Origin of the sequence: Ochrobactrum sp. SFR4 (assembly GCF_019730395.1) — a bacterium.
Classification (GTDB): domain Bacteria; phylum Pseudomonadota; class Alphaproteobacteria; order Rhizobiales; family Rhizobiaceae; genus Pseudochrobactrum.
Window position 1 is genome coordinate 113,919 of the sequence record NZ_JAAPBB010000005.1, and the last position, 57,671, is coordinate 171,589.

Consider the following 57,671-nt stretch of genomic DNA (forward strand, 5'->3'; position numbering starts at 1 on the left):
GGCTTCATCGTCTGCATCACCGAAGGTATTCCGGTTATGGATATGGTTCGTGTGAAAGAACGTCTGGAACGTTCAAAATCACGCCTCCTCGGCCCTAACTGCCCAGGCATCCTGACCCCTGAAGAATGCAAAATCGGCATTATGCCAGGCAACATCTTCAAAAAAGGTTCGGTCGGCGTTGTTTCCCGCTCCGGTACACTGACCTATGAAGCTGTGTTCCAGACCTCCAATGAAGGTCTCGGCCAGACAACCGCTGTTGGTATCGGCGGCGATCCGGTTAAAGGCACAGAATTTATCGACGTGCTGGAAATGTTCCTCGCAGACGACAACACCAAATCGATCGTTATGATCGGTGAAATCGGTGGCTCGGCTGAAGAAGAAGCAGCTCAGTTCCTCAAAGACGAAGCCAAGCGCGGCCGTTCAAAGCCAATGGTTGGCTTTATCGCCGGTCGTACCGCTCCGGAAGGCCGCACGATGGGTCACGCCGGTGCTGTTATCTCCGGCGGCAAGGGCGGCGCTGAAGACAAGATTGCAGCTATGGAAGAAGCCGGTATCCGCGTTTCCCCGTCGCCTGCACAGCTCGGCAAAACACTTGTTGAAGTTCTCAAAGGCTAATTGCCTTTGGGTTGAAGTTCTCAAGGGCTAATGCCCTTAGGCTGAGGTTCTCAGGGGTTAATCCCTTTGAACTAAAAGAATATTGGCAGTCGCATTGCGTGACTGCCTCTAAAAAGCCCGGTTCGTGGCCCATGGCACGCCTGAACCCCGAACCGGGTTCGCTAGACTAAAACTTATGCCCGTTTCTGTTGGAAATCAGTACAAACGCACTATTTCTCAGAACAGAGACAACAGACCAGCAACTTAAAACGGGACCGGAAGATTTTCCGGTATGGCCGGTATAAGGAGACGGAGTGGATACTCCGGCAAGGACAATGGCACGGCAAGAAGAAGCCAATGACGTTTTCGCCCTGACCTCGTTTCTCTATGGCGGCAATGCCGACTATATTGAGGAGCTCTATGCTGCATATGAAACCGATCCGAATTCGGTCAATGCAGAATGGCGCGATTTTTTCGCAAATCTCGGTGACAATCCGAAAGATGTGATTGAAAATGCCCGCGGTGCATCCTGGGAAAAAAGCAGCTGGCCTGTGACGCCGAAAGATGAGCTGACCAATGCTCTCGACGGCAACTGGGCAGATGTTGAAAAACATATGACAGACAAGCTGAAAGGCAAAGGCGGCAAAGCTGCAGCTGCTGCACCGGCTCTGTCTGAAGCAGAAATTACACAGGCAGCACGCGACAGTGTTCGCGCGATCATGATGATCCGCGCTTACCGTATGCGCGGCCACCTGCATGCCAATCTTGATCCGCTCGGTCTTTCCGAAAAGCCGGATGATCATAATGAACTGGCTCCGGAAAATTACGGTTTCACACCGGCTGATTTTGACCGCAAAATCTTCATCGACAACGTGCTCGGTCTCGAATATGCGACCGTTCGCGAAATGCTCGATATTCTGAAGCGCACTTATTGCTCGACAATCGGCTTTGAATTCATGCACATTTCTGATCCGGCTGAAAAAGCCTGGCTTCAGGAGCGCATCGAAGGCGCCAATAAGAGCATTGCTTTCACACCGGAAGGTAAGAAAGCCATCATGTCCAAACTGATCGAAGCTGAAGGCTTTGAACAGTTCATCGACGTGAAATACAAAGGCACCAAGCGCTTTGGTCTTGATGGCGGTGAATCCCTGATCCCTGCCCTTGAACAGATCGTCAAGCGCGGCGGCTCCATGGGCGTGAAAGAGATCATTTTCGGTATGGCTCACCGCGGCCGTCTGAACGTGCTTTCGCAGGTGATGGGCAAACCGCACCGCGCTATTTTCCACGAATTCAAAGGCGGCTCCTATGCGCCGGATGATGTGGAAGGTTCAGGCGACGTTAAATACCATCTGGGTGCGTCTTCCGACCGCGAATTTGACGGCAACTCCGTTCACCTGTCGCTGACAGCCAACCCTTCGCATCTGGAAATCGTTAATCCGGTTGTTATGGGTAAAGCCCGCGCCAAGCAGGATCTGCTGGCCGGCCGCACCCGTGATGAAGTTGTACCTTTGGCAGAACGCGCTAAAGTCATGCCGCTGCTGCTGCATGGTGATGCGGCATTTGCCGGTCAGGGCGTTGTTGCAGAATGCCTTGGTCTGTCGGGCCTGCGCGGCCACCGCGTTGCCGGTACAGTTCACTTCATCATCAATAACCAGATCGGTTTCACCACCAATCCGGCCTTCTCCCGTTCTTCGCCATATCCTTCCGATGTAGCGAAAATGATTGAAGCACCGATTTTCCATGTGAATGGTGATGATCCGGAAGCTGTTGTATTCGCTGCAAAAGTTGCAACCGAATTCCGCCAGACTTTCCATAAGCCGGTTGTTGTGGACATGTTCTGCTACCGCCGCTTCGGTCACAACGAAGGCGATGAGCCTGCGTTCACACAGCCTTTGATGTACAAAGAAATTCGCAAGCACAAAACCACTGTACAGCTCTACAGTGAAAAGCTGATCGGCGAAGGTCTTTTGACTCAGGCTGACATCGACCAGATGAAAGCTGACTGGCGCGACAAGCTGGAAACAGAATTCGAAGCCGGCCAGAACTACAAGCCGAATAAAGCCGACTGGCTCGACGGTGCGTGGGCGGGCCTGCGTACAGCTGACAATGCTGATGAACAGCGTCGCGGCAAAACCGGCGTACCAGCGAAAACCCTCAAGGAAATCGGTAAGAAACTTTCCGAAACCCCTGAAGGCTTCAACGTACACCGCACCATTCAGCGCTTCCTCGACAATCGCTCGAAGATGATCGACAGTGGTGAAGGTATTGATTGGGCAACAGCTGAATCGCTGGCATTCGGTTCGCTGTCTCTCGAAGGCCACCCGATCCGTTTCTCCGGTCAGGACGTGGAACGCGGTACATTCTCGCAGCGTCACACTGTTCTTTACGATCAGGAAAATCAGAGCCGCTATATTCCTCTGAATAATCTTCAGAAGGGTCAGGCGATTTACGAAGCCATCAACTCGATGCTTTCGGAAGAAGCCGTGCTCGGTTACGAATATGGTTACTCGCTGACAGATCCGCGCGCACTGGTACTGTGGGAAGCCCAGTTCGGTGACTTCGCAAACGGTGCCCAGGTTGTATTCGACCAGTTCATCTCTTCAGGTGAGCGCAAGTGGCTGCGTATGTCCGGTCTCGTCTGCCTTCTGCCACACGGCTATGAAGGTCAGGGTCCTGAACATTCATCAGCACGTCTGGAACGTTATCTGCAGCTTTGCGCTGAAGATAATATGCAGGTTGCCAATGTTACGACACCGGCAAACTACTTCCACATTCTGCGTCGTCAGATGAAACGCGACTTCCGTAAGCCGCTGATCATGATGACACCGAAGTCCTTGCTGCGTCACAAGCGTGCAATTTCTTCCTTGAGCGAACTATCCGGAGACAGCACGTTCCACCGTCTGCTGTGGGATGATGCACAATATCTCAAGGATCAGCCGATCAAGCTGCAGAAAGATGCCAAGATTCGTCGTGTCGTTCTCTGCTCCGGTAAAGTCTATTACGACCTTTACGAAGAGCGTGAAAAACGCGGTATCGACGATATCTACCTGCTGCGCGTTGAACAGCTTTATCCGTTCCCGGCAAAAGCTCTCATCAACGAACTGTCCCGCTTCCGCGGTGCAGAAATCGTCTGGTGTCAGGAAGAGCCGAAGAATATGGGCGCATGGTCGTTCATTGAACCTTATCTGGAATGGGTTCTGGCGCATATTGATGCGAAATATCCGCGTGCCCGCTATGCAGGCCGTCCGGCTTCCGCATCGCCTGCAACAGGTCTGATGTCCAAGCATCTTGAACAGCTCGCAGCCTTCCTTGAAGATGCGCTCGGTTCTTAAAATTTAAATTTCTGACCCGCTGATTTATTCTCAGCGGGTCGCCTATCATTCAGATTAAAGATCCAGGGAAGATAAAACCATGGCAACCGAAATCCGCGTTCCCACCCTCGGGGAATCCGTCACAGAGGCAACCATCGGCAAATGGCTCAAAAAAGTCGGCGACGCTATTGTTGCTGATGAACCATTGGTTGAACTGGAAACCGATAAGGTTTCTATTGAAGTTCCTGCGCCTGTTTCCGGCGTTCTGACAGAAATCACCGCTCAGGAAGGTGACAATGTTGGTCTCGATGCCCTGCTCGGCCAGATTGATGCATCGGGTGCCGCTGCTGCTCCTGCCGCAAAACCTGCTGCTGCGCCAGCCGCTGCACCTGTAGCCGCTGCTGCACCTGCCGCAACTGCTTCTTCCATGCCAGCCGCTCCTGCTGCTGCCAAGCTGATGGCTGAAGCCGGCCTGAACAATGATCAGGTTGACGGTTCCGGCAAACGTGGTCAGGTTCTCAAAGGCGATGTTCTTGCCGCTCTGGCAAAAGGCACTGCACCTGCAGCCGCCGCCACTCCAGTTGCTGCACGTCCTGCGTCCCCTGCCGGTGATGCACCACGCGAAGAACGCGTGAAAATGACCCGTCTGCGTCAAACCATTGCACGTCGTCTGAAAGATGCTCAGAACACCGCAGCCATGCTCACCACTTATAACGAAGTGGATATGAGCGCGGTTATGGATCTGCGTTCACGCTACAAAGATATCTTCGAGAAGAAGCACGGCGTTAAGCTCGGCTTCATGGGTTTCTTCACCAAAGCTGTAACTCACGCTTTGAAAGAAATTCCTGCTGTTAATGCCGAAATCGACGGTACAGACATCATCTACAAGAACTTTGCTCACGTCGGCGTTGCAGTCGGTACTGACAAGGGTCTCGTGGTTCCTGTTGTTCGCGATGCCGACCAGATGTCGATTGCTGAAATCGAAAAAGAAATCGGTCGTCTCGGCCGTGCAGCCCGTGACGGTCAGCTTTCCATGGCTGATATGCAGGGCGGCACCTTCACCATCTCCAATGGTGGTGTATACGGCTCCCTGATGTCTTCCCCGATCCTGAACGCACCGCAGTCCGGTATTCTCGGTATGCACAAGATTCAGGAACGTCCGGTTGTTGTCGGCGGTCAGATCGTTATCCGTCCGATGATGTATCTGGCTCTGTCCTACGATCACCGTATCGTAGACGGCAAAGAAGCTGTGACCTTCCTCGTTCGCGTTAAGGACAGCCTGGAAGATCCGGAACGTCTGGTTCTCGACCTGTAATAAAATGACTAAGAGCGCTGTCTCCCGACAGCGCTCTTTTCAACTGCATCTTTTATAAGCCGCTATGGCTATTATATTTTAATATCACGGAGCCTCTCATGCAGTATGTGATCGAATTCACCGGTCTGATGGCGGTATTCGTGATCCTGCTCGTTGCACCCGGTGCGGATTTCGCGCTGATTGTGCGCCAAAGCATTGTGCATGGCCGCCGTGCAGCCTTCATCACCAGTCTTGGCATCGGCGCATCGCTGATGTTCCACATTTCCTATACGATCCTCGGTATCGGCCTGATCGTATCCCAGTCTCTGTTTTTGTTTTCGCTGATTAAATGGGCGGGTGCTGCCTATTTGTTTTATCTCGGCATCAAGGCGCTGCGGGAAAAACCGCTCAATGCAGCCGATGCAGATAAAATTCTTCAGACAGACGGCGAAGCTGCTCAACCACAACAAAAGGCAATTTCGGCCAAACGCTGCTTTACTATGGGTTTCATCACCAATGCGCTGAACCCGAAAGCCGTGTTGTTTTTCCTCTCCCTGTTCTCATCCCTTGTCAGCCATGAAACACCGGCTGCAATTCAGGGTATTTACGGAATTCTGATCGCAATCGTCGTCATCGGCTGGTTTGCAATTGTGACTTTGTTCTTTACGCTGGAACCCGTGCGTAAACGCTTTTTCGCTCTGGGTGCATGGTTTAATCGCGTGACCGGTATGGTATTTATCGGATTAGGAATTAAGCTGGCCAGTCAGCAAGCCCATTAGAAAGAAGTACGCATCGTATTTCAGGCCAATGGTGTAAATCAGACTTTTAAAGCCCGGTGAGGGAACAATGCCTATCAAATCAGCCATTTTCAAAAAGACTATTACCTGTCTCGCAAGCTGTACGATTCTGCTGACCGCCACAGCCGTTGCCTCAGCCGCCTGTATGCAGAACCGCGCCGCCTATTCTGACAAAGACCAGAATTACACACTGACTTTCAGCCCTGTCCAAAAAGACGATGAGCAGTCAGGAAACAGTTTCACCATCATTGCCAATGAAAAACCTGAATTCAAATTACAGGGCACTGTGCAATGGACAGACGGTGCAGCCCGCCCGACAGCCATGATCACCTATAATTGTGCGGGTGATGAGACTGCTGAAGATGAAATTGATGACTGCACAATCTGGCAGGGCGTAGTATATGCGCTTAAAGATGGTGCAGATGCAGAGTTTCTGCCCCGCAATGATGAACCGGCTGCCGCAGCGATCCTCCTGCCGGATTTCGTCAGTATGCTGGACAGTTATGATTTTGGAACGGCCAAACCGGCCGAACCGCTGAACTGGGAAGTGTTTCGCTTTAAAGCCTGCACACCCGAAGAGTAAAAGATCGACCCTTGTCTTCATGCAGAAATCCCCTGCCTGAGCGGACTTAAAAAGAGTTAAAAGGATTAAGCAATGTCTTATGATGTCGTTGTTATCGGTACCGGCCCTGGCGGTTATGTTGCAGCTATCAAAGCTGCCCAGCTCGGCCTGAAAGTTGCCGTTGTTGAAAAACGCAGCACTTTCGGCGGCACCTGCCTCAATGTCGGCTGTATCCCTTCAAAGGCATTGCTGCACGCTTCTGAAGTTTTTGCGGAAGCCGGTCATTCTTTTGACGCGCTCGGCGTTGAAGTCAGTGCACCAAAGCTGAACCTCGGAAAAATGCTGGCGCACAAAGTAACAACTGTTAAAGCCAACACCACCGGCGTTGAATTCCTGTTCAAGAAAAACAAGATCGAAGCTTTCACCGGTTTTGGTAAAGTTGTTGCTGCAGGCAAAGTTTCTGTCACTGCTGAAGACGGTTCTGTCAAAGAACTCGAAACCAAAAACATCATCATCGCCACCGGTTCCGATGTTGCCGGTATTCCGGGCGTTAATGTTGATATTGACGAAAAAGTCATTGTTTCTTCAACCGGCGCGCTGGAATTCACTAAAGTGCCTGAAACTCTGGTTGTTGTCGGCGGCGGCGTGATCGGTCTGGAACTCGGCTCCGTATGGTCGCGTCTCGGTGCTAAAGTGACTGTTGTCGAGTATCTCGACAAGATCCTCGGCGGCATGGATGGTGAAGTTTCCAAGCAGTTCCAGCGTATGCTGGCTAAACAGGGCATTGATTTCAAACTCAGCGCCAAAGTGACAGCTGTTGAAAAATCCGGCAATGGCGCCAAGGTTACTTTCGAACCTGTTAAAGGCGGCGATGCTGTTACCCTTGAAGCCGAAGCCGTTCTGATTTCGACCGGCCGTCGTCCTTACACTGATGGTCTGGGTCTGGCTGAAGCCGGTGTTGCTCTTGATGAACGCGGCCGCGTTGCGATCAATGATCATTGGCAGACCAATGTAGCCGGCATTTATGCGATCGGCGACGTGGTTAAAGGCCCGATGCTGGCGCACAAAGCCGAAGATGAAGGCGTTGCAGTTGCAGAAATCATCGCCGGTCAGAAAGGCCACGTCAATTTTGATGTGATCCCGAGCGTTGTTTACACCCAGCCGGAAGTTGCTTCTGTCGGTAAAACCGAAGAAGAGCTGAAAGCTGCCGGTATTGAATATAAAGTCGGCAAATTCCCGTTCACAGCCAATGGCCGTGCACGTGCAATGCAGCACACAGACGGTTTTGTGAAAATTCTGGCTGATAAAGCAACTGACAAAGTTCTCGGCGCTCATATCCTCGGCTACAATGCCGGTGAAATGATCCACGAACTGACCGTTTTGATGGAGTTTGGCGGCTCTTCCGAAGATCTGGCTCGTACCTGCCATGCACATCCGACCATGTCGGAAGCTGTTCGTGAATCAGCAATGGCAACTTACGACAAACCAATTCATATGTAATTGGTTCTACGTAATCTGCGGATTACATAAAATACGAGGCCCGGTTTTTACCGGGCCTTTTCTTTTTCAGATCGAATTTGGTTAGGCTTTATTGAGATTATCAGGGCACAATAGCACCAAATATCTCTGTCACTGTGAAAGCACTATTACCTTTATGCCAACCCTCACCCGCCTGATTATCATTCTGGCTCTGATTTCTGCCTGTATTTACGGGCTGATGCTGGTGCTTGTGAAAACTGTCAGTCCGGTGACGTCAGAGATTGTTGTTCGCGTACCGGCACATAAAATGGTGCAGCAACCGCGCGATACTGCACCCGTCAGCCCGGCCCCTGTGCCATCGCCCTATACAGAGGGTGAACCGGAGGCTGAAGATGCAGAATAATCTCTCAACAGATGCTGCAATCGACTCGTTTCTGGAAATGATGAGTGCTGAACGGGGGGCTGCAGACAATACGCTGGAATCCTATCGCCGCGATCTGGAAACCGCTGCGGAATTTATGGCAGGTCGCAAAACCGGACTGGTTTCAGCCAATTCCGTCGATATTAAAGCCTGCCTTGATGAGATGAATATTCAGGGCTTCGCTTCCACTTCACAGGCACGCCGCCTCTCCTCTTTGCGGCAATTCTTCCGCTTTCTCTATACTGAAGGCATGCGCAGCGACGATCCGACCGGTATCATCGATGCGCCGAAGAAAAATCAGGCACTGCCTAAAATCATGAGCGAAGACACAGTTTCAAAGCTGCTTGCACAGGCTGAGGCGGAAGCAGATCTTAAAGTATGGGCACAAGAAGATATGAGCGGCTACTTCAACGCCGTGCGTTTGCATGCGCTTCTGGAACTGCTCTATGCCACCGGTATGCGTGTCAGCGAGCTTGTCAGCCTGCCGGAGAAAACTATCCGCAGCAATCAGCGCTTTCTGCTGGTGCGCGGCAAAGGTGCCAAAGAACGCATGGTGCCGTTATCTGTAAAAGCACAAAATGTCTTGCAGGTTTACGTCAATTTACGCGACAGGGTGCCCGAATGGCAGAATAGTCCCTGGCTGTTTCCTGCCCGCTCGGACAACGGGTTTCTGGCACGACAGGTCTTTGCCCGCGATTTGAAGTCCCTTGCCGCCCGCGCCGGAATTTCGGCCGCTGCCGTTTCTCCCCATGTGCTGCGTCACGCCTTTGCCAGTCATCTTTTGCAAAATGGTGCGGATTTACGTGCAGTACAGCAATTATTAGGCCATTCGGACATTTCTACGACACAAATTTATACCCATGTGCTGGAAGAAAGACTGCATCAGCTCGTTGCAACGCATCATCCGCTTGCCGATTGACGTTATGAAGTTTAAGAGAAACATATTCGGCAGATAGATTTTTCTGTCAGACAATCTATATAGGACAGATGAAACCCTCTCTCAGACCTTAATGTCTGATGGTTTTAATCTCCGGAGCGTAATAGTCAGGTCATATGTATAATTACCTTGATTTCGAAAAACCCGTCGCAGATCTCGATGGTCAGATCCTCGAACTGAAAAAACTGGCGCAGGAAAGCGGCAGTGTCGAGATGAGTGATGAGATACGGCGCCTTGAAAAGCGCTCTAGCGACGCGCTGAAAGATATTTACCGCAAACTCACCCCTTGGCAGAAAGTGCAGATTGCCCGTCATCCGGATCGTCCGCATTGTCTGGATTATGTGGACCGCCTGTTTACAGAATTCACACCGCTGGCCGGTGACCGTAACTTTGCCGAAGATCAGGCCATTCAGGCCGGTTTTGCGCGCTTTAACGGTCAGGCTGTTGCTGTGCTCGGACAGGAAAAAGGCAACGACACTAAAACCCGTCTGAAACATAATTTCGGCTCCCCGCGTCCGGAAGGCTATCGTAAAGCCATCCGTATCATGGAACTGGCTGACCGTTTCAAACTGCCGGTTATCACATTCATCGATACTGCCGGTGCCTATCCTGGTGTCAGCGCTGAAGAGCGCGGTCAGGCGGAAGCTATTGCCCGCTCGCTGGAAATGAGCCTGAAACTGCGCGTACCTGTTATCACGGTTGTGATCGGTGAAGGCGGTTCCGGTGGTGCGATTGCTATCGCTGTCGCCAACCGCGTTTACATGCTTGAACATGCAATCTACTCGGTGATTTCACCGGAAGGTGCTGCTTCAATTCTGTGGCGTGATTCGACCCGCGCCAAAGATGCAGCCACCAATATGCGCATCACTGCACAGGATCTGCTTGAGCTGAAAATCATTGATAATATTATTCCTGAGCCTCTCGGTGGCGCACATCGCGGTAAAAATGCGATTATCGATGCTGCAGGCGAAGTGATTGCAACAGCCCTGAAATCTCTTGAAGGCGTGGACGGCGAAACACTGAAACAGGAACGCCGCCAGAAATATCTGGCCATGGGTCGTAATCTCTGACGGAGATTTCAACCGCGTATTCCAAATTCAGGCCGCGCAACCAGCGCGGCCTTTATGTTTTAAAAGCATTTCCGGCAAAAGTGCGAAGCGCTCTCGCGGGAAAATCAGTTCGCCGGACTGATTTCTTTTCCCGCTACGATGCGTTGGGCAAAAAGATACAGCGGCTCCGGCAATTCAGTCGTCACAGGAACTGCTCTAGGGCATATAGTCAAGACGGCTCATTTGCTGTAAATATTGCCCGATGCTAACTTAATAACACTTTATCAATCATACTAACCGATACTGCGGGACAAACTGATTGCTGCTGAAAATTTGCCTTTTTGCTGTTTCAGGATATTTTGTTCCAACTCTTGCCTAATTTGACCGGTGACTCTCATGAAATTCAGAACTGCAATTTTTGCTTCACTGATCGCAACCGTAGCACTTGCCGGTTGTCAGGGTTCAGTTTTTGATGGTGTCGGCGCAAAAGCAGAGCGTGAGCTGCCTTCCAAAGTTCTGGCTAAAATCAAAGCCAAGGGCATGAACAAGACATCGCCGGTTATGGCGCGTATCTTCAAGGAAGAAGGCGTTCTGGAGGTCTGGAAACAGAAAACCAATGGCCGCTATGACATGGTTGCGTCCTATGAAATCTGCAAATGGTCAGGCAAGCTCGGCCCTAAATATGTAGAAGGTGACCGTCAGGCACCGGAAGGTTTCTATTCGGTCTCTGCTGCGCAGATGAACCCGAACTCCCAATATTATCTGTCATTCAATCTCGGCTTCCCGAATGCTTATGATCGCGCCAATGGCCGTACCGGTCAGCATTTGATGGTGCATGGTGCCTGTTCTTCTGCCGGTTGCTATTCCATGACTGACGAAAGCATGTCCGAAATTTATGCTTTCGGACGCGATGCCTTTAAGGGAGGTCAGCGCGATTTTCAGGTTCAGGCCTATCCGTTCCGTATGACAGCCGCCAATATGGCACGTTATAAGAGTGATCCGAATTATCAATTCTGGACCATGCTTAAAGAAGGCTATGACCAGTTCGAAATTACAAAAGTACCGCCTAAAGTCGATGTCTGCGGCAAGCGTTACGTCTTTAATCAGAATTTCCCGGGTCAGCAGGGTGTTTCCGCTTCTGCCGCCTGCCCGCCGATGTCACAGCCGGATTCTATCCAGTCTGCTTATTCCAGCTATCAGAAAACCTATGATGCAGCTTTTTCGAGCGCGTTGAATAAATCATCGAAAAAACAGCCTGCGCCATCAATCATGGGTGTTCAGGAAGCGAAACTGGTATCTGACTGGAGTGCACGCCGCGCACGTGGTGAGAAAGTATCCCGCACGCCGCCATCTTTAAGCCCTGCCTCTTCCGAGACACCGGGCGCACCGGATACTACAGCACCGACAGCAGTGGCTCAGACACCTGTAACGGCACCCGCAACCACCTCGGTTGCAACCAATATACCGGCAGCAGCCCAGCCTGTACTGGATCAGAATGCAACAGCTTCTGTTCCGGTGCCGAACAATAATCCGGCAGCGGCAGCAGTTGCTGTACCTCAGGTAACACCGGATATGCCTGCGGCAAGTGCTGAGAAGAAATCTCTCTGGAACCGGCTGACCGGCCAATAAAATGACCACTGAAGCTGAAATTTTTTATGATTTTAAGGGGCTGCAATGCCCCTTACCTGTTTTGAAAACCCGTAAAAAATTACAAGATCTGTCTGCCGGTGACCGCGTCAGGATTGAAACCACGGATCCGCTTTCCCCGCTTGATATTGCCCATTTCTGCCAGTCAGAAGGGCATATTCTGCTGGAACAGCAGAATGAGGGTCGGGTTTTTCATTTTCTGATAGAAAAAGGCTAGAGCATTTCACAGTCAAGTTGGATCAACTTGACGCCCGTGATAATGCGACCAAATAAAGAATCTAGAGCGAGCACTATGATCCAATCTGGACGTAAACCGCTCTAAGATTTTTAGCCTTTCATGGAAAAACCCGGGATAGCCAGCGGATTGTCGGTTAGCGCCTGTGCATCAGCTTTATCAATACGCGGCTTACCTAAAAACGCATCAAACAAATCACGCACGTAAGATTCATCCAGATCTTTGGTAATCAGAACCAGACGTGTCTGGTATTTGCTATCCTGTAATTCCTGCGGCCAGCTTTTCAGACGCACAGGCGGATGTAAAATCTGCTGCACACCATGAATAACCATCGGTCGTTCAGCATCTTCAGCAACAGCGATAATCCCTTTCATGCGCAGTAATTTGTCGCCGTGGGTAGAGCGCAGCAAATCCAGAAACATTTCAATGGCTGCAAAAGGTACCGGCGCATCATGCTTCAGCGAGAATGAACGGATTGTCTCATCGTGGTGGTGGTGTCCATGCTCACCGTGATGATGACCGGAACAGCCTGCGCCATGTATCTCACAAACATGATCGTGATGGTCATGATGATCGTCGTAACTGTCTGCTTTCAGCCAGTTCTGCACATCCGGTGTCTTGCCTGCCGGATTGTACAAGCCGCAATCAAACAAAGCTGCATAACCGATATCATCAGCAACATTGTCATAGATTTCGGCTGCCGGATTAAGATTTCTGATCCGCGTCCTTAAAGCTGCTAGCTGTGTTGCATCAGCAAGATCAGATTTGGTCAGAACAATCCGGTCGGCAACAGCAACCTGTTTCACCGCCTCGATATGGGCATCCAATGTCGCCATACCATTCACAGCATCAACTGCGGTAATCACACCATCCAGCTTCAGAACCTGCATCAAAACCGGATGCCCCATCAGCGCCTGCAATACCGGCACGGGGTCAGCCAGACCGGTTGTCTCGATGACAATGCGCTGTAAAGCATTGATCTTGCCCATCTGCACACGTTCAATCAGATCCGCCAGCGTATCCACCAGCTCACCGCGAACAGTGCAGCACAGGCAACCATCGGCAAGCTGAATAACCCCGTCAGCCGTCTGCTCAACAAGCAAATGATCTATACTGACATCACCAAATTCATTGATGATAACTGCCGTATCCTGCAGAGCAGGATCTTTCAGCAGCCGGTTAAGCAATGTGGTTTTTCCTGCTCCCAAAAAACCCGTGAGAACAGAAACACTGATCGGTTTGAAGGACATGTTCTAATTCACTGCAGTTGTCATATTTCCACGCATTGGTCGCTGCAATGGGATCGGCACTTGCGAAATATGCAACACACCGCCTGCCTTCACATCCGGTGCCTTGGCAATCAGGCCAACCGGAACAGCCACCGGCTCACGGGTCATTGCTGTGATGTAAGGCGAATTAATTTTCAAACGACCTTCAACATCACGGCCATCCCAGCGGTCGGACATCGCTTCCTGACTGCAAATCTGCGCACGCAAATCTGTGGCCTGATTATTATTGTTCCCATAAGGCACAAGGCTTGCCAGTGTGGCACCGCCGCCACCACGGGTTGAGAAACCGTTTTGCAGTAATTCTGCAGCCTGTACGGTACGGTCTTCCTGTCTGGATGCGCCCAGCACAATAGCAACAATAGTACGGCCATTACGTGTTGCTGAACCAGCCAGATTAAAGCCGGAGGCACAGATAAAGCCGGTTTTCATACCATCAGCGCCATTAAAGCGGCCAAGCAGAATATTGTAATTCGCCTGAACTTTTTTGCCCTCCCCCGGATCAATTGCTTCCGTATTGAAGTAATGGGCATATTCAGGAAACTCACGACGCAACTGTGCAGCCAGCAGAGCCATATCACGGGCGGTCGAGTAGTTATTCGGATCCGGCAGACCATGCGGATTAACAAAATTAGAACCGAACATACCGATGCGTTTGGCCTCTGCATTCATCATTTTTGCAAATCCGGCCTTGCTGCCGCCAACGGATTCAGCCACCGCAACAGATACGTCATTGGCAGACTTCACCATCATGATTTTCAGAGCGCTATCAAGCGTCATTACCGAACCGGCTTTATAGCCCATTTTGCTCGGCGGCTCTTTCGTAGCAGCAACAGACATACGCACCGGCGATTCCAGTGTTTTCTGACCGGAGCGCAAAGCGCGGAAAACCACATAGGCTGACATCATTTTAGTAAGCGATGCCGGATACCAGCGCTTAAAAGCTTCATTATGCGCCAGCACCTGGCCTGTTGCCACATCGACAGACATATAAGGATTGGCTTCGGCCGCTGACATGCTTTGAGAAACAGCAAGACATGACACAGTCATGACCAGAACAGATTGTTTTAAAATACGCGGGATCATGGGATGACCACCTTTCAAGGCGAAATATTCAATAGACAGATATCCGGATTTCTTGCGCTCTATCCGCAGATCGATAACTGCCTTCAATTCAACAGATCTTCAATCGGGATAAAAAGGCAAAAATCCGGTCGTCAGAAAAAATGCCTGCACATTTTTACTCGGTTGTACTTTTCTACTCCAGACCGGGCATAAAAGGCAAAGACCGATTGGCGAAATTTTGTAAAACACACTATGTTATCTGAGAGCGTTGTGTTTTACCCACACTGCCTCAGACAGAATTTTGTCTTTCTTGCATCATCCCGTAGCGGAACATTGCTCGGGGTTACGTTATCCACACACCGCCTCGGAGGAGAGGCACACAGGTTCGGAGAACAGAAATGCCGCTTTTAGATCGCGCCGCACAATTAAAACAGGAAGTCAGCCTGTGGCGCAGACATTTACACAGCAAACCGGAATTACTCTATGACGTGCATGAAACTGCGGCATTTGTAGAACAAAAATTGCGTGAATTCGGCTGTGATGAAGTTGTGACCGGTATCGGACGCACCGGTGTTGTCGGCGTCATTAAGGGCAAAAAAGGTGCGGGGCAGGCAATAGGTCTGCGTGCAGATATGGATGCATTACCGCTGACAGAAACCGGCACACCGGAATGGGTTTCGCAAAATCCGGGTAAAGCACATTCCTGCGGTCATGATGGTCACACATCCATGCTGCTCGGTGCCGCAAAAATTCTCTGTGAAACCCGTGATTTCTACGGTGAAGTTATCGTCATTTTCCAGCCTGCCGAAGAAGGCGGCGCCGGTGGTTTGGCCATGGTCAAAGACGGTATGATGGAGCGCTTCAATATTGTTGAAGTTTACGGCATGCATAATATGCCGGGCATCACAGTCGGTGAACTGGCGGTTTGCAAAGGCCCGATCATGGCCGCGACCGATGAGTTCACAATCACCATCAATGGTAAAGGCGGCCATGCTGCCCAGCCGCATCGCAATATTGATCCGATTGTTATCGGTTCGCAGCTGGTTACTGCTTTGCAGAGCATTGTTTCACGTGGATCAAACCCGCTGGATTCACTGGTCGTTTCAGTGACCAAGTTCAATGCCGGTGAAGCTTACAATATCATTCCGGAAAAAGCGGTTCTCGCAGGTACAGTACGCAGTCTCACAAAACACAGCCGTGCTTTTGCCGAGCAGCGTATGCGTGCCCATTGTGAAGCCTTCGGTCTGCTCAATAATATCAAGATCGATCTTGATTTTAAAAACAACTATCCGGTGACATTCAACCATTCCGGTCAGACAGATATCGCAGCCGATGTTGCCGATAAAGTCAGCATCAATGGTCCGATCACCCGTGAAGTTGAACCGATGATGGGCGGTGAGGATTTCTCCTATATGCTCGAAGCCCGTCCGGGTTGCTATATTTTCCTCGGTAATGGCGAGAGCGCCAACCTGCATCATCCGGCCTATGATTTCAACGATGATGCCCTGCCCTATGGCATGAGCTACTGGGTTGAGCTGGCACAATATCGTCTTAAGGATGCACAGCTTTCACCAGCTGAAAAAATCGCAGCCTGATCTCAGGCTACAAATTAAACAGGTTACTGTTCAGCGAAGAGGCATAATCCCCTCTTCGCTTTTTTAATTCACTAGAGCATTTCACAGTCAAGTTGGATCAACTTGGACAGTCCGGGATAATGCGACAAACTAGAGAATCTAGAGTGAGCACTGCGATCCAACATGAACGCAAACCACTCTAGCAACTATTCCGGCATTTTCTGCCCTGCCTGCCCTTGGCTTACAGTCAAAAAATCAGTATGTGTGCAATAAGCTATCTGGTCCCGTAGCTCAGTAGGATAGAGCGCAAGATTCCTAATCTTGAGGCCACTGGTTCGAATCCAGTCGGGATCACCACCTCTCCCTTCACTGCCTCAGGCAACTTGTATGTGCTGCGCGAAAACCTAAGTAAGAATGAGACATTCTTATTTCAGGTTCATTACAGGCGAATTGCAGTCATGGCAGATCATTCAGAAGCGGCATCCCCATCCAGCAATCTGCACATGGCCTATAAAACCGATATTGTCATTATCGGCACAGGACAGGCTGGTTTATCTTCCGCTTATCACCTGCAAAAATCCGGTCTGAACGCAGGCAGTAATTTTCTCCTTCTGGATAAGTCACCCAATGCCGGTGGTGCATGGCAATATCGCTGGCCTTCCCTCACCCTCAGTACTGTAAACCGGATTCATGACCTTCCGGGCATGTCTTTCTCTGATGTACTGGAGCCGGAAGTATCCGAGGTCAAAGCGTCTGTAGCTGTACCGCAATATTACGCAGCCTATGAAAAGAAGTTTCATTTGCCGGTTTACAGACCTGTAACTGTCAGTGTTGTTTGTGAACGTAATGATCGCTTTCGTATAGAAACCGACCGCGAGACTTTTACGGCACGCGGCATCATCAATGCCACCGGCACCTGGGAGACACCGGTCATCCCTCATTATACCGGTGCTGAACTTTTTAAAGGACAGCAACTTCACACGCGTGACTACAAAACTGCAGAAGCATTCGCCGGCAAACATGTTGTTGTTGTCGGCGGTGGCATTTCAGCTTTGCAACTGCTTGATGAAATTTCGCAGATCACCACAACGACATGGGTAACCCGCAGTGAACCGCAATTTCGTGAAACACCTTTTACTGAAGAAGACGGCCGTGCTGCTGTTGCCATTGTCGAAGATCGTGTCCGTCGTGGCCTGATCCCCGGTTCTGTGGTTTCCGTAACCGGTATTCCCCTTACCCCTGCTTTGCGAGCAGCCCGTGAACGCGGCGCATTAAACCGCCTGCCAATGTTCAGTGAGATAACAGAAACAGGTATCCGCTGGGTTGACGGCACTGAACAAAGAGCCGATGTGATTTTATGGTGTACCGGCTTTCGGAGTTCTCTTGACCATCTGGCGCCATTACAAATCCGCGAAGCCAATGGCGGTATTGTTATGGGCGGCAGACTGGCAACACAGGTCATAAAAGACCCGCGGATTCATCTCGTCGGCTATGGACCTTCAGCATCAACCATCGGTGCCAATCGCGCCGGTGCTGCTGCAGCAAAAGAACTGAATACATATCTCAAACTCAGCTAGGTGCACACCCATGTCCAGGTTTGCGATAAAAGCTTTAATGGTAGATGTTGATGGTGTTCTGATTAATGGGCACCCTCGGGACGGAAAGCACTGGTCGACAGATTTAGAAGCAGATCTCGGCCTGTCACCCTGCCTGTTACAAGATAGATTTTTCACACCTTATTGGAATGAAATAGTCACTGGAAAACTGGATATTCTTTCAGCACTCAAACCGGTGCTTGCAGAGTTAGCACCCCATCTCAGCTCAGATGATTTCATTACCTACTGGTTTAAAATGATGCCCGCCTGAATGCGAAGCTGATACAGTCTCTGAAATTTTATCGCACTGCTGGTGTGCAAGTTTATCTTGCAACCAATCAGGAACATTTGCGTGCGGAATATATTGCTCAAACCCTGAAACTAAATGAGCTTACAGATACGATTTATTATTCTGCCGCACTCGGCGTTAAAAAACCGGATCATTCATTTTTCAAAAAAGGCCACCAAACTTTCAAAGCTACGACCAGAAGAGATCGTTCTGATTGATGACACGCTTGCCAATATCATTGCTGCCAAAGAGTGCGGTTGGCATGCAATTCACTGGAAAAATGAGAGCTGTCTTGCAACTGAATTGGCACAGCTCTGATTTCTAAAATTTCCAAATTTCTTAAACTGTACATTAAGATTTTGCTAACCACGATGATTCACGTGAAACAACTATGCTTTTACCGCCACGCCTGCCGGTAAGAATAGCACTAAAATGTCTGCCTCTTCACTATCCCATATGATGCGCGTTGACCTCTCTTAGAGAACTGATTATTCGTTTTGATCGGGACGCGGAACAGAGGGAGATTTTCATGCGTACACTTATTATGGCTTTGCTCTCAACAGCAGCTATGGCCACCACTATGATTGCTGGTCCGGCAAATGCAAAAGATGTCAGCGTTGCGGTAACAGCAATTGTTGAACATCCTGCTCTTGATGCCGCCCGTGACGGTGTAAAAGATGCACTGGCCGCTGCTGGTTATAAAGAAGGTGAAAATCTGAAATTCACCTATCAGTCAGCTCAGGGTAACCCTGCAACTGCCGCACAGATCGCACGCCAGTTCATCGGTGAAGCACCGGATGTAATTGTTCCGATCTCCACACCTTCAGCTCAGGCTGTTGTTTCCGGTACCCGCGATATTCCGGTTGTCTTCACTGCAGTATCTGATCCGGTTGGCGCACAGCTGGTTAAAAGCATGGAAAAGCCAGGCGGCAATGTCACCGGCCTGTCCGATCTTTCGCCGGTTGCTGATCACGTCAAGCTGATCAAAGAAGTTGCACCGAATGTAAAGACCATCGGGTTCCTTTATAATTCCGGTGAAGCCAATTCGATCTCCCTTCTTGAAGGCCTGAAAGCTGCTGCCAAAGAAGGTGGTCTGGAAGTGGTTGAATCTGCTGCGACCAAATCCGCTGAAGTTCAGGGGGCCGCTCGCGCGCTGATCGGCAAAGCAGACCTGATTTATATTCCGACCGACAACACCATTATTTCTGCGCTTGAAGGTGCAGTCAGCGTTGCAGAAGAAGCCAAAATTCCTCTGATGACTGCCGACACAGATTCCGTCAGCCGCGGTGCCTTCATTGCTCTCGGTTTCAACTATTACGATGTCGGCAAACAGACCGGTGAAGTCGTTGTCCGTATTCTGAAGGGCGAAAAGCCTGGTGACATTCCGGTGAATGTTGCTGCCGGTACCGATCTGGTCGTCAATCTGGTTGCAGCTAAGAAAATGGGGATTGAAATCCCTCAGGCTGTTGTCGATCGCGCCAGCAAAGTCATCAAAGAATAATCTGTATTTAAACCGGTAAAGCTGCTTTACCGGTTTTTCATCATCCGGATATTCAGCGGAAATTAAAAACTGAATATCCGGACACTTTCCTTTGTGTCTTTCACATACTGCACTGAAGCCGTGAAACGATACTCAGATATCAACAAGCAGGCTGCCCCGTAATTTTAAATCATCGAAACAGAAACCCTGTGAATGATGTGTTTGAAAGTGCCGGCCGTCTGCACAAGCCGAAGGAACATTATTTTGAGTCTGATCGCTTTTTGGGGCGCGGTCGAATTAGGTCTGGTCTTTTCATTTGTAGCTCTCGGCGTTTATCTGTCATTCCGTGTGCTGGATTTTCCTGACCTGACTGTAGATGGTTCCTTTCCGCTCGGCGCAGCTGTTACCGCAGTTCTTATTCTTGCCGGTGTTAACCCTTGGCTCGCTGCACTGATTGCCATGATGGCCGGTGCTGTTGCCGGACTGGTCACCGCAACTTTGAATCTACGTTTTGGCATTCTTAATCTGCTGGCTTCCATTCTCACAATGACTGCACTTTTCTCAGTCAATCTGCGTGTGATGGGCAAGCCGAATGTCGCTCTGATTAATCAGGATACAATGATCTCACCTTTTTACGGGCTGGGTGTTCCTGAATATTATGTGCGTCCGCTTTTTGTTGGCGTGCTTGTTATTATCGCCGCCCTGCTCGTCTGGCGCTTTCTGGAAAGCAATATCGGTCTTGCCATGCGTGCAACCGGTACCAATGCGCGTATGGCACGTGCGCAGGGTGTGAAGACCAATCGCCAGATTTATCTGGGCATGGCTATGTCTAATGCTCTGGTTGCTCTGGGCGGCGCATTATTTGCACAGACAAACGGCTTTGCCGATGTCACCTCCGGTGTCGGTACAATTGTTGTTGGTCTTGCCGCTGTGATTATTGGTGAAACACTGTTCCGCACCCGCTTCCTGCTCTGGGCACTGGCTGGCTGTATCATCGGTTCCATTCTTTATCGTATTGCCATTCAGCTGGCTCTGGGCAGTGATTTTATCGGTCTGAAAGCTTCCGACCTAAATCTGGCAACAGCTGTACTGGTCACACTGGCACTGGTTCTGCCACGCCTGCGTCGCGGAGGTGCATCCAAATGATTGAAGTTTCAAATCTTGGTGTTGTCTTCGGTCGCGGAACACCACTGCAAAAACAAGCACTGTCCGGCATCAATCTGAAAATTGAAGAAGGCACCTTTGTTACGGTGATCGGCTCCAATGGTGCAGGCAAGTCCACCCTGCTTGGAGCGCTGGCCGGTGACGTTCAGGCGTCTGAAGGCAAAATCCTCATCGGTAATAAAGATGTCACCAAACAGTCCACTGCTGACCGTGCATCCATGGTTGCCCGTGTATTTCAGGATCCGCTGACAGGCAGCTGTGGTGCATTGTCAATTGAAGAAAACCTTGCCCTCGCTGCCCTGCGCGGACAAAAACGCGGCCTCGCCCATGCGCTCAATCATAAGCGCCGCGAGCTGTTCCGTGAGCGTATTGCAGGTCTCAATCTTGGTCTGGAAAACCGTGTGCAGGATCGCATGGATCTGCTTTCCGGCGGCCAGCGTCAGGCACTGTCTCTGATCATGGCAACTCTGACAGATTCAGAAGTACTCCTGCTCGATGAACATACCGCCGCGCTTGATCCGGGCATGGCAGATTTCATTATGAAGCTCACAGCCAAACTGGTCAGCGAAAACAAGCTGACGACAATGATGGTTACCCACTCCATGCAGCAGGCGCTTGATTACGGCACACGTACAATCATGCTGCACGGCGGCAATATCATTCTCGATGTTTCCGGCGATGAGCGTAAGAACCTCACCGTCAAAGACCTGATTGATATGTTCAAAAAAGTACGTGGCGAAACATTGGATGACGATGCTCTGCTGATCCAATAAATAGTTCTGTTATATGAAACTTAAAATGCCGCGCTCATTCCGCGGCATTTTTATTTGAAAACACAAACACTGATTTCCCTTTTCATACCTTTGTTGTAAGCAGACTTATGGCACAGAAAAAAGCACATGAAGTTGACGGGTTTCTCGCGCGTCCGGCACAAACCGGAACAGTCATACTGATCTATGGACCGGATAAAGGTCTGGTCAGTGAGCGCGGTGCTAAATATGCAAAGCTCACCGGTCTGCCTTTAGATGATCCTTTTGCTGTCTTGCGCATTGAGGCCGATGAGATTGACAAGGACCCTGCCCGCCTGATGGATGAAGCCCGAACAATTTCAATGTTCGGCGGCGATCGTCTGATCTGGATTAAAAATGCTTCAGCGCAAAAAAGTCTGGCCGAGGCTGTTAAACTGCTGATCTCTGAACCACCTCAGGATACTTATATTCTGATTGAGGCTGGCGACCTGAAAAAGGGTGCCGGTCTGCGCACCAATGTCGAAAATGGCGCAACCGGCATGGCACTTCCCTGCTATACGGACGATGCCCGTGGCATTGACGGGCTGATAGATGATGTGTTGCAAGCCAATCATTTACAAATGTCCAATGATGCCCGTCAGTTTTTACGCCTGAGCCTTGGCGGTGATCGTCTCGCAACACGTGGAGAACTTGAAAAGCTTTGCCTCTATGCACGTGGTCAGCAGCGTATTGAACTTGATGATGTGCGGGAATCTGTCGGCGATGTGGCAGCACTTTCTCAGGATGAAGTCATTGATGCTGTGCTGATCGGTGACCTGCCAAAATTCAATACCGCCTTTGACCGTGTCGTAAATACCGGCACACATCCTTTCCTGCTGGTGAATAGTGCTATGCGCCAGTTCAGCCAGTTGCAAACTCTGCGCTATGCTATGGAAACAGGAAATGTACCGGCAGGCCTTGTCGTTAATTCAGCAAAGCCACCGATCTTCTTCGCGCGTAAAAAACTCGTAGAGACAGCATTAGGGCTGTGGAGTGTTGCAGCACTCAACCGCGTGACAGACAAACTTCAGCGCACGGTTCTGGAAAGCCGTCAGAATTCGGCGCTTTCAACTGCAATTATAAGACAGACTTTTATTGCTCTCACTGTAGAAGCAATAAGAAATAAACGAAGACGTTGATTTTATCATAATAAAAAAGCCGGTACTCAAACCGGCTTTTCTATTAATTTTCAGTATATCAACTTTGTAAACGACGGCAAATTTCATCCAATTGTTCAAGAGAACTATAGCGGATACGAACTTCACCACCCCGATCCCGGTGGTTAATTTCAACTTTCATGCCAGTTACATCAGAAAGTAATTTTTCTAATGCACGGGTGTCTGCGTCTTTTTCAATCGGTGCGCGTTCCGGTTTAACGGCCGGAATGCCTTTGCTTTCAGCCTGAGACAAAGCTTCAACCTGACGCACAGAAAGGCCTTCTTTGACAATACGTTCAGCAACAGCCTGCGGATTTTCCATGGTAATCAGTGAGCGGGCATGACCGGCAGTTAAAGCACCGTCATTGATTAACCCTTGTACTTCTGTTGGAAGTTTAAGAAGACGCAGTGTGTTTGCAACATGACTACGGCTTTTACCAATAACCTGCGCCAAATCAGCCTGCGTATAATCATGCTCATCAATCAGAAGCTGGTAACCCATTGCTTCTTCAACAGGATTCAGATCAGCACGCTGTACGTTTTCAATGATCGCCAGCTCAAGAGCAACACGATCATCCACATCGCGCATAATAACCGGAATTTCGGTCAGACCTGCGCGCTGCGCTGCACGCCAGCGACGTTCACCGGCAATCAGCTCAAAATGTTCGCGATTTTCCGGTGCCGGGCGCACAACAATCGGCTGCACAATACCATGCTCACGAATGGATTGTGCCAGATCTTCAAGTTCAGCTTCTGTAAAAATACGGCGCGGGTTACGCGGGTTACGGCTTACAAATTCAATAGGCACATAACGTTCAAGCGGAACAGGTGCCTTGCGTTCTTCTGCAGGCCGGTCGATATCCCCAATCAGAGCTGCCAGACCGCGACCAAGACGCTTTTTTGAAGGATCATCGTTCATCAGTTGAATGCTTTCTGCAATTTGTTACGTAGTCGAATCGAATAGTCAGTTTCAGGCTGCAGTACGAAGCTGGCGTTCCCGCTGAATTACTTCAGATGCAAGTTGAAGATAGGCCTGACTTCCTGCACATTTCAGATCATACAAAATGGCAGGTTTGCCATGGGACGGGGCTTCCGATACCCGCACGTTACGCGGAATAACGGTGCGATAAACTTTTTCGCCCATAAATGCGCGTACATCATCAACAACCTGATTGGCCAGATTGTTTCGGCTGTCATACATGGTTAGCACAACCCCCTGAATCGACAATTCAGGATTAAGCGAATTGCGTACCTGATTAACGGTTTCGAGCAACTGGCTCAGACCTTCCAGAGCAAAAAACTCACACTGCAACGGCACCAGAACAGAGTCTGCGGCAGCCATTGCATTCAATGTCAGAAGATTGAGCGACGGCGGACAATCAATCAGAATATAGCTGAAATGATCGGCAATACCTGAATCAAAACGCAGCGCATCACGCAAACGTCTGGTTCTGTCCGGTGCATGGGAAATTTCCATTTCAATACCGAGCAAATCCAGCGTAGATGCAACCAAGTAAAGATTTGGTACATCAGTCGCAATTGCTGCATCCGGCACAGAAGCATTCTGCGTCAGCACATCATAAGATGACAATGGGCGATTTTTACGGTCAACTCCAAGTCCGGTACTGGCATTGCCCTGCGGATCGAGATCAACAATCAATACATTTTCACCGATTGCAGCCAAAGCAGTCGCCAGATTAATAGCCGTTGTGGTTTTTCCCACGCCGCCTTTCTGGTTCGCGATCGTTATAATCCGTGTTCTGTTATTCATAATAATTGTCCCGAATAACTTCCGTTTTCAATGCTCATTCAATGTCATTGCCATTCAACGGCGTTGTAAATTACTGATTTCCAGAATGACTGAATCCGCTTCTATTGCGCTTCCATGTCGTGCAAAATCAAATTTCCAATTCAGCATGCTTTCATCAATCTCACGCTGATAGTCCCGCCCTTTTTGAAAAAGCGCTTTAGCACCTTTTGTCATCCACGGTTCTGTCAGTTCAAACAGCTTATCCAGTGAAGCCAAGGCTCTGGCAGTGATAATTTCCGGAACCTGAACTTGCTGATAACAGCTTTCAATTCTGGCATTCACAACCTGTGCACGCGTCTGGAACTGAGCTAATGCATTTCTCAAAAACGCTGATTTCTTACTGTTACTCTCAACCAGTCTTATTGAACCGCCTGTTTCTTTCAGCATGATTGCCAAAACAACCCCTGGGAAACCTCCGCCTGACCCCAAATCCAACCACTGCTTTACTTGAGGTGCCAGTTTAAAAAGCTGAACACTATCAAGAATGTGACGTTCCCACAGTGCTTCCAGTGTATTTGGCGAAGCCAGATTGATTGCTTTGGACCATTTTTTGAACAGCGCTTCAAAACCAATCAAATCATCGGCTGTTTCACGTGAAACAGATGGGTATATTTGTTTCAGTGAATCAAAATATTTATCTTTTGTCATGCTGGTTTTGCCAAATCACCCGAAATATCCTGTGCAATACCATGTCTGCGGATATGTGTTATCAATAATGCGATCGCAGCAGGCGTCATCCCCTCAATTCTTTGCGCTTCTGCAATATTTAAAGGCTGACGCTTCTCAAGCTTTTGCTTCAATTCAAGGGAAAGACCAGAAATTGTCGAGAACTGGATTGACCGTGGTATAATCAACTGCTCTTCACGTTCCATCACGGCAATATCCGCTGTCTGACGATCCAAATAAACAGAATATTGCGCTTCAATTTCCAAAGCTTCTTTTGTCGCCGAAGACAAACTAGTTAGTTCAGGCCAGACTTCTGTGAGACGCTCCAGATTAATATCCGGATAGGAAAGCAGATCATAAAGCGTACGGCGAATTCCATCTTTGTTGAGATTCAAACCAAAACCAGCCGCAGCATTTGGTGTAATGGACAAGGATTGAGCAAGCTCCCTCGCCTGGTCCAACTCCTGCTTTCTCTCATTGAAACGTGTTTGCCGTGCAGAACCAATAAGTCCCCAGTTTTCACCCAAAGGCGTCAAACGACTGTCGGCATTATCTGCACGAAGTGAAAGTCTGAATTCTGCACGTGATGTAAACATGCGATATGGTTCACTGACACCACGCGCTGTCAGATCATCAATCATCACACCGATATAAGCTTCTGTACGCTGAAGAATAACGGGTTCACTACCACCGGCATGTCTGGAAGCATTCAAACCAGCGAGTAAGCCTTGTGCTCCGGCCTCTTCATAACCGGTTGTGCCGTTAATCTGGCCAGCCAGGAACAATCCCTTAACACGACGCGTTTCAAGACTACGTTGTAATTCGCGCGGATCAATAAAATCATATTCAATAGCATAGCCCGGTTGTAACATCTTAGCATGCTCCAAGCCTGGTATTGTCTTGAGAATATCGAGCTGAACATCTTCCGGCAAGCTGGTCGAAATACCATTCGGATAAACGGTATCATCATCAAGACCTTCCGGTTCAAGAAAAATCTGATGGCCGTCACGATCACCGAATTTGACGATTTTATCCTCAATCGACGGGCAATAGCGAGGTCCAATGCCTTCAATATTCCCTGAATACATTGCCGAGCGATGAATATTATCGCGGATTAATTGATGGGTAGCGTCTGTTGTACGCGTAATACCGCAATCAATTTGCGGTACTGTAATCTTATCCGTCATCATTGAAAACGGAACCGGATCTTCATCTGCTGATTGTTTATCCAGACTTGCCCAGTCAATCGTCTTGCCATCAATACGGCAAGGTGTACCGGTTTTTAAACGGCCTAAAGCAAAGCCAAGACCAATCAAACGTTCAGATAGTCCAAGAGCCGGTTTTTCACCCATGCGTCCGGCAGGAATAGTCTTCTCACCAATATGAATAAGACCATTCAAAAATGTTCCGCTTGTCAGCACAACAGACGTACAATTGATAATTGTACCATCCATCAGTTGAACAGCTTTTACTGTGCCATCTTCAACGATAATATCTGCTGCACCGCCTTCAATGACAGTCAGGTTTTGCTGTTCTTTGATGAAGCTTTGAATAGCCAGACGATATAATTTGCGATCCGCCTGAGTGCGCGGGCCGCGAACAGCAGGACCTTTACGACGATTCAATAGACGAAATTGAATACCTGCCTGATCAGCCGCCTTGCCCATCAAGCCATCAAGCGCATCAATTTCACGAACAAGCTGTCCCTTTCCTAATCCGCCAATAGCAGGATTACAGGACATAACACCGATCGTATCAAAATGATGCGTTACTAAAGCAGTTTTAGCGCCTGTTCTTGCTGATGCTGCGGCAGCTTCTGTACCGGCATGACCACCACCAATAACAATGACGTCGTAAAAACCTGTCATAATCATATCCAAAACTTGTTTGGTTTCACGTGAATCATCATTCTCATGTTCTCTCTGAAAAGGGAACACATAACTCGAGAGTGAACAATAATTTCATAAATGGAAATCTGTCGACTCAGAATAATCTAGCCGGGTCAAACTGTGTTTTTAGATTCCACAGAATGTTTCACGTGAAACATCTCTGATTGTTAATCAGCCTATATCATGAAATTTGTTTCACGTGAATCATTTTCCGATGCAAAATTGAGAGAATACGAGATCGAGAATATCCTCTACGTCTACGTCGCCGGTAATTTTTCCAAGGTGTTGAGAGGCAATGCGTAAATTTTCAGCCCTTAATTCCAGTGGCAGGTTTTTTGAATTAGTAGCTTTTTCAATTTCAGATTTGCATTGATTTAATAAATCAATATGTCTGCGACGCGTTGGCACAACATCGTTTTGAGGTCTTGTCTTGTCAGTAATGTAAGTGCTTAAATTATCTAAAAGTGCATTGATCCCATAATTGTTTTTTGTTGAAATCAGGTAGTTATAATTTGGTGTGATAGTAACTTTCAGATCGGCCTTATTGCCGATTGTCCAAATATTTGCCTGAAATTTAGAGATATCTATCGCGATAGGATTGGAGATATCTTCAATATATAAAATTAAATCAGCTTCCGCAGCTTTATCCATTGCGCGCTGAATGCCGATTTGCTCAACTTTACCTGTTGTTTCGCGAATACCGGCTGTATCCGTCACGTAAGTCGCGACGCCATTCAGATTCAATTTCACTTCAAGCAGATCACGCGTTGTGCCCGCTTCATCAGAAATGATTGCTACATCACGCGCGGCCAATAAGTTCATTAAGCTGGATTTTCCGGCATTCGGTGCGCCAATAATAACAATATGAAAACCGTCACGCAGCATTGATCCGCGTTTTCCGTCTTCAATATGCTTTTCAATGCGTCCTCTGAGATCTTGCATTTCACTCCAGACCCGATCGGATACTGAACCCGGAACATCCCCCTCATCGGCAAAATCTAATTCTGCTTCAATAAATGCACGCGCCTGAATGAGTTTCTGTCGCCAATCCATATAAAGATTGCGCTGCGCACCGGAGGCAACTTGTTGTGCTAATCGTCTTTGTGTTTCCGTTTCAGCAGAAATCAAATCCGCCAGCCCTTCAGCCATTGTTAAATCCATCTTGCCGTTTGCAAATGCGCGACGTGTAAATTCTCCGGCTTCAGCTAAACGGCATTTTTCAAATTCTGACAGGCTTTCCAGAAATTTTTCCACCACAGCAACACCACCGTGAATATGAAATTCCGCACAGTCTTCACCGGTAAAGCTTTTTGGTCCTTCAAAGAAAAGTGTCAGACCACTATCCAGAACTTCGCCTGTTTTGTTTTTTAAAAGACTTAAATGCGCTTTGCGCGGTTCGGGCAATTTCCCCACAATAGTTTCGGTAATGAATCGAGATTGTGGGCCTGATAGTCTGATAATTGCTACGCCGGAAGGCAAACGCCCGCTTGAAAGCGCAAAAATAGTATCATGATGAAATGGCTGCACTGACATCGAAAATCCGTTACAAGTTAAGAGAATAATTGCCGTTCTTTAGCTGTTTGAAACACTACTGTATCGGCTTGAATATCGGAAAGGCAAAGCCATGAGCCCGACGCAAAGCCCAACACAAAACAATGCCAGTTCTAATCGCCTTCATACAGCGAACAGTACATATTTGAAACAGCATAGCGATAATCCGGTCAACTGGCAGCTCTGGGACAATGAAGCGCTCGAACTGGCACGTCTTCATGACAAGCCGATTTTGCTTTCCATCGGATATTCTGCCTGCCACTGGTGCCATGTTATGGCCCATGAATGTTTTGAGGATGAGCAAGTTGCTCAGCTGATGAACGAGCATTTCATCAATATTAAGGTGGATCGTGAAGAACGACCGGATATTGACCAGATTTATATGTCAGCCCTCACAGCCATGGGAGAACAAGGTGGCTGGCCACTGACAATTTTTCTAACGCCTCAGGGTGATGCTTTTTGGGGTGGCACATATTTTCCAAAACATGCCAATGGTCGACTGCCCGGCTTTATGGATATTCTTCAAAGCCTCGGAACTTTATGGAAAAATGACCGCGAACGGATTAACGGCAATGTAACGGCTCTTAAAACGCATCTCCAGACTGTTTTAACACCGGATGCTAAACCCGCTGAGAATGATGAAAGCGCTTTCCAACGCTATGCTGATACAATAGCCAGACGTATTGATACGACTTATGGCGGCATCAGCGGACAACCTAAATTTCCAAACTTCCCGTTCATGTCAATGCTTTGGACATCCTGGAAAATCAGCCAGCAGCAACAGCACCATGATCTTTTCATTCTCAGCACCGAGAAAATGCTCAATGGCGGCATTTATGACCACCTCGCCGGTGGCTTAGCCCGCTATAGCACTGATGCCTTCTGGCTCGTGCCGCATTTTGAAAAAATGCTTTATGATAATGGGCAGACAATCCGGCAATGCTTATGGGCATGGAGCACTACACAAAATCTATTGTTTCGGAATCGAATCGAAGAAATTATTCACTGGGTTACATCTGAAATGGCTTTACCGGATGGCGGTTTTGCCTCGGGCCTTGATGCTGATAGCGAAGATGTTGAAGGTAAATTCTATATCTGGGATCAGTCAGAAATAGAGAGCATTCTCGGCAAAGATGCTTCTGAGTTCATTGAAAAATACAATGTCAGTGCTGCAGGAAACTGGGAAGGCAGCAATATTCTTCATCGGCTGGATATGCTGAATTTCAACCAGGAAGAAGATGAAATCTTAAAGCCACTACGGACAAAACTGCTTGGCATAAGAAATCAGCGAACCAGACCCGGCCGCGATGAAAAATGCCTGACCGACTGGAATGCCTATTTCATTCGCGCTTTGGCTGAAGCTGCCCGTGTTTTTAATCGCACTGACTGGCTCGAACTGGCAAAAAGCACTTATCAAATCTTAATGCCGAAACAAGGCACAGCCGTCAGTCATGTATGGTCAAATACTGCATCTAAGCTCCCTGCCCTGTCCTCTGATTACGCCGCGCTTATCAATGCTGCCTTGTCACTTTACCAAGCTGATCCGCAGCAAAACTATATTGATGATACCAAATCATTGTTGATCTCACTCAATCAACATTATCTTGATCAGAATGGTGATTACCGGCTGACGGCTTTGGATAATGATGATGTGATTTTTTATCTTTATGGCGATCAGGATGAAGCCATTCCAAGCTCCACCAGCCAGATTATTGAAGCGTGCATGAGGCTGGCGCTTATAGGTGAGGATGATGAGCTTTTAGCAAAGGCCAACAGGCTTGCAGAGCGTGCCTTGGGGCGCGGTCAACATATGGCTTATGGACAGGCAGGAATTCTCAATGCTGCAGTCCAGCTGCTTGATCCGGTTAAACTGGCGTTGATCGTTGAGAACACAGAGGATGAATTATACCGCTGCGCATCCCGACATGCCGATCCTTGCCGTACAGATATCATTTTAAACCATCAACAAGCCTCACAGCAGCCGCAATGGGCTTCTTTCCTGTCTCTGACTGGCAAACGCTCCTGTGCCATTCTCTGTCGCAATCAAGTCTGTTTACCGCCGGTTTATAATGCGGCCGATCTGGAGAAATTACTGTAATTATAAAAACAAAAACGCCGCCCTTTTGAGGCGGCGTTTTTAATATCACCATAATAAAACAAATTACGTATTCATTGAATCGAAGAATTCAGCATTATTCTTCGTCTGTTTCAGCTTGTCGATCAGGAATTCAATTGCATCGGTTGTGCCCATTGGCGCTAGAATACGACGCAGAACAAAGATTTTCTGCAGATCCTGACGTGGTACCAGCAGATCTTCCTTACGTGTACCGGATTTGAGAATATCCATAGCAGGGAAGATGCGCTTATCAGCAACCTTACGGTCAAGCACGATTTCCGAGTTACCGGTACCCTTGAATTCTTCAAAGATAACTTCGTCCATACGCGAGCCGGTATCGATCAGCGCAGTTGCGATGATGGTCAGCGAGCCGCCTTCTTCGATATTACGGGCCGCACCGAAGAAGCGCTTCGGACGCTGTAACGCATTCGCATCCACACCACCGGTCAGAACCTTACCGGATGAAGGAATAACAGTGTTGTAAGCGCGGCCGAGACGGGTGATCGAGTCGAGCAGAATGACCACATCGCGGCCGTGCTCAACAAGGCGTTTTGCCTTTTCAATCACCATTTCAGCAACCTGAACGTGGCGGGATGCCGGCTCATCGAAGGTCGAGGATACAACTTCGCCCTTTACCGAGCGCTGCATATCGGTCACTTCTTCAGGACGCTCATCAATCAGCAAGACGATCAGGTAGCATTCCGGATGATTGGCGGTAATCGAATGCGCAATATTCTGCAGCAAAACCGTTTTACCGGTACGTGGCGGCGCCACAATCAGACCACGCTGGCCTTTACCAAGCGGTGCAACCAGATCGATCACACGGGCTGAATTGTCTTTATTGGTCGGAATATCCAGTTCCATTTTGAAACGCTCATTCGGATAGAGCGGTGTCAGATTATCAAAATGGATTTTATGACGGATCTTTTCCGGATCCTCAAAATTGATTGTATTGACTTTGAGAAGCGCGAAATAACGTTCGCCTTCTTTCGGGCTGCGTATTGGTCCTTCAACCGTATCACCGGTTTTCAGCGAAAAACGACGGATTTGCGAAGGAGAAATGTAAATATCATCCGGACCAGGCAGATAGTTGGCATTTGCGGAACGCAAGAAGCCAAAGCCGTCCGGCAATAATTCGACGACACCTTCACCGATGATTTCGACTTCCTGAGAGGCAAGGCTCTTCAGAATAGCGAACATCAGTTCCTGTTTACGCATAACACTGGCGTTTTCAACCTGCAGCTCTTCAGCGAGAGCGAGCAGATCAACAGGTGTCTTGTTCTTAAGATCTTGTAGTTTCATTTCCTGCATGGGTGCGGAACTCATATTATAAAAGATTGAAAAAAGAAAAATGCAGTTGTGCGCTCATAATGGTCATGAGGGGCATGACCGGCATCGGAAACCTGCTATTCTTGAAGGAAGGTGTCTTTCCTTAACCGGTTCCGATGATTTGAGCAAGAGCCAAGCTGCTTTGCAGCGCTATAAAAATAGTCAGACAGAGTGAAATTACGCTGTAAACGGAGCTTAAAGCGTAATTTCTTATCTTATATGGTGATCAGAACGGCTTTACGACAACCAGAATGACGATCAAAATCATCAGAACTGTCGGAATTTCATTCACAATGCGCCAATGTTTGGTTGATTTGGTGTTTTTGTCCTGAGCGAACATCCGCACGCTCTTGGAAAGATAACCATGCAAACCGGACAGCAAAACAACCAGCAAAATCTTGCCGTGCAACCAGCCGCCACGGAATTCAAAGATTTTCCATGCCAGCCACAGGCCTAAAACCCAGGTCACAATCATCGCCGGATTGATGATATAGCGCAGCAACCGGCGTTCCATGATTTTGAAAGTTTCGGATGCCTGCGATCCGGTCTTTTCCTGACTGTGATACACAAAAAGGCGAGGCAGATATAACATGCCCGCCATCCAGGCGATCACAGCAATAATATGAAAAGCTTTGATCCAGAGATAGACTGCATCAGTTGCCGCAAAAAACAGCGCATAGGCTGCAATTGCAGTGATAGCGACAGCAATCACTGCTCTCACAGCAGGATTGCCTGTATTTGTGCCGGATTTATCCATTATGCACCTGCCTGACGGATACGATTGACCATTTGAGCGACATTTTCGAGCGGCGCCTGAGGTGTAATTCCGTGACCAAGATTAAAGATCAGCGGTCCCTGCCCCAGTTTTTCGAGAATAACATCCACGCCTTCATCGAGAGCCTTACCACCGGCAACCACACGCAGCGGGTCCAGATTGCCCTGTACAGTGCCTTGTTGCTGTAATTCTTGAGCGAAGTTCAAAGGAACAGACCAGTCCAGCCCAAGAGCATTTACGCCGGTTTTGGCGCGGTAATCCCGATAGAGCATCCCTGCTCCTTTCGGAAAACCGATAATCACAGCTTCAGGATGGGTTTCGCGAACTTTTTTAACAATGCGGGCAACCGGCTTGATACAGAAATCTTCAAAGCAATCTTCATCCAGCACGCCGGACCATGAATCGAAGATCTGAACCGCATCGGCACCGTAATTAAGCTGCTCAATCAGATATTCCGCAGAAATATCTGCAAGATCAGTCAGCAGTTTAATGAAAACATCGCGGTGCTGATAGGCAAACAGACGTGCCGGTGCCTGATCCGGCGTGCCGTGACCGGCGATCATATAGGTGGCAACAGTCCACGGGGCACCGCAAAATCCGAGCAGCGTGGTTTCATTCGGCAATTGCTCGCGCAAACGGCTGACGGTTTCATAAACAGCGCTTAATTTGGCTGCTTTACCTGTAATGTCGAGATCTTTGATTTCATCAACTGTCACAGGTGTCATTAAAGGTCCCCTTCCTTCTTCAAAGCGAAGGTCACGTCCAAGAACATGAGGGATGACAAGAATATCTGAAAAGAGAATGGCTGCATCAAAGCCATAACGGCGGATAGGCTGAAGTGTCACTTCAGTTGCCAGTTCAGGATTATAGCACAGATCAAGAAAGCTTCCTGCCTGCTGTCGTGTCTGACGATATTCCGGGAGATAACGTCCTGCTTGTCTCATCATCCAGATTGGTGGTGGAAAGACGGTTTCACCTTTGAGAACGTTCAGAACTTTACGTGTCATGCGATTACCCACACCGGTTTTCCCCGGTTATCCCATAAAGAAAGTGATGATTTTTGGATTCTTATGATTCTTAGAGTCTGTTGATAACGGGGATTAAATGTTTCCCTGAGTTTTCCCACAGGCTGATCATGAAAACCGGCTGATGTGGATAAATTGCCCATCAATCTGGAAAAAGCAATGCGACCAAAAATTCATCAATAAAAACTGATACTTATTGAAAATATCATTTATGCTATCCTGTGGACAACCATTGAATGAATTCTTTCCATCTTTGAATTGCTCCTGTTACCCACAGTGTTTATTGTCACGAATATACAGTCAGGCGCGCTGTGGATGAATCCTGTTTAAATCAACAGGCAGAGAAAGACGTCTCAGAGCCGGTACTTTTTACACACAGCCATCAACAGGGATGTGAGAAATCTGTGACAAAGACTCTTTCTTACTTTCATCTTCATCTGATTTCAGATGCAACAGGAGAGACTCTCCTTGCTGCAGGCCGTGCGGCGGCCGCTCAATACAGCCATGCGCGGGCGATTGAGCATATGTATCCGCTGATCCGAACCGAGAAACAGCTGGCTAAAATTCTGGAAAACATTGATGCCGAACCAGGCATTGTTCTCTACACAGTGGTGGATCAGAAACTGGCTTTGAAAATTGATGAAGCCTGTTCACAGATGGGCATTCCGAGTGTTTCGGTGCTGGAACCGGTGCTGGCGACTTTTCAGTCTTATCTTGGTGCTCCTGCCCATCGCCGCGCCAGTGCGCAACATGTGCTGGATGCTGATTATTTCCGCCGAATTGATGCTCTGAATTTCACAATGGAACATGATGACGGGCAGTTGCCGCCTGATCTGGAAGAAGCCGACATTATTCTGATCGGTATTTCACGTACATCCAAAACGCCAACCAGCATTTATCTGGCCAATCGCGGGATCAAAACGGCTAATATTCCGTTGGTTTTAGGCATACCGCTGCCGGAAGCGCTGCTTCATGTGAAAAAGCCGCTTGTTGTCGGACTGATTGCTAGCGCCGAGCGTATTTCCCATATCCGTCAGAACCGGATGCTGGGTACATCTCCGGGGCTGGATACGGAAAGCTATACGGATCGTATTAATATTGCACAGGAACTGGCTTATGCGCGCAATATTTGCGAGCGCAATAACTGGCCGGTGATTGATGTTACGCGTCGCTCAATCGAAGAGACCGCTGCAGCTATTCTGGCTTTGCGCCCCCGTGTCAGGACAGATGATTGATCGGTATTTTTTCACTGTGCTGTGCGGTGAAATATCTGATATTCTTCAGAGAAGTATTTTGAGCTGCGTATATGGCAGTGATCTTTTTGATATTTGAACGGAGTTTTCAATATGGCACTGCCTTTGATCCTTGCTTCTCAAAGCCCTTTTCGTGCAGCACTTTTAAAAAATGCGGGTATTCAGTTTACATCGCAGAAAGCTAATATTGATGAGCGCGCGGTGGAGGCACCGCTATATGAAACCGGTGCAACGCCGGAAGACGTGGCGCTGATCCTTGCAGAAACCAAAGCGGAAGAAGTGAGCGAACGTTTTCCGCATGCACTGATTATCGGTTGTGATCAGACATTGTCGCTTGGCAATGAAATTTTTCACAAACCTGCGGATATGGACGGCGCACGCCGCCATCTTCTGGCTTTGTCGGGTAAAACTCATCAGTTGAACAGCGCGGTGGTGCTGGTTCAGAACGGCCAGACCGTATGGCGTCATGTTTCGGTGGCTTATATGACTATGCGTCATCTGGAACCGGGCTTTATCGGTCGTCATCTGGCGCGTGTCGGCGATATTGCGCTTTCCAGTGTGGGTGCTTATCAGGTTGAGGGTGAAGGTATCCAGCTTTTCGACAAAATTGACGGTGATTATTTCACCATTGTCGGTTTACCATTGCTGCCTTTGCTGAAAGAATTGCGTGCCAGAGGAATTATTGATGGCTGAGAAGAAACAGGCTTTTGTAACCGGTTTTCCGATTAAACATTCGCGCTCACCTTTAATCCACAATTACTGGCTGCAACGCTATGGTTTGAGCGGTTCTTACAAGGCAATTGAAAACAGCCCCGAGAACTTTCCGCATTTTGTTAAAACCCTTGCAGAACAAGGCTTACGCGGCGGGAATGTGACCATTCCGCATAAGGAAACGGCCTTTGCATTATGTGAAAAACGTGATGCGGCAGCGGAGGCCATCGGGGCTGTGAATACCCTGTGGATAGATGCGGAAAATACGCTCAACGGCGGCAATACGGACGCCTATGGTTTTGCTGCTAATCTTGATGCGCAATTGCCGGATTGGGACAAAAGCGGCCAAACTGCTTTAATGCTGGGTGCCGGTGGTGCCAGTCGCGCTGTTCTCTATGCTTTGCTGAACCGTGGTTTTGAGAAGATTATTGTGGTGAACCGCACTGTTGAGCGGGCGCAGGTTCTGGCCGGTCATTTTGGCTCAAAAATTGAAGCTGCCGGCTGGGATAAGGCACAGGGCTTTGTCAGCTCTGCCGATGTGATTGTGAATACAACGTCACTGGGTATGAGCGGTCACGGTGAGGTAGAAGCTTTTCCGCTTGATTTCTCTGCAGCCAAAGCCGGTGCGGTTGCAACGGATATTGTCTATATACCTTTGGAAACACCGTTTTTATATCAGGCGCGTCAGGCTGGTTTACGCTGTGTGGACGGCCTTGGCATGTTGCTGCATCAGGCCGTGCCGGGCTTTGAACATTGGTTTGGTGTGCGTCCTGAGGTGACAGATGAGTTACGCCAGATCATATTGGATGATGTTCAAAAACCTTGATAGGCAGACTTATGATCAAGCTGGGACTGACCGGTTCAATCGGCATGGGAAAATCCACAACCGCACAGATTTTTGCGGATAAAGGTGTGCCGGTTTATGATGCCGATGCGGTCGTACATCAGCTTTATCAGTCTGAAGCCGTGCCGCTGATTGCGGAAGCTTTTCCGGAAGCTGTTATTGACGGACAAGTTGATCGTAAAATTCTGTCGGCCAGTGTTCTGGGCAAGCCGGAGCAGCTAAAAAAGCTTGAGAACATTGTTCATCCGCTTGTCCATGCAAAAGAACAGCAGTTTTTGCGCGATGCTGAGGCCAAAGGTGCCAAACTGGTGGTTCTGGATATTCCGCTGCTGTTTGAAACCGGCGGAACGAACCGTGTGGATCAAATCCTTGTGGTTAGTGCGCCTTATGAAATGCAACGGGAAAGGGTGCTTTCCCGTGAGAATATGACAGAAGAGAAATTTCAGTCTATTTTGGCACGTCAGATGCCGGATGCTGAAAAACGCGCAAAAGCCGATTTTATTGTTGATACGGGGCAGGATAAAGAATTTGCCCGTCAGCAGGTTTCAGAGATTTTAGAAAAGCTGCTAAACCCAGCTGCATAAGCAATTTACAGGACGAACTATGCGCGAGATTGTTTTCGATACGGAAACCACCGGCCTTGAGAAAAATGAAGACCGGGTGATTGAAATCGGCTGTATCGAGATGGTGAATAAATTCATCACCGGAAAAACATTCCATATCTATATCAATCCGCAGGGCAAAAAGGTCCATCCGGATGCATTGGCTGTACACGGTATTACCGATGAAAGCCTGCTGGATAAGCCGACTTTTCCTGAAATTGCGGATGAATTTCTGACCTTTATCGAAGGCGCTAAGCTGGTCGCGCATAATGCAATGTTCGATATCGGCTTTCTGAATGCCGAGCTGGAGCGCATTAACCGGACACCGATTTCTACCGATGTAGTGATTGATACACTGGCTTTGGCGCGACGCAAGCATCCTATGGGGCCAAACACGCTGGATGCACTGTGTAAGCGCTATGGCGTCGATAATGCGCATCGTAAATTGCATGGCGCGTTGCTTGATACGGAATTGCTGGCAGAAGTTTATATTGAGCTGCTCGGCGGCCGTCAGACATCTTTGGGTTTGAGCGTACAATCTGCCAATGAAGACAAGAACGGAAATGAACCTGTTGCCGAGATTGTTCTGAAAGCGCGTCCTCAGCCCCTGCCCTCACGCCTGACTGCGGATGATCTTGCTGCGCATCAGAAGCTCATTGATAAAATGGGCGATAAAGCAATCTGGAAAAAATATCTGAATTGATTACTGTTCGAAAATAAAAAAGCCGCTGTGTCTGAGACGCAGCGGCTTTTTAAAAACTCTTCAGATAGCTTAGTTTTTAACCTGAGCTTTTGCCTGTTCTTCAGCCATACGCTGCTGGAACATGGTGGCGAAATCGATCGGGTCGATCATTAGTGGCGGGAAGCCGCCATTGCGTGTTGCATCAGCAATGATCTGACGGGCAAACGGGAACAGCAGACGCGGGCATTCGATGAACAGGATCGGCAGCATATGCTCCTGCGGAATGTTCTGAATACGGAAAACACCGCCATAAACCAGCTCTGTGCTGAACAGAACTTCTTTGCCTTCACCGGCCTGTGCGGTCAGGGTCAGAACAACGTCAAAATCACCCTCGGCGATCGGATTTGCGTTCACATTAACATTGATGCTGATGTTTGGCGCATTTTCACGCGGACGCAGGGAAAGCGGTGCATTCGGGCTTTCAAAGGAAAAATCCTTGATATACTGAGCCAGAATGTTGAGGGATGGCTGTGCACTACCGTTACCGTTCTGTGCTTCGTTTGGCGTCTCTGCCATTATCATATACCTTTTTGTTAACGATGATCGACAGACCGTCGAACAGTATGACAACACATGATTTGTGCTGTAACACTTTGAAAGCTTATACAATTTTATTGTAAAACAAACTTCGTAAGAAGCAATTGAACCATAAAATTGAACCCCTGATTTCAGAAAACAATGGCTGTTGCAAAAGCAATCCGAAACATGTGTCTTTTGGCTAGCATATGTACCTTTTACAGGCAATAACGCGGCGCATTATTTGATAATACTAAAAAGACAGGCGTAAAAACGCAGTACCGGCAATAAATTATGCTGCTCTGCGCTTTTCAAGCTGCATATTCATTTTCTGTTGTCTTCAATCTCTTTCGGATCTGTGTTCCATGGAGAGTTCTTACTCTTTTTATCCTCATCCGATGAACTGGAATAATCCTCAGGGTCGAGATCAATAATATCGTCATCCTGTGGCGTATGTCTTTGTCCGTAAGGCTGGTAGCCGGCACTGCCTGTTTGAAAATTTGTCGCCATCACCACACGGTTGCGCAAAAAACGGTTCCAGATCAGATCGCGTATAAACGGAATAAACAGCAAAAGTCCGATAATATCGGTCAAAAATCCCGGAATAATCAGCAAAATACCGGCAAAAATCAGCAAAGTTCCGTGAATGATTTCACGTTGCGGCGCGCGCCCTGCGGCAGTTTCTGCTTTCATCTGGTTAAGCAGGCTCAGTCCCTGACGGCGTAATAATGCAAAACCCAGAACCGCACTGAGGATAATCAAACCAAGCGTTGCCAGCACACCGATTTCTGAACCGACAATGACAAAACCGGCAATCTCTATAAATGGCAGGGCTAAAAACAGCAGCAGGCTGATCGGACCAAGCATTTTTGTCACGGGTGATTGACCTCTTGATACTGGAGCGGCACGGGCGGATTTTACCGTAAATATGCCGGATTATGAGTTTAAACAGGATATACAGATAAGAATGCCGGTTTGGCATTTGAATGCCGGAATGTGGTGAACTATATATTTTTTTAAAACATAGCGTTTTTATGGTATCTTTTAGCAGATTTATGGCTGATGACGGCGTCTCTGAAGGCTTTTGCGATATAAATATCAGGCTTGATAAAGCATATTCTGAATATGATCTGTAAAAAAGATATTGTATAATTTATCAGTACAGGCAAAACCTGAGACTGAATAGCTGGAGCGTATCCCGAAAAGTGAGAACCGGTTTTCGGAACAAGATACGCGTAAAAGCAAAATACTAGAGCATTTACAAGGATTCAATTTAAACTGGAAATGCTATAGATGTTCATTGTGAGTTCCGGCAGATCACTGCGGAGATAATTGGCGAGCGGTATGAATTTTTTCAGTTTTGGCACATTCTTTTTCTTCATTGTTGCAGTGATTATTTTCCTGCAATTGCGCAGTGTATTGGGCAAGCGCACAGGTAATGAACGGCCGCCTTTTGACCCTTATACAACGCGTCAGGATGATACTGCCACTCTTTCGCAGCAGAAAGATAATGTTGTTTCGCTGCCGCAACGCCAGACAATTGAAAATCAGGCAAAAGATTTTACAACAATCGATGCAATGGCGCCGGAAGGCTCAGAGCTGAACAACGGCCTGCGCAATATTCGCGCGCAGGATGCCGGTTTTGATCCGAAAGAATTCCTCAACGGTGCCAAAATGGCCTATGAGATGATTGTATTGTCCTTTGCCGACGGCGATCGCAAAACTTTGAAAAACTTGCTTTCTAAAGATGTTTATGAAGGTTTTGATGCTGCGATTAAAGAGCGCGAAACCCGTGGTGAAAAAGTGAATTCCACCTTTGTCGGCATCAATCAGGCGAAAATTGTTGCGGCTGATATGAAGGGCAAAGATGCACAGGTTACTGTACGTATTGTCAGCGAGATGATCTCTGCGACACAGGACAAACAGGGCAATATTATCGACGGCGATCTGGAAACAGTTGCGGAAATCCGCGATGTCTGGACTTTTGCCCGCAATACTGCAAACCGTGATCCGAACTGGAAACTGGTTGCAACGGAAGCTGAAGATTAAAGCATTTCCAGCAAAATCGGGAGCCGGTGTTGCGTCAGGAAATGCGTAAAAACAAAGAGATAGAGCATTTCCTCTGATTATACAAAAACTGGAAATGCTCTATCTTTGCTGCTGAAACAGCATCGGTAATTGTCAGACCTTCAAATATTTTGAGGAGCAGTGTTATGTCAGATCTGTCTGCTGCGCACTGCTCCACTGAGCTTTTCAATTTCACAGATTGTGCGGGCTGGGCAGAAGATGATCACGCTGCAGCCTTTTATGCTTTTTTGAAATCCGCCATCTATGCCGAAACACATCTTTATAAGAGCGGCAGTCTCGGCCCGCAATTTGAAGACCTTCTACCTGTTTTCACGCAAGCCCGTTCATTGGCGGCGAGACAACAAATTGACCGGCAGGCAGCGCGTGCATTCTTTGAGAGCTGCTTTTATCCCGTTAAAATCATTCCCCATGACCGGAAAGACGGCTTTGTAACCGGTTTTTACGAGCCGGAAATTACTGCTTCCCGTGTAAAAACTGCACAATATTCGGTGCCGTTTTATAGAAAACCGCCAGATCTCATCAAGCTGGATGCGGATAACCGTCCGAAAAATTTGCCTGAGGACATGGCGTTTGGCCGGTTTGATCGTGAGCAGATTAGCGAATATTTTGACCGGCAGGCGATTGATCAGGGTGCGCTGGCAGATCAGGGGCTGGAAATTGCCTATGTAGTCGATAGAGTGGATGCCTATTTCGCCCATGTACAAGGCGCTGTGCGCCTGAATTTTGACGATGGCAGTCAGATGCGTCTGACCTATGCGGCTAAGTCAGGCCACGCTTTTACCGGTGCAGGACGGGTTCTGATTGATAAAGGTGAACTGGAACCTGCAAAGGTCACTATGCAGTCGATCCGGCAATGGCTGGCAAAGCACCCTGCCCGAGTTGATGAAATTCTGTGGCATAACCGGTCTTATATTTTCTTCCGCGAAGCACCGGTGGATGATCCTTTATCCGGGCCGGTGGCGGCTGCCAAAGTACCCCTCACGGCACAAAGATCGCTGGCAGTGGATCGTAAATATCATTGCTTTGGTACGCCGTTTTTCATAAACACACATAAGAATTTAGAAAATGGCGAGGTTTTTCGTCATTTGATGATTGCTCAGGATACCGGATCAGCCATTCTTGGCCCTGCCCGCGGCGATCTGTTTTTCGGTTCCGGCGATGCGGCTGGCGAGCTTGCCGGCGGAATACGCCATGATGCTGATTTTATAATGCTGGTTCCCCGAAAAACTATGGCAGATTAGCAGTATGAAACACACAAAGAATAAGCGCTCTGCCACGCGTATTTCGGATAAAAATACCATGAAAATACCAAAAAACCCGAAAGCAGAACCCGATCAGGCTGAAGCTTTATCAAAACAAAATTCTGGCTTTCTCAAAAACGAGGACCGTATTCTCTGGGAAACAGTTGCACGCACTACCCGTCCTTTGCGTCCGGTTAAACCACGACAGGCCTTTGTGATCGAGGATATGCATCTGTGGGATATTGAGAATGGCATTAATATTCCGCAGCGTGTGGAGGCTGAACCGGTTAAAGCTTCTGTTGCCAAGGCAGCCGGTGAAACATCCCTGCAAACCCGTAAAAAGCAGGAGACGATTACCAATCCGCTTCACGATATCGACCGACCGACCATTCGCAAGATTGCCAAAGGTCGGGTTGAAATTCAGGCACGGATTGATCTGCATGGCATGCGCCAGCACGAAGCGCATGATCTGCTATATGGGTTCCTCTCAGATGCCTGGCACAGAGGCCTGCGCTTTGTCTTGGTGATTACCGGTAAAGGCACATCCATGGGCAGTGACGGCGTGTTAAAACAGGCCGTGCCGCATTGGTTCTCCACCCCCCTCTTTCGTCTCTATGTGAGCGCCTATGAGGATGCTGTACGCCATCACGGCGGACAAGGTGCTCTCTATGTCAGGCTGCGCAAAACTCCGGCTGAGAAACTCGCAGAGCGCCAGTCCTTCCCGTCAGGAAAGCGGACACTATCATGACACCATTTGGGCAGCGTTTACGGCAATTGCGTGAGGAGCGCGGTGTCAGCCAGAAGGAAATGGCTGCAGCTATTCGTGTGTCAGCTGCCTATCTTTCAGCGCTTGAGCACGGACGCCGTGGCCAGCCGACATGGGATTTGCTGCAAAGAATGATCGGTTATCTGAATATTATCTGGGATGAGGCAGAGGAATTGCAAAATCTGGCAATGATCTCTCATCCGCGTGTAACAATCGACACTTCAGGTCTGTCGCCGGAAGCTACAGAATTAGCAAATCTCTTGGCTAATCATATCCGCATTCTGGACAGGAATATGATTGAAAGTCTCAGCACGACGCTGCGGCTGGCTCATAAAAAACACCGCAGCCTGCGTTAGAGCATTTCACAGTCAAGTTGGATCAACTTGACGTCCGTGATAATGCGACCAAATAAAAAATCTAGAGCGAGCGCTGTGATCCAATCTGAACGTAAACAGCTCTAGAGCATGTCGCGGAAAAGTGGGCACCGGTTTTCCGATAACGACATGCGTAAAAACAAGGAAACAGAGCGTGCGCAGTGGATACAATTAAACGCGCACGCTCTGAAACCTCAATTTAAAATAATGATCGCAGATCATCCATTTTGGAATTAACCAGCCAGCCATAGTAGTTTTCCTGCGGCAATTGCTTGTTTTGTTTGCCTGCATTGATGGCAGCCAGAGCACGGGCGCGGCTGTCTGCTCCGCCGGTATTATACAGAGTTGCGGTAATGCCCGGATTTTTCGAAATATCGAAATCGGCATATTTATTATAGGCGGTGATGGAGTGTTTGATCGTTGCCGCCATGTAGGCAAGGCTCAGATCAGGATCCATAATGGTTTTATAGACCTGTGTGCCATTCTCTGCATTAAGCTTTGGCAAGCCGGAAACGCGATTGACCATATCTGACATTTGCAGCGCGGTCAGCGGGCTGATCTGACCAAGACCAAAGGTCTGTCCGGCATAGAAAGGCTGAAAGAACACGGCAGCAAAACGGTTATTCGGATAGGATTTGCCGTCGACGGTCTTACCGCGGAATTGTGTATCCCAGATATTTTCACGGCAGGTCCACAGGGAATAGCTGTCGGACAGGCCGGAGCATTTTGCAAATTCCGGGCGCTTGATAAAATCGCCGACAGCTTCGCCTTTATACTCAAAGCTGACCCCCTGTTTCACATAGGAAATGGCTTTGACATAATAGGTCTGCAACTGATCATAGGCATCAACATTATAGGTATGCTCGCCAATGATCGCACCGGCAATATGGACCGGATCGATATTATAGGCGGCGGCTGTTGATTTGATTTTTGAACGCAGATTACGGTCGGTTTTCAGAAGCGTATAAATCTTCTGATATTTCGCTTCATAGGTCGTATTCAGTTTTTTTGTACGCTTAGCAGAAGCACCCGGAATTTGCGGCTGTTCCGCATTACGATTGCCTGCCGGCACAACTGTTGCTGCCTGTGCTGCAGAGAAGAGTGTAAGTGCAAAAAAACCTGTTCCGGCAGCAATTGCTATCCGTTTAAAATTGTTGCCGAGGTTCATAGGTATTTTTGCTCCGTTCGCATTTGCTTGTCCTGCTGAATGGGAATTTCAGGAAAGCACGGCATTTTAACTTCGGCAGAAAATATGAAACCCTCGCGCACAAGTCGAGAGGGTTTCAAAAACTTAACTGCATATGATGTGTGAATGTCACACAATGCTTATGCTAAACATATTCCCGCATTACAGGATGAAGCGTGACAGGTCGATATTCTTGGCCAGATCACCGATGCTGTTGCGCACATAAGCTGCATCAACGGTAAAGACAGAGCCGCTTTTATCCGGCGCGTTGAATGAAATATCATCCAGCACTTTTTCCATCACTGTCTGCAGGCGACGCGCACCGATATTCTCAATAGTGGAATTGAGATCAACGGCAATATCAGCAAGCGCATCAATTGCGTCATCAGTGATTTCCAGTGTCACTTCTTCTGTGGCCATAAGCGCCACATATTGTTTCAGCAGACTGACTTCGGTTTCCGTCAGGATCGAGCGGAAATCTTCGCGTGTCAGGGCATTAAGCTCAACACGGATCGGCAGACGACCCTGCAACTCCGGCAAGAGATCCGATGGCTTGGCCACATGGAACGCACCAGAGGCGATAAACAGGATATGGTCGGTTTTAACCGGTCCGTATTTGGTTGCAACGGTTGTACCTTCGACGAGCGGCAGCAAATCGCGCTGCACGCCCTCGCGGGAAACCCCTGCCCCTGTGCCGCCTTCACGCGATGCGATCTTGTCGATCTCATCAAGAAAAACAATACCATCGTTCTGAGTTGCTTCCAGCGCTTCCTGTGTCACCTGATCCTGATCCAGCAGCTTGTCGGATTCGTCATTGATCAGCAGCGCATAGGATTCTTTGACACTCGTTTTGCGCGGCTTTGTACGACCACCCATCGCTTTACCAAGCATATCGCTCAAATTGATCATACCGATATTGGCACCCGGCATACCCGGAATTTCAAAGCCCGGCATACCCGAGCTGGTATCGGCAATTTCAATCTCGATCTCTTTGTCGTCGAGTTCGCCTTCACGCAGTTTTTTGCGGAAACTGTCGCGGGTTGCGGGGCTGGCTGTTTTGCCGACCAGTGCATCCAGCACGCGCTCTTCCGCATTGATATGGGCTTTGGCTTTCACTTCTTCGCGTTTTTTCTCGCGAACAAGACCAATGGCGATTTCCACAAGATCACGGATGATCTGTTCCACATCGCGGCCGACATAGCCGACTTCGGTGAATTTGGTTGCCTCAACCTTGATGAAAGGTGCGCCGGCCAGTTTGGCAAGACGGCGTGAAATCTCTGTTTTACCGACGCCGGTAGGCCCGATCATCAGAATATTCTTCGGCATCACTTCTTCGCGCATCTGGCCTTGCAGCTGCTGACGGCGCCAGCGGTTACGCAAAGCAATGGCAACAGCGCGTTTGGCAGCATTCTGACCGATAATGAAACGATCAAGCTCAGAGACGATTTCACGGGGAGAAAATGTGGTCATATTTATCAGGATCCGCTTTGCCACTGCCGGATGAAGTCGAACGGATGCAGCAGCATGATAACATTAAGAATGAGGTTGTCTCGAATAACGATAAGGGCAAGAATTTCGAAAAACACTGCCGTGGCGACTATCACCCATATAGGAAGCCGGGCTGCCAGAAAAAAGCCCAGCACCATGGAGAGCGTATCGAATACGGAATTGAGGATACTGTCGCCGAAATAATCTACGGAAGATGTATTGGCACGGTAACGATCAATAATGAAATTCGAATTCTCCACCAGCTCCCAGCCGATTTCTAATCCAAGCGCCAGCAGCAATCGCACATGCAGCGGTGCTTTTGGTGCAATCAGCCAGAACAATCCGTAAAAAAGAAACCCGTGAATGATGTGGGACAGCGTATACCAGTCAAAGAATTGCTGGGAGTTTTCATTGCTGTTCACTTCATTTACGAAGAGACGGATTGTTCCGCATTCACAAACCGGTACACGACCCATCATATAAAGGATAACCGCCTGTATGGCTGTTGTTATCCCGATGATGAGCAGGATTTTACCCCATGGCCACGATGAGCCGGTTGCTTTGGATGAAACTGGTGATGCGTTCACAATATACCTTTTGCGAAAAACAGAATTAAATTTAGTTTTCGCATAATTGGCAGCTTCTTACGCGCAATCAAGACTTTCTACGGTGAAATTGCTGTTTGTGTAGACACAAATTTCAGCGGCAATGGTCATTGCTTTACGGGCAATGGTTTCCGCATCCATATCTGTGTCAATCAATGCACGTGCTGCTGACAGGGCATAATTGCCGCCGGAACCGATGGCCATGACGCCGTTTTCCGGTTCCAGAACGTCACCAAGACCGGTAATCGCCAGCGTGATGTTTTTGTCAGCAACAAGCATCATCGCTTCCAGCTTGCGCAAATAGCGGTCTGTACGCCAGTCTTTGGCCAGTTCTACGGATGCGCGCATCAGCTGATCCGGATATTGTTCCAGCTTGGCTTCCAGTCGCTCAAGCAGGGTGAAAGCATCGGCTGTCGCACCGGCAAAACCGGTAATCACGCTGCCACCCTTGCCGATACGGCGCACTTTGCGGGCATTGCCCTTCATAATGGTCTGACCGAGGGACACCTGTCCGTCACCGGCGATCACCACTTTGTTGCCCTTGCGCACGGTAACAATGGTGGTGCCGTAAATTGTATTCGGATTATGTTCAATCATTTGCGCAACTCCGCTGATTGGTATTCATCAAATCGATCTGCTGTATTTATGTTCTCATACGTAAATTACAACGCACAATAATACACCCTGTATGATCAAAGCATTTGGCAAAACTCAAGCACTGTACAGAGCATTTGTAATTATTAGAATTTTTGGAAATGCTCTGCTTGTTAGAATTAAAGCACATCTTACCCGAAAACCGCTTCACACTTTTCGGGATGTGCTCTAGAACAAGGCCGGAGAAGAACAAGATCGGGTTATCAATATGAGCAATCAGCGTACAGCAAAAGTCAGCCGCAGCACCAAAGAAACCAGCATCGAAGCTGAAGTCTTTCTGGATGGTACGGGCCGTTTCGATATTTCGACCGGCGTTGGCTTTTTCGATCATATGCTGGAGCAATTATCGCGACATTCGCTGATTGATATGAAAATCACCACGAAGGGCGATACACATATTGATGACCATCATACGGTTGAAGATACCGGTATTGCGATCGGTAAAGCCATTGCGGAAGCCTTGGGTGAACGCCGCGGCATCGTGCGCTATGCCTCGATAGATCTCGCTATGGACGAGACACTGACCTCTGCGGCGCTGGATGTATCCGGTCGTCCGTTTCTGGTGTGGAATGTGGCATTCAATGCACCGAAAATCGGCACATTCGATACAGAACTGGTGCGGGAATTCTTTCAGGCGCTGGCGCAGAATGCGGGCATTACCCTGCATGTGAATATGCGCTATGGTATCAATAATCATCATATTGCCGAGACTTGTTTCAAGGCTGTGGCGCGCGCATTGCGTATGGCGATTGAAACCGATCCGCGGCAGAAAGATGCCATTCCTTCGACAAAAGGTACGCTGAAAGGCTGATTATGGCCAGCTATATCGTTCTGGAACCAACGGATGCAGTGAAACTGAAACCGGTTAAAGCTGTCAGCGGTGATCATACGATTTTTGTGCGCGATGAGTTTACTGTCTTTGCACTGATCCTGCCGTTTCTCTGGCTGCTGACACATCGGCTGTGGTGGCATGCGCTGATGGTTGCCTTGATCGGCTGGGGGGCGTTCAGTGTTTTAGGCTCGTATCTTTCCTCGGCTTTTGTCGTTTCCGGCCTGTCGCTTTTGCTGTCGCTGTTTGTTGCGCTGGAAGGGCGTAACTGGTATCTCACGGCTCTCCGGCGCAAGGGTTATGAGGAGGTGGCACTGATCAGCGCCAATGACCTGAGTGATGCGGAAACTCTTTATTTTTATGGTGCCTCAAAACCTGCGGAAAAAGCGGAGCCTGTCTCTGTGCCTTCTGATCATCAGGCTATGTCGGGCACAATAACCGGTCGTACGGTTCCTGCAGCAGCAGACGGCGCTATGATTGGTCTGGTTGAATATCACGGAAGGTCGTGACATGCGTGTTGCCATTATTGATTATGGTTCCGGAAATCTCAAATCGGTAGCCAAGGCTTTTGAACGTGCGGTATCGGATATGGGCGGTCCCATTCATGTGGACGTGACCAGTGATGCCAAAACTGTGCTGGCCGCAGATCATATTGTGCTGCCGGGTGTCGGTGCCTATGCCGATTGCCGCCGCGGACTGGATGCCGTTGCCGGTATGGTTGATGCGCTGGATGAGGCTGTGCAGCATAAAGCGCGGCCGTTTCTCGGCGTTTGCGTTGGAATGCAGCTGCTTTCAACGCGCGGTTTGGAAAAAAGCACAACCAATGGTCTGAACTGGATTGAAGGCGATGTGCGCGAGATGAAACCGTCTGATCCGGCTTTGAAAATCCCGCAGATCGGCTGGAATACGATTGAGCTCAAGCATGCTCATCCGGTTTTCAATGATGTTGCGACCGGGGAGCATGGTTTGCATGCCTATTTCGTGCATTCCTATATGTTTGATGTGAAAAACAGCGCTGATGTGCTGGCAACCACCAGTTATGGCGGATCAGTCACGGCGGCAATTGCACGCGATAATATTGTCGGGACGCAGTTCCATCCGGAAAAAAGCCAGCGTCTCGGCCTTAAACTCATTACTAATTTCCTGAAGTGGAAGCCATGATACTTTTTCCGGCAATTGACCTGAAAGACGGTGAATGCGTTCGCCTGAAACTGGGTGATATGAACCAGTCCACGGTTTATAACACTGATCCTGCAGATCAGGCGAAAGCCTTTGAAGATCAGGGATTTGAGTGGCTCCATGTGGTTGATCTGAACGGCGCTTTTGCCGGTTCCAGTGTCAATGGTGCAGCGGTTGAGGCTATTCTCAAAGCAACCAAAAATCCGGTGCAGCTCGGCGGCGGCATCCGCACGCTGGAGCATATTGAGGCATGGCTTTCCAAGGGGCTTTCCCGTGTCATTCTCGGCACCGTTGCCGTGCGTGATCCGCAGCTGGTGATTGAAGCCTGTAAAGAATTTCCGGGCAAAGTCGCCGTTGGTATTGATGCCAAAGGCGGCAAGGTTGCGGTTGAGGGCTGGGCAGAGGCTTCAGAACTCGGCGTGATTGAACTGGCGCAGAAATTTGAAGGGGCAGGGGTCGCAGCGATTATCTATACGGATATTGACCGCGACGGTATTCTGGCGGGCATCAACTGGCCTTCAACTCTGGGCTTGGCAGAAGCCGTGTCTATTCCGGTAATTGCTTCCGGCGGTCTTGCCTCGATGGATGATATTCATCGTATGACGCAAGCCGACGCCCGCAAGCTAGAAGGTGCGATTTCCGGTCGTGCGCTTTATGATGGCCGCATTGATCCGGCTGAAGCGCTGGCATTGTTACGTGCCGCTAGGGAGGCCGCGCAATGACTTTGAAAGCACGGGTTATTCCTTGTCTGGACGTTAAAGACGGGTGCGTCCGCCTGCCCGCAGCGCAGCGAGGACAGACAAACTTTAAAAAGACGCGCCGGACCGGAGGCGAAAATGCTTAAAGCACGGGTTATTCCATGTCTCGATGTAAAAGACGGGCGCGTCGTCAAGGGTGTCAACTTTGTTGATCTGATTGATGCCGGAGATCCGGTCGAAGCTGCAAAAGCCTATGATGCAGCGGGCGCTGACGAATTATGCTTTCTCGATATTACTGCATCCTCCGACAATCGTGAGACGATTTTCGATGTGATCGCGCGTACCGCTGAGCAATGTTTCATGCCGCTGACGGTCGGTGGTGGTGTACGTGCAGTTGCTGATATCCGCAAACTCTTGCTGGCCGGTGCTGACAAAGTTTCAATCAATACTGCTGCGGTACAAAATCCTGATCTGATCGCAGAAGCGGCCGATAAATTCGGCAATCAATGCATTGTTGTGGCCGTTGATGCCAAGAAAGTATCGGGAGCAGGAGAAGCAGATCGCTGGGAGATTTTCACCCATGGCGGCCGCAATGCAACGGGTCTGGATGCGATTGAATTTGCCCGCACAATGGTTGATCGCGGAGCAGGGGAAATCCTGCTGACCTCGATGGATCGTGACGGCACTAAAGTTGGTTATGATCTGGCGCTGACCCGCGCGGTGGCAGATGCTGTGAGTGTTCCGGTGATTGCCTCGGGTGGTGTCGGCTCGCTGGATGATCTGATGGCTGGTGTAAAGGAAGGCCATGCCAGCGCGGTATTGGCAGCGTCTATTTTCCATTTTGGTACTTACACAATTGAAGAAGCCAAACGCTATATGGCAAGCCACGGTATTGCTATGCGTCTGGATGATGTTCAGAGTTACAGCGGTTCCAGTTAAGACTGAATCGTTGGAATCGCTGTAACTATTTGTTTTTACGCATTATCCGACGCAAAACCGGTTCCCACTTTTGCTGGAAATGCTATAAATATTCAGAGGTTTTTCAAACTGAAAACCTCTGTTTCTTTGGTAAAATTAAGTTGTTTTATGCAATGAGGGGTGCTTTTCATCCCTCATTTGCTTTAAAGACCACAGGCATTGCTGTGCGGGATTCTTATCACGCATTCCATAAATTGCACTGAAACGGGAGTGCAGCATGACAAATTTCACCCTTGCTGAGCTTGAGCAGATTGTTGCAAAACGCGCTGCTGCCACAGACGGTTCATCTTATACGGCCTCACTGATTGCCAAAGGTCAGCATAAGGCAGCCCAGAAACTGGGTGAAGAAGCGGTTGAAACTGTTATTGCGGCGATGATGCAGGATGAAAAAGCTGTTATCTCGGAGAGTGCCGATCTGCTCTATCATTTGATGGTGGTGTGGAAAATTGCAGGTGTCTCTCTGGAATCGGTGATGCAGGAACTGGACAATCGCACGTCTCAGACCGGCCTTCAGGAAAAAGCTGCGCGAAAACCGGAATAACCGGAAGCCTTCATTCGCAATCCAGTCTATTCAGAGATCGAAATGCACTCCATGGATCTTTTTAAAAAGAAGCATTACTCGCCTTATCAGGTTTTTACCGCTGCGGAATGGGCAGAGTTTCGTGCCGATACGCCGCTGACCTTGACGCTGGATGAAGTAAAGCGCCTGCGCTCGCTGAACGATCCGGTGGATCTGGATGAAGTGCGTCGGATTTATCTGGCTTTGTCGCGTCTGCTGTCGACACATGTCGAAGCGCTGCAATCGCTCTACAAGCAGCGCAAACAGTTTCTGATGAAGGATGATACGGTCAAAACACCGTTTATCATTGGGATTGCCGGTTCTGTTGCCGTTGGAAAATCGACCACAGCGCGTATTCTGAAGGAATTGCTGAGCCGCTGGCCGTCTAGCCCTAAAGTCGAGCTGGTAACGACAGACGGCTTTCTCTATCCCAATGAAGTGCTGCGTGCCGAAGGCCGGATGGAGCGTAAAGGTTTTCCTGACAGTTATGATGCCGGTGCTATTTTGAATTTCCTGTCTTCGATGAAGGCTGGCATGAGCCATGTTCAGGCGCCTGTCTATTCGCATCTGACTTATGACGTTGTTGCCGGTAAGCATGTGACCATTGACCGGCCGGACATTCTGATTTTCGAAGGCATTAATGTGTTGCAGGTGCGTGATCTGCCGGCAGACGGCAAAGCCGTGCCGTTTGTCTCGGATTTCTTTGATTTCTCGATTTATATCGATGCCGATCCGGTGCTGATCCACAAATGGTATATTAACCGCTTCATGAAACTGCGTGAAACGGCGTTCCGTGATCCGCAGAGTTTCTTCCATCGCTATTCGCAATTATCGGAAGAGGCAGCATTGTCGATTGCCGAAGGGCTGTGGACGAATATCAATCTCAAAAACCTGTTTGAGAATATTCTGCCGACACGACCACGCGCCGATCTGATCCTGCGTAAAGGCGAAAATCATATGATTGAAGAAGTCGCTCTGCGCAAAATCTGAGTTTCAGCTAAGGAAAAAGCCCCGCTGCAGATAACAGGCGGGGCTTTTTTATTGAGAACTATTATTTTATGCCAGTGGCGGAATGCGCAGAACCTGACCCGGATAGATTTTGTCCGGTGAGGTCAGCATTGGCTTATTGGCTTCAAAGATTTTCGGGTTTTTATCGCCGTGGCCTTTGCCATACTGGGCTTCAGCGATTTTCCAGAGATTGTCGCCCTTTTTCACTGTGTAGAAAACTGGTGCTGCACCTTCAGCAGCGCCGTCAACTTTCAGTTCTGAAGCTTCCACTTTGGAAACACCGAGGGAGTTACCGACAGCAATAATCGCTTTTTCAAAAGCGGACTGATCTTTGACATTGCCGGACAGTACAGCCTTGTCCCCCTGCACAGAAACCTGCACATCGCCGGTGCCGAGATTATGGGAATCCAGTTCTTTTTTCAGATCTTCTGCTTTCGGTTCGTCGTCACCAAAGCCAAGTTTGGTACCAACCGATTTCACAAAATCAAATATGCCCATTCCGTTTCTCCTTTGAGTGTCAGATATCATCCGCTTAAAGAATATAGGCAGATATATGGATTAAGAAAGACGGTTGTTTAAAATAACAGGGTTTGAGCAATATTAGAGCGCTCTAACATTTTTTAAACCAGAGTATAATGTTACCTTAAGCTGATCCAGATTTAAGGAACTATGCTCTAGTCGTTATTGACGCGCTGGCGCATTTTCTTGACATCAGAACGACCGGATTTGGCTTTCAGGCGCCGTTCAACAGACCCTTTGGTCGGTTTGGTCTTTTTGCGGGGCGGCGGCGGCGGTTTGGCAGCCTCGGCAATCAGTGCAATCATACGGTTGCGGGCATCTTCGCGGTTTTTTTCCTGACTGCGGAAGCGGCTCGCTTCAATCACAATCTCACCGTCTTTATTGGCACGCTGCCCTGCAAGGCTGATGAGGCGCGTATAAACATCTTCCGGCAAGCCCGCTTGCATGGCTGCAAAGCGCAACTGTACGGCTGTTGAAACCTTATTCACATTCTGTCCGCCTGGCCCGGAGGAACGGATAAAACTTTCCTCCAGCAGGTTTTCATGAATGCTGATCCGGTTTGTAATGCGGATAAGATGTTTGTTTTGTTCAGTCATGGCCATTTTATAACGGATTATCCTGAAACTGCGAAGATAAGTGCAGAAATAAAAAACGGTGCCTGAAAGGCACCGTTCTTAATTTCAGAAATGCAGACTTATTTACTCAGCAGCAACAGCCAGAACCGGCGCAGCAGAACGGACTTCAGCATCTACATGGTTTTCAAACTTGCCGAAGTTGGTGATGAACATATTAGCAAGCTTTTTAGCCTGTGCATCATAGGCAGCTTTGTCAGCCCATGTTGAACGCGGGTCGAGAATGCTTGAATCAACACCCGGAACTGCAACCGGCACTTCAAAACCAAAGTTAGGGTCTGTGCGGAATTCTGCACCATTGAGCGAACCATCCAGCGCTGCGGAGAGCAGGGCGCGGGTTGCCTTGATCGGCATACGGTTGCCTATGCCGTAAGCACCACCGGTCCAGCCAGTGTTTACCAGCCAGCAGTCAACTTTGTGCTCAGCAATCAGCTTACGCAGCAGATCGCCGTATTCCGAAGGATGACGCGGCATGAAAGGTGCGCCAAAGCAGGTGGAGAAAGTTGCTTCCGGCTCGGTCACACCTTTTTCTGTACCGGCAACCTTAGCGGTATAACCGGACAGGAAGTGATACATAGCCTGAGCAGGGGTCAGCTTGGCAATCGGAGGCATCACACCAAACGCATCAGCGGTAAGCATGATGACGTTTTTCGGCTGGCCGGCAGTACCGGTTTTGGATGCATTGGAGATGAAATCCAGCGGATAGGCTGCGCGGGTATTTTCTGTGCGCGAACCATCATTGAAATCCGGCTGACGGTTTTCATCAAGAACAACATTTTCCAGTACAGTGCCGAAACGCTGTGTTGTGGAATAGATTTCCGGTTCAGCTTCTGCCGAGAGACGGATGGTCTTGGCGTAGCAGCCGCCTTCAAAGTTGAAGATGCCGTTTTCGCTCCAGCCGTGCTCATCATCACCGATCAGTGTACGGGTCGGATCAGCGGAGAGGGTGGTTTTACCGGTGCCGGACAGACCGAAGAAAATCGCGGTATCACCGTTTGGTGCTTCATTGGCCGAGCAATGCATCGGCATAATGCCTTTTGCAGGCAGAATGTAGTTCAGAGCGGTAAAGACCGACTTCTTCATTTCACCGGCATAGGAAGTACCGCCGATCAGCACAACTTTATTCACCAGATCGCAGGCGATCACAGTTTCTGTGCGGCAGCCGTATTTTTCAGGATCTGCGCGGAAGGACGGCAGATCAATAATGGTCATTTCCGGCATAAAGCTCTGCAGGGCAGCAATTTCAGGACGGATCAGCAGGTTGCGGATGAACAGCGAGTGCCAGGCAAATTCGGTAACAACGCGAACTTTGATATTGTGCTCGGCGTCTGCGCCACCGATCAGGTCCTGAACAAACAGTTCTTTACCTTTGGCATGCGCGATGAAATCGGCATGCAGCTTGGCGAAGTTTTCAGGGCTCATCGGCTTGTTGTTATCCCACCAGATCTGGTCTTCGGTGATTGCATCACGCACAACAAATTTGTCTTTAGGGCTGCGGCCTGTATGCTGACCGGTAACGGCCATCAATGCGCCCTGAGCAGTCACGGTCGATTCATTGCGGCGGATCGACTCTTCATAAAGCTGGGCGGGCCCAAAATTATAATAGACCGCGGCGAGGTCTTTTAGCCCCGTCGTTGCAATGGAAGCAGCTGGATTGCGATTGCCAGTCTCGATCATAATTTTCACTCGCAGTTTTCATTGGTTGGTCGACAGCGCATTTTCTCTCCGCGCTAAGGGAAAGTCACAACCAGATTAGCGAGACAATTTCAAATCTTTAATCGTTTAAAATTTTTTAAATTTTTTTTAAATCGTTTTTATGGCAATTTATTTTGCTGCTATCCACATATGCAAGGTGTCTGGAGCGGGTATAAATTGCAGTCGAAGCATCAGAAATATCGCTGCTGCCTTACTTTGTACTTAATTTGTGCTGCTTAAAAGACGTGCTATATATGTTGAATAGTCGAATTTGATTGAGGAGAAGCGACCTGATGAGGGAAGTTCCGGTAACACAGACCATTGCGCTCGTAGATGATGACCGCAATATCCTGACTTCTGTTTCCATTGCTCTGGAGTCGGAAGGCTATCGGGTCGAGACCTATACAGACGGTGCTTCCGCGCTGGATGGTCTGATGGCGCGTCCGCCAAATCTTGCAATCTTTGATATTAAAATGCCGCGTATGGATGGTATGGAACTGCTCCGCCGCCTGCGTCAGAAATCTGATCTGCCGGTGATTTTCCTGACATCGAAAGATGATGAGATCGACGAATTGTTCGGCCTGAAAATGGGTGCGGATGATTTTATCACCAAACCATTCTCACAGCGCCTGCTGGTAGAACGCGTGAAAGCGGTTCTGCGCCGTGTGGCTGCCCGTGAAGGTGCGGTTAAAAATCCGGGTCAGCCGACAAAATCATTGCAGCGCGGTCAGCTGGAAATGGATCAGGAGCGCCATACCTGCACATGGAAGGGCGAACCGGTTACATTGACAGTGACTGAATTCCTTATCCTGCATTCGCTGGCACAACGCCCGGGCGTTGTGAAAAGCCGCGATGCGCTGATGGATGCTGCTTACGATGAACAGGTCTATGTGGATGACCGCACGATTGATAGCCATATCAAGCGTCTGCGTAAGAAATTCAAAGTTGTTGACGATGATTTTGAAATGATTGAGACGCTTTACGGTGTTGGCTATCGCTTCCGCGAGGCGTAAAAGCCTCGCAATATAAGAAAGCACGAAGCATAAAAGCCTCGCAAACATAGCTGATATAAAAGCACGGAGCGGTTATAATGCATTGCATAACCGCTCCGTCTTAATTCGCTGAAGGAACTGATCGCCCTCAATGGTCGCTGAAACGGAAAACAGAACGACATTGCGTCGTCAGGAACGTCTTGCGCGCCGACAGCGCTCGCTTGTGTGGCGCCGTCTGTTTTCACCACTGCGCCGTACATTAGGCAATTATGTTTTCTCCAGCCTGACCAAGCGTATTCTGTTTCTTAATCTGGCGGCGCTTGCGGTGCTGGTTTCGGGGATCATGTATCTCAACCAGTTTCGCGACGGGTTGGTGGATGCGAAGATTGAAAGTCTTCTGACGCAAGGTAAAATTATTGCGGCCTCCATTGCCTCATCGGCAAGTGTTGATACCAATTCGATTATGATCGATCCGGATAAGCTGCTGGAACTGCAGGCTGGTCAGAGCATTACCCCGTCACCGGACTCTCCGGACAACTGGGAGTTTCCGATCAATCCGGAAAAAGTCGCACCTTTGCTGCGGACATTGATTTCTCCGACCAGTACCCGTGCACGTATTTACGACAACAACGCCAATATTCTTTTGGACTCGCGTCATCTCTATTCGCGCGGTCAGGTGCTGAGCTATGATTTGCCGCTGCTGGATGAGGATGACCAAAGTTTTGGTGAGCAGATCAGCTCATGGTTTAACAATCTGATTAACCGCAACAGTCTGCCGCTCTATCAGGAGCCGCCGGGCGGTAACGGCTCGGTCTATCCGGAAGTGATTACAGCTTTGACCGGTTCTTCCGGTAAAGCACAGCGCCGGAATGAAAAAGGCGAACTGGTTGTGTCTGTTGCTGTGCCCATCCAGCGTTATCGTGCGGTGCTCGGTGTCTTGCTGATGTCGACCGAAGGCGGTGATATTGACAAGATTGTCCGCGGTGAACGCAATGCGATCCTGCGTGTTTTTGTTGTTGTGTCGCTGGTGATGGTGATTCTGTCGCTGTTTTTGGCTTCAACGATTGCCAATCCGCTGCGAAAATTGTCTGAAGCGGCGGATCGTGTGCGTCACGGTATTAAAGGCCGTGTTGAAATTCCGGATTTCTCTGACCGTCAGGATGAAGTCGGCCATCTTTCCACGTCGATCCGCGATATGACCGATGCGCTTTATGCACGTATTGAGGCGATTGAAAGTTTTGCGGCCGATGTCAGTCACGAGTTGAAAAATCCGCTGACTTCCTTGCGCAGTGCAGTTGAAACTCTGCCTCTGGCAAAAACCGATAGTGCTAAGAGACGCCTTCTTGACGTGATCCAGCATGATGTACGGCGTCTTGATCGTTTGATTACCGATATTTCCGATGCATCGCGTCTGGATGCCGAACTTGCCCGAGAACATACGGATCGGGTGGATATGCAGGCACTGCTCAATAATATTGTGGCAGCTGCGAGAGAAGTGCGCCGTAATAAAGTGGGTACAAAAATTCTGCTGGATATTGGTAAGCTTCCCGCAGGGGCAAAAGGCTTCTACTTGCCGGGACATGATCTGCGCCTTGGTCAGGTTGTCTCCAACCTGATTGAAAATGCC

At 48.9% G+C, this 57,671-nt stretch carries 57 protein-coding genes and 1 tRNA gene (2 of these 58 cut by a window edge); 39 read left to right on the top strand and 19 right to left on the bottom strand.

Going from position 1 to position 57,671, the window contains the following annotated elements; genetic code table 11:
• The 11 genes from sucD to HBA93_RS08130 form a co-directional block, all read left to right on the top strand.
• Positions 1–615, top strand: the 3' portion of a protein-coding gene (gene sucD / locus HBA93_RS08080; RefSeq protein WP_113943807.1) for a succinate--CoA ligase subunit alpha. Its footprint begins 288 nt before the window's first position; only the last 615 of its 903 coding nucleotides appear in the window; its start codon lies off the left edge, out of view; it ends in the stop codon at positions 613–615.
• Between the two features lie 314 nt (positions 616–929).
• Positions 930–3,926 (top strand): 2-oxoglutarate dehydrogenase E1 component, encoded by a 2,997-nt coding sequence (locus tag HBA93_RS08085; protein WP_221722939.1) that lies wholly within the window; start codon positions 930–932, stop codon positions 3,924–3,926.
• A 79-nt stretch (positions 3,927–4,005) separates the two neighbouring features.
• On the top strand, positions 4,006–5,220 hold the full coding sequence (odhB, locus tag HBA93_RS08090) for a 2-oxoglutarate dehydrogenase complex dihydrolipoyllysine-residue succinyltransferase (protein WP_221722940.1): 1,215 nt from the start codon (positions 4,006–4,008) through the stop codon (positions 5,218–5,220).
• Between the two features lie 98 nt (positions 5,221–5,318).
• On the top strand, positions 5,319–5,978 hold the full coding sequence (locus tag HBA93_RS08095) for a LysE family translocator (RefSeq protein WP_022712273.1): 660 nt from the start codon (positions 5,319–5,321) through the stop codon (positions 5,976–5,978).
• Between the two features lie 163 nt (positions 5,979–6,141).
• A complete protein-coding gene (locus tag HBA93_RS08100; protein ID WP_502910065.1) occupies positions 6,142–6,579 on the top strand; it encodes a hypothetical protein in 438 nt (145 codons plus the stop codon).
• 72 nt (positions 6,580–6,651) lie between these two features.
• Positions 6,652–8,058 (top strand): dihydrolipoyl dehydrogenase, encoded by a 1,407-nt coding sequence (gene lpdA, locus HBA93_RS08105; RefSeq protein ID WP_221722941.1) that lies wholly within the window; start codon positions 6,652–6,654, stop codon positions 8,056–8,058.
• A 154-nt stretch (positions 8,059–8,212) separates the two neighbouring features.
• Positions 8,213–8,440, top strand: coding sequence for a hypothetical protein (locus tag HBA93_RS08110; RefSeq protein WP_116088620.1), 228 nt, complete (start codon positions 8,213–8,215; stop codon positions 8,438–8,440).
• The gene (xerD, locus tag HBA93_RS08115) at positions 8,430–9,377 is read left to right on the top strand and encodes a site-specific tyrosine recombinase XerD (protein ID WP_221722942.1); all 948 of its coding nucleotides are present in this window, start codon (positions 8,430–8,432) and stop codon (positions 9,375–9,377) included. The genes HBA93_RS08110 and xerD overlap by 11 nt, the downstream gene beginning before the upstream one ends.
• A 134-nt stretch (positions 9,378–9,511) precedes the next feature.
• The gene (locus tag HBA93_RS08120) at positions 9,512–10,465 is read left to right on the top strand and encodes an acetyl-CoA carboxylase carboxyltransferase subunit alpha (protein ID WP_121992175.1); all 954 of its coding nucleotides are present in this window, start codon (positions 9,512–9,514) and stop codon (positions 10,463–10,465) included.
• Between the two features lie 375 nt (positions 10,466–10,840).
• Entirely contained in the window at positions 10,841–12,073 is a 1,233-nt protein-coding gene (locus HBA93_RS08125) for a L,D-transpeptidase family protein (protein ID WP_221722943.1), read from the top strand.
• A 1-nt stretch (position 12,074) separates the two neighbouring features.
• A complete protein-coding gene (locus HBA93_RS08130) occupies positions 12,075–12,308 on the top strand; it encodes a sulfurtransferase TusA family protein (protein WP_221722944.1) in 234 nt (77 codons plus the stop codon).
• A gap of 110 nt (positions 12,309–12,418) precedes the next feature.
• Here the strand turns inward: HBA93_RS08130 and HBA93_RS08135 are convergent, their stop codons facing one another.
• Positions 12,419–13,576 carry a CobW family GTP-binding protein gene (locus tag HBA93_RS08135; protein WP_221722945.1) on the bottom strand — a complete coding sequence of 386 codons (1,158 nt, stop codon included), beginning with the start codon at positions 13,574–13,576 and terminating at the stop codon, positions 12,419–12,421.
• Between the two features lie 3 nt (positions 13,577–13,579).
• Positions 13,580–14,662 carry a D-alanyl-D-alanine carboxypeptidase family protein gene (locus tag HBA93_RS08140; RefSeq protein WP_286201827.1) on the bottom strand — a complete coding sequence of 361 codons (1,083 nt, stop codon included), beginning with the start codon at positions 14,660–14,662 and terminating at the stop codon, positions 13,580–13,582.
• Positions 14,663–15,075: 413 nt separating this feature from the next.
• Between HBA93_RS08140 and HBA93_RS08145 the strand changes: the two genes are divergently transcribed.
• The 9 genes from HBA93_RS08145 (at position 15,076) to holA (ending at position 22,706) form a co-directional block, all read left to right on the top strand.
• Positions 15,076–16,272, top strand: a complete 1,197-nt coding sequence (locus tag HBA93_RS08145) for a M20 aminoacylase family protein (protein WP_221722946.1) — start codon at positions 15,076–15,078, stop codon at positions 16,270–16,272.
• 259 nt (positions 16,273–16,531) lie between these two features.
• A tRNA-Arg gene (locus HBA93_RS08150) sits at positions 16,532–16,608 on the top strand.
• A gap of 101 nt (positions 16,609–16,709) precedes the next feature.
• Positions 16,710–17,828, top strand: a complete 1,119-nt coding sequence (locus HBA93_RS08155; RefSeq protein WP_221722947.1) for an NAD(P)-binding domain-containing protein — start codon at positions 16,710–16,712, stop codon at positions 17,826–17,828.
• 10 nt (positions 17,829–17,838) lie between these two features.
• On the top strand, positions 17,839–18,117 hold the full coding sequence (locus tag HBA93_RS24135) for a hypothetical protein (protein WP_286201816.1): 279 nt from the start codon (positions 17,839–17,841) through the stop codon (positions 18,115–18,117).
• Between the two features lie 114 nt (positions 18,118–18,231).
• Entirely contained in the window at positions 18,232–18,453 is a 222-nt protein-coding gene (locus tag HBA93_RS24140) for an HAD-IA family hydrolase (RefSeq protein ID WP_286201817.1), read from the top strand.
• Positions 18,454–18,664: 211 nt separating this feature from the next.
• Complete coding sequence (locus tag HBA93_RS08165; protein ID WP_121992170.1) at positions 18,665–19,636, top strand: ABC transporter substrate-binding protein; 972 nt, start codon at positions 18,665–18,667, stop codon at positions 19,634–19,636.
• Between the two features lie 243 nt (positions 19,637–19,879).
• Positions 19,880–20,761, top strand: a complete 882-nt coding sequence (locus tag HBA93_RS08170) for an ABC transporter permease (protein WP_221722948.1) — start codon at positions 19,880–19,882, stop codon at positions 20,759–20,761.
• A complete protein-coding gene (locus HBA93_RS08175; RefSeq protein WP_221722949.1) occupies positions 20,758–21,552 on the top strand; it encodes an ABC transporter ATP-binding protein in 795 nt (264 codons plus the stop codon). The genes HBA93_RS08170 and HBA93_RS08175 overlap by 4 nt, the downstream gene beginning before the upstream one ends.
• Before the next feature lie 107 nt (positions 21,553–21,659).
• The gene (gene holA / locus HBA93_RS08180) at positions 21,660–22,706 is read left to right on the top strand and encodes a DNA polymerase III subunit delta (protein WP_221722950.1); all 1,047 of its coding nucleotides are present in this window, start codon (positions 21,660–21,662) and stop codon (positions 22,704–22,706) included.
• A gap of 58 nt (positions 22,707–22,764) precedes the next feature.
• Here holA and HBA93_RS08185 read toward each other — a convergent pair whose 3' ends face one another.
• The 5 genes from HBA93_RS08185 to mnmE all read right to left on the bottom strand — a co-directional run bounded on the left by HBA93_RS08185 (position 22,765) and on the right by mnmE (position 28,622).
• Positions 22,765–23,643, bottom strand: coding sequence for a ParB/RepB/Spo0J family partition protein (locus HBA93_RS08185; RefSeq protein ID WP_121992166.1), 879 nt, complete (start codon positions 23,641–23,643; stop codon positions 22,765–22,767).
• Between the two features lie 51 nt (positions 23,644–23,694).
• A complete protein-coding gene (locus HBA93_RS08190; RefSeq protein ID WP_022709109.1) occupies positions 23,695–24,495 on the bottom strand; it encodes a ParA family protein in 801 nt (266 codons plus the stop codon).
• Between the two features lie 54 nt (positions 24,496–24,549).
• The gene (gene rsmG / locus HBA93_RS08195) at positions 24,550–25,182 is read right to left on the bottom strand and encodes a 16S rRNA (guanine(527)-N(7))-methyltransferase RsmG (protein WP_221722951.1); all 633 of its coding nucleotides are present in this window, start codon (positions 25,180–25,182) and stop codon (positions 24,550–24,552) included.
• Positions 25,179–27,074, bottom strand: a complete 1,896-nt coding sequence (mnmG, locus tag HBA93_RS08200) for a tRNA uridine-5-carboxymethylaminomethyl(34) synthesis enzyme MnmG (RefSeq protein ID WP_221722952.1) — start codon at positions 27,072–27,074, stop codon at positions 25,179–25,181. The genes rsmG and mnmG overlap by 4 nt, the downstream gene beginning before the upstream one ends.
• A 219-nt stretch (positions 27,075–27,293) precedes the next feature.
• On the bottom strand, positions 27,294–28,622 hold the full coding sequence (gene mnmE, locus HBA93_RS08205; protein ID WP_221722953.1) for a tRNA uridine-5-carboxymethylaminomethyl(34) synthesis GTPase MnmE: 1,329 nt from the start codon (positions 28,620–28,622) through the stop codon (positions 27,294–27,296).
• Between the two features lie 91 nt (positions 28,623–28,713).
• Here mnmE and HBA93_RS08210 point away from each other — a divergent pair, with 91 nt between their 5' ends.
• Positions 28,714–30,738 carry a thioredoxin domain-containing protein gene (locus HBA93_RS08210; protein ID WP_221722954.1) on the top strand — a complete coding sequence of 675 codons (2,025 nt, stop codon included), beginning with the start codon at positions 28,714–28,716 and terminating at the stop codon, positions 30,736–30,738.
• A gap of 63 nt (positions 30,739–30,801) precedes the next feature.
• Here HBA93_RS08210 and rho read toward each other — a convergent pair whose 3' ends face one another.
• The 3 genes from rho to hemE form a co-directional block, all read right to left on the bottom strand.
• Positions 30,802–32,067, bottom strand: coding sequence for a transcription termination factor Rho (rho, locus tag HBA93_RS08215; RefSeq protein ID WP_113943786.1), 1,266 nt, complete (start codon positions 32,065–32,067; stop codon positions 30,802–30,804).
• A gap of 244 nt (positions 32,068–32,311) precedes the next feature.
• Entirely contained in the window at positions 32,312–32,842 is a 531-nt protein-coding gene (gene hemJ, locus HBA93_RS08220; protein WP_121992162.1) for a protoporphyrinogen oxidase HemJ, read from the bottom strand.
• The gene (gene hemE / locus HBA93_RS08225) at positions 32,842–33,867 is read right to left on the bottom strand and encodes a uroporphyrinogen decarboxylase (protein WP_121992161.1); all 1,026 of its coding nucleotides are present in this window, start codon (positions 33,865–33,867) and stop codon (positions 32,842–32,844) included. Before hemE ends, hemJ begins: the two co-directional genes overlap by 1 nt.
• 329 nt (positions 33,868–34,196) lie before the next feature.
• On the opposite strand from hemE, the gene HBA93_RS08230 reads away from it, so the two are divergent.
• The 5 genes from HBA93_RS08230 (at position 34,197) to dnaQ (ending at position 37,998) form a co-directional block, all read left to right on the top strand.
• Complete coding sequence (locus tag HBA93_RS08230) at positions 34,197–35,120, top strand: pyruvate, water dikinase regulatory protein (RefSeq protein ID WP_502910061.1); 924 nt, start codon at positions 34,197–34,199, stop codon at positions 35,118–35,120.
• A 111-nt stretch (positions 35,121–35,231) separates the two neighbouring features.
• Positions 35,232–35,831, top strand: a complete 600-nt coding sequence (locus HBA93_RS08235) for a Maf-like protein (protein ID WP_116088633.1) — start codon at positions 35,232–35,234, stop codon at positions 35,829–35,831.
• Positions 35,824–36,675 (top strand): shikimate dehydrogenase, encoded by an 852-nt coding sequence (locus HBA93_RS08240; RefSeq protein WP_221722955.1) that lies wholly within the window; start codon positions 35,824–35,826, stop codon positions 36,673–36,675. Before HBA93_RS08235 ends, HBA93_RS08240 begins: the two co-directional genes overlap by 8 nt.
• Before the next feature lie 11 nt (positions 36,676–36,686).
• On the top strand, positions 36,687–37,277 hold the full coding sequence (gene coaE, locus HBA93_RS08245; protein ID WP_221722956.1) for a dephospho-CoA kinase: 591 nt from the start codon (positions 36,687–36,689) through the stop codon (positions 37,275–37,277).
• Between the two features lie 19 nt (positions 37,278–37,296).
• Positions 37,297–37,998 (top strand): DNA polymerase III subunit epsilon, encoded by a 702-nt coding sequence (gene dnaQ / locus HBA93_RS08250; protein WP_221722957.1) that lies wholly within the window; start codon positions 37,297–37,299, stop codon positions 37,996–37,998.
• A 69-nt stretch (positions 37,999–38,067) separates the two neighbouring features.
• Here the strand turns inward: dnaQ and secB are convergent, their stop codons facing one another.
• Positions 38,068–38,553: a protein-export chaperone SecB gene (secB, locus tag HBA93_RS08255; RefSeq protein ID WP_022709144.1), complete on the bottom strand. Its 486-nt coding sequence runs from the start codon at positions 38,551–38,553 to the stop codon at positions 38,068–38,070.
• 324 nt (positions 38,554–38,877) lie between these two features.
• Entirely contained in the window at positions 38,878–39,420 is a 543-nt protein-coding gene (locus HBA93_RS08260; protein ID WP_221723050.1) for an FxsA family protein, read from the bottom strand.
• Between the two features lie 477 nt (positions 39,421–39,897).
• Between HBA93_RS08260 and HBA93_RS08265 the strand changes: the two genes are divergently transcribed.
• The 4 genes from HBA93_RS08265 (at position 39,898) to HBA93_RS08280 (ending at position 43,004) form a co-directional block, all read left to right on the top strand.
• Positions 39,898–40,602, top strand: a complete 705-nt coding sequence (locus HBA93_RS08265) for a Tim44/TimA family putative adaptor protein (protein WP_122092992.1) — start codon at positions 39,898–39,900, stop codon at positions 40,600–40,602.
• A 164-nt stretch (positions 40,603–40,766) separates the two neighbouring features.
• Entirely contained in the window at positions 40,767–41,882 is a 1,116-nt protein-coding gene (gene mltA, locus HBA93_RS08270; protein WP_221722958.1) for a murein transglycosylase A, read from the top strand.
• 58 nt (positions 41,883–41,940) lie between these two features.
• On the top strand, positions 41,941–42,630 hold the full coding sequence (locus HBA93_RS08275) for a Smr/MutS family protein (protein WP_221722959.1): 690 nt from the start codon (positions 41,941–41,943) through the stop codon (positions 42,628–42,630).
• Positions 42,627–43,004, top strand: coding sequence for a helix-turn-helix domain-containing protein (locus HBA93_RS08280; protein ID WP_121992155.1), 378 nt, complete (start codon positions 42,627–42,629; stop codon positions 43,002–43,004). The genes HBA93_RS08275 and HBA93_RS08280 overlap by 4 nt, the downstream gene beginning before the upstream one ends.
• Positions 43,005–43,221: 217 nt before the next feature.
• Here HBA93_RS08280 and HBA93_RS08285 read toward each other — a convergent pair whose 3' ends face one another.
• The 4 genes from HBA93_RS08285 to hslV form a co-directional block, all read right to left on the bottom strand.
• Positions 43,222–44,190 carry a DUF1402 family protein gene (locus HBA93_RS08285; protein ID WP_122092990.1) on the bottom strand — a complete coding sequence of 323 codons (969 nt, stop codon included), beginning with the start codon at positions 44,188–44,190 and terminating at the stop codon, positions 43,222–43,224.
• 180 nt (positions 44,191–44,370) lie between these two features.
• The gene (gene hslU, locus HBA93_RS08290) at positions 44,371–45,678 is read right to left on the bottom strand and encodes an ATP-dependent protease ATPase subunit HslU (RefSeq protein WP_121992153.1); all 1,308 of its coding nucleotides are present in this window, start codon (positions 45,676–45,678) and stop codon (positions 44,371–44,373) included.
• A 5-nt stretch (positions 45,679–45,683) separates the two neighbouring features.
• Entirely contained in the window at positions 45,684–46,283 is a 600-nt protein-coding gene (locus tag HBA93_RS08295; protein ID WP_221722960.1) for a DUF2585 domain-containing protein, read from the bottom strand.
• A gap of 57 nt (positions 46,284–46,340) precedes the next feature.
• Complete coding sequence (hslV, locus tag HBA93_RS08300; protein ID WP_022709154.1) at positions 46,341–46,898, bottom strand: ATP-dependent protease subunit HslV; 558 nt, start codon at positions 46,896–46,898, stop codon at positions 46,341–46,343.
• A gap of 265 nt (positions 46,899–47,163) precedes the next feature.
• Here hslV and hisB point away from each other — a divergent pair, with 265 nt between their 5' ends.
• From hisB to coaA, 7 genes are all read left to right on the top strand, one after another.
• A complete protein-coding gene (gene hisB / locus HBA93_RS08305; RefSeq protein WP_122006051.1) occupies positions 47,164–47,766 on the top strand; it encodes an imidazoleglycerol-phosphate dehydratase HisB in 603 nt (200 codons plus the stop codon).
• A gap of 2 nt (positions 47,767–47,768) precedes the next feature.
• Positions 47,769–48,293, top strand: a complete 525-nt coding sequence (locus HBA93_RS08310; RefSeq protein ID WP_221722961.1) for a DUF2628 domain-containing protein — start codon at positions 47,769–47,771, stop codon at positions 48,291–48,293.
• A 1-nt stretch (position 48,294) separates the two neighbouring features.
• Entirely contained in the window at positions 48,295–48,945 is a 651-nt protein-coding gene (hisH, locus tag HBA93_RS08315) for an imidazole glycerol phosphate synthase subunit HisH (RefSeq protein WP_221723052.1), read from the top strand.
• Positions 48,942–49,685, top strand: a complete 744-nt coding sequence (gene hisA / locus HBA93_RS08320; RefSeq protein ID WP_221722962.1) for a 1-(5-phosphoribosyl)-5-[(5-phosphoribosylamino)methylideneamino]imidazole-4-carboxamide isomerase — start codon at positions 48,942–48,944, stop codon at positions 49,683–49,685. The genes hisH and hisA overlap by 4 nt, the downstream gene beginning before the upstream one ends.
• A gap of 114 nt (positions 49,686–49,799) precedes the next feature.
• Positions 49,800–50,600, top strand: a complete 801-nt coding sequence (hisF, locus tag HBA93_RS08325; protein ID WP_221722963.1) for an imidazole glycerol phosphate synthase subunit HisF — start codon at positions 49,800–49,802, stop codon at positions 50,598–50,600.
• Between the two features lie 256 nt (positions 50,601–50,856).
• Positions 50,857–51,180, top strand: coding sequence for a phosphoribosyl-ATP diphosphatase (locus HBA93_RS08330; protein ID WP_121992146.1), 324 nt, complete (start codon positions 50,857–50,859; stop codon positions 51,178–51,180).
• Between the two features lie 51 nt (positions 51,181–51,231).
• Positions 51,232–52,188, top strand: coding sequence for a type I pantothenate kinase (gene coaA, locus HBA93_RS08335; protein ID WP_022709266.1), 957 nt, complete (start codon positions 51,232–51,234; stop codon positions 52,186–52,188).
• Positions 52,189–52,254: 66 nt separating this feature from the next.
• On the opposite strand, the gene lysM is transcribed toward coaA, so the two are convergent.
• The 3 genes from lysM to HBA93_RS08350 form a co-directional block, all read right to left on the bottom strand.
• The gene (lysM, locus tag HBA93_RS08340) at positions 52,255–52,704 is read right to left on the bottom strand and encodes a peptidoglycan-binding protein LysM (protein ID WP_121992145.1); all 450 of its coding nucleotides are present in this window, start codon (positions 52,702–52,704) and stop codon (positions 52,255–52,257) included.
• A gap of 176 nt (positions 52,705–52,880) precedes the next feature.
• Positions 52,881–53,327 (bottom strand): alternative ribosome rescue aminoacyl-tRNA hydrolase ArfB, encoded by a 447-nt coding sequence (gene arfB, locus HBA93_RS08345; RefSeq protein ID WP_286201819.1) that lies wholly within the window; start codon positions 53,325–53,327, stop codon positions 52,881–52,883.
• 96 nt (positions 53,328–53,423) lie between these two features.
• The gene (locus tag HBA93_RS08350) at positions 53,424–55,034 is read right to left on the bottom strand and encodes a phosphoenolpyruvate carboxykinase (protein ID WP_221722964.1); all 1,611 of its coding nucleotides are present in this window, start codon (positions 55,032–55,034) and stop codon (positions 53,424–53,426) included.
• A 311-nt stretch (positions 55,035–55,345) separates the two neighbouring features.
• Here HBA93_RS08350 and HBA93_RS08355 point away from each other — a divergent pair, with 311 nt between their 5' ends.
• Together HBA93_RS08355 and HBA93_RS08360 are read left to right on the top strand one after the other, a co-directional pair.
• Entirely contained in the window at positions 55,346–56,065 is a 720-nt protein-coding gene (locus HBA93_RS08355; RefSeq protein WP_022709262.1) for a response regulator transcription factor, read from the top strand.
• A gap of 130 nt (positions 56,066–56,195) precedes the next feature.
• Positions 56,196–57,671, top strand: the 5' portion of a protein-coding gene (locus HBA93_RS08360; protein ID WP_221722965.1) for a sensor histidine kinase. Its footprint extends 369 nt past the window's final position; only the first 1,476 of its 1,845 coding nucleotides appear in the window; the start codon lies at positions 56,196–56,198; the stop codon falls past the right edge of the window.

Excerpts from the sequence above, each read along its gene's own strand:
- HBA93_RS08085 (WP_221722939.1), top strand. The coding sequence starts at position 930 with ATGGCACGGCAAGAAGAAGCCAATGACGTTTTCGCCCTGACCTCGTTT.
- odhB (WP_221722940.1), top strand. The coding sequence starts at position 4,006 with ATGGCAACCGAAATCCGCGTTCCCACCCTCGGGGAATCCGTCACAGAG.
- HBA93_RS08095 (WP_022712273.1), top strand. The coding sequence starts at position 5,319 with ATGCAGTATGTGATCGAATTCACCGGTCTGATGGCGGTATTCGTGATC.
- HBA93_RS08100 (WP_502910065.1), top strand. The coding sequence starts at position 6,142 with ATGCAGAACCGCGCCGCCTATTCTGACAAAGACCAGAATTACACACTG.
- lpdA (WP_221722941.1), top strand. The coding sequence starts at position 6,652 with ATGTCTTATGATGTCGTTGTTATCGGTACCGGCCCTGGCGGTTATGTT.
- HBA93_RS08110 (WP_116088620.1), top strand. The coding sequence starts at position 8,213 with ATGCCAACCCTCACCCGCCTGATTATCATTCTGGCTCTGATTTCTGCC.
- xerD (WP_221722942.1), top strand. The coding sequence starts at position 8,430 with ATGCAGAATAATCTCTCAACAGATGCTGCAATCGACTCGTTTCTGGAA.
- HBA93_RS08120 (WP_121992175.1), top strand. The coding sequence starts at position 9,512 with ATGTATAATTACCTTGATTTCGAAAAACCCGTCGCAGATCTCGATGGT.
- HBA93_RS08125 (WP_221722943.1), top strand. The coding sequence starts at position 10,841 with ATGAAATTCAGAACTGCAATTTTTGCTTCACTGATCGCAACCGTAGCA.
- HBA93_RS08130 (WP_221722944.1), top strand. The coding sequence starts at position 12,075 with ATGACCACTGAAGCTGAAATTTTTTATGATTTTAAGGGGCTGCAATGC.
- HBA93_RS08135 (WP_221722945.1), bottom strand. The coding sequence starts at position 13,576 with ATGTCCTTCAAACCGATCAGTGTTTCTGTTCTCACGGGTTTTTTGGGA.
- HBA93_RS08140 (WP_286201827.1), bottom strand. The coding sequence starts at position 14,662 with ATGACTGTGTCATGTCTTGCTGTTTCTCAAAGCATGTCAGCGGCCGAA.
- HBA93_RS08145 (WP_221722946.1), top strand. The coding sequence starts at position 15,076 with ATGCCGCTTTTAGATCGCGCCGCACAATTAAAACAGGAAGTCAGCCTG.
- HBA93_RS08155 (WP_221722947.1), top strand. The coding sequence starts at position 16,710 with ATGGCAGATCATTCAGAAGCGGCATCCCCATCCAGCAATCTGCACATG.
- HBA93_RS24135 (WP_286201816.1), top strand. The coding sequence starts at position 17,839 with ATGTCCAGGTTTGCGATAAAAGCTTTAATGGTAGATGTTGATGGTGTT.
- HBA93_RS24140 (WP_286201817.1), top strand. The coding sequence starts at position 18,232 with ATGAGCTTACAGATACGATTTATTATTCTGCCGCACTCGGCGTTAAAA.
- HBA93_RS08165 (WP_121992170.1), top strand. The coding sequence starts at position 18,665 with ATGCGTACACTTATTATGGCTTTGCTCTCAACAGCAGCTATGGCCACC.
- HBA93_RS08175 (WP_221722949.1), top strand. The coding sequence starts at position 20,758 with ATGATTGAAGTTTCAAATCTTGGTGTTGTCTTCGGTCGCGGAACACCA.
- holA (WP_221722950.1), top strand. The coding sequence starts at position 21,660 with ATGGCACAGAAAAAAGCACATGAAGTTGACGGGTTTCTCGCGCGTCCG.
- HBA93_RS08185 (WP_121992166.1), bottom strand. The coding sequence starts at position 23,643 with ATGAACGATGATCCTTCAAAAAAGCGTCTTGGTCGCGGTCTGGCAGCT.
- HBA93_RS08190 (WP_022709109.1), bottom strand. The coding sequence starts at position 24,495 with ATGAATAACAGAACACGGATTATAACGATCGCGAACCAGAAAGGCGGC.
- rsmG (WP_221722951.1), bottom strand. The coding sequence starts at position 25,182 with ATGACAAAAGATAAATATTTTGATTCACTGAAACAAATATACCCATCT.
- mnmG (WP_221722952.1), bottom strand. The coding sequence starts at position 27,074 with ATGATTATGACAGGTTTTTACGACGTCATTGTTATTGGTGGTGGTCAT.
- mnmE (WP_221722953.1), bottom strand. The coding sequence starts at position 28,622 with ATGTCAGTGCAGCCATTTCATCATGATACTATTTTTGCGCTTTCAAGC.
- HBA93_RS08210 (WP_221722954.1), top strand. The coding sequence starts at position 28,714 with ATGAGCCCGACGCAAAGCCCAACACAAAACAATGCCAGTTCTAATCGC.
- rho (WP_113943786.1), bottom strand. The coding sequence starts at position 32,067 with ATGCAGGAAATGAAACTACAAGATCTTAAGAACAAGACACCTGTTGAT.
- hemJ (WP_121992162.1), bottom strand. The coding sequence starts at position 32,842 with ATGGATAAATCCGGCACAAATACAGGCAATCCTGCTGTGAGAGCAGTG.
- hemE (WP_121992161.1), bottom strand. The coding sequence starts at position 33,867 with ATGACACGTAAAGTTCTGAACGTTCTCAAAGGTGAAACCGTCTTTCCA.
- HBA93_RS08235 (WP_116088633.1), top strand. The coding sequence starts at position 35,232 with ATGGCACTGCCTTTGATCCTTGCTTCTCAAAGCCCTTTTCGTGCAGCA.
- HBA93_RS08240 (WP_221722955.1), top strand. The coding sequence starts at position 35,824 with ATGGCTGAGAAGAAACAGGCTTTTGTAACCGGTTTTCCGATTAAACAT.
- coaE (WP_221722956.1), top strand. The coding sequence starts at position 36,687 with ATGATCAAGCTGGGACTGACCGGTTCAATCGGCATGGGAAAATCCACA.
- dnaQ (WP_221722957.1), top strand. The coding sequence starts at position 37,297 with ATGCGCGAGATTGTTTTCGATACGGAAACCACCGGCCTTGAGAAAAAT.
- secB (WP_022709144.1), bottom strand. The coding sequence starts at position 38,553 with ATGGCAGAGACGCCAAACGAAGCACAGAACGGTAACGGTAGTGCACAG.
- HBA93_RS08260 (WP_221723050.1), bottom strand. The coding sequence starts at position 39,420 with ATGCTTGGTCCGATCAGCCTGCTGCTGTTTTTAGCCCTGCCATTTATA.
- HBA93_RS08265 (WP_122092992.1), top strand. The coding sequence starts at position 39,898 with ATGAATTTTTTCAGTTTTGGCACATTCTTTTTCTTCATTGTTGCAGTG.
- mltA (WP_221722958.1), top strand. The coding sequence starts at position 40,767 with ATGTCAGATCTGTCTGCTGCGCACTGCTCCACTGAGCTTTTCAATTTC.
- HBA93_RS08275 (WP_221722959.1), top strand. The coding sequence starts at position 41,941 with ATGAAAATACCAAAAAACCCGAAAGCAGAACCCGATCAGGCTGAAGCT.
- HBA93_RS08280 (WP_121992155.1), top strand. The coding sequence starts at position 42,627 with ATGACACCATTTGGGCAGCGTTTACGGCAATTGCGTGAGGAGCGCGGT.
- HBA93_RS08285 (WP_122092990.1), bottom strand. The coding sequence starts at position 44,190 with ATGAACCTCGGCAACAATTTTAAACGGATAGCAATTGCTGCCGGAACA.
- hslU (WP_121992153.1), bottom strand. The coding sequence starts at position 45,678 with ATGACCACATTTTCTCCCCGTGAAATCGTCTCTGAGCTTGATCGTTTC.
- hslV (WP_022709154.1), bottom strand. The coding sequence starts at position 46,898 with ATGATTGAACATAATCCGAATACAATTTACGGCACCACCATTGTTACC.
- hisB (WP_122006051.1), top strand. The coding sequence starts at position 47,164 with ATGAGCAATCAGCGTACAGCAAAAGTCAGCCGCAGCACCAAAGAAACC.
- HBA93_RS08310 (WP_221722961.1), top strand. The coding sequence starts at position 47,769 with ATGGCCAGCTATATCGTTCTGGAACCAACGGATGCAGTGAAACTGAAA.
- hisH (WP_221723052.1), top strand. The coding sequence starts at position 48,295 with ATGCGTGTTGCCATTATTGATTATGGTTCCGGAAATCTCAAATCGGTA.
- hisA (WP_221722962.1), top strand. The coding sequence starts at position 48,942 with ATGATACTTTTTCCGGCAATTGACCTGAAAGACGGTGAATGCGTTCGC.
- hisF (WP_221722963.1), top strand. The coding sequence starts at position 49,800 with ATGCTTAAAGCACGGGTTATTCCATGTCTCGATGTAAAAGACGGGCGC.
- HBA93_RS08330 (WP_121992146.1), top strand. The coding sequence starts at position 50,857 with ATGACAAATTTCACCCTTGCTGAGCTTGAGCAGATTGTTGCAAAACGC.
- coaA (WP_022709266.1), top strand. The coding sequence starts at position 51,232 with ATGGATCTTTTTAAAAAGAAGCATTACTCGCCTTATCAGGTTTTTACC.
- lysM (WP_121992145.1), bottom strand. The coding sequence starts at position 52,704 with ATGGGCATATTTGATTTTGTGAAATCGGTTGGTACCAAACTTGGCTTT.
- arfB (WP_286201819.1), bottom strand. The coding sequence starts at position 53,327 with ATGGCCATGACTGAACAAAACAAACATCTTATCCGCATTACAAACCGG.
- HBA93_RS08350 (WP_221722964.1), bottom strand. The coding sequence starts at position 55,034 with ATGATCGAGACTGGCAATCGCAATCCAGCTGCTTCCATTGCAACGACG.
- HBA93_RS08355 (WP_022709262.1), top strand. The coding sequence starts at position 55,346 with ATGAGGGAAGTTCCGGTAACACAGACCATTGCGCTCGTAGATGATGAC.